This is a genomic window from Micromonospora sp. NPDC049060 (genome assembly GCF_040649055.1).
GTDB lineage: Bacteria > Actinomycetota > Actinomycetes > Mycobacteriales > Micromonosporaceae > Micromonospora > Micromonospora reichwaldensis.
In genome coordinates this window covers 1-56,926 of sequence record NZ_JBEZEV010000036.1, presented here as the reverse complement: position 1 = coordinate 56,926, position 56,926 = coordinate 1, and the positions used below count along the sequence as shown (strand labels likewise).

Annotated in this window: 51 protein-coding genes (1 of these 51 cut by a window edge); 21 read left to right on the top strand and 30 right to left on the bottom strand. The window is 75.0% G+C overall.

Going from position 1 to position 56,926, the window contains the following annotated elements; all coding sequences use genetic code 11:
- The 3 genes from AB0B83_RS15675 to AB0B83_RS15665 form a co-directional block, all read left to right on the top strand.
- Window positions 1-494, top strand: the end of a protein-coding gene (locus AB0B83_RS15675) for an ATP-dependent DNA ligase (protein ID WP_357578784.1). Its footprint begins 619 nt before the window's first position; 494 of the gene's 1,113 nt are visible here — the last part of the coding sequence; its start codon lies beyond the left edge, outside the window; the stop codon is at window positions 492-494.
- A 54-nt stretch (window positions 495-548) separates the two neighbouring features.
- Complete coding sequence (locus AB0B83_RS15670; RefSeq protein ID WP_357578789.1) at window positions 549-2,123, top strand: alpha/beta hydrolase; 1,575 nt, start codon at window positions 549-551, stop codon at window positions 2,121-2,123.
- Window positions 2,124-2,257: 134 nt separating this feature from the next.
- Window positions 2,258-2,737 carry a GNAT family N-acetyltransferase gene (locus tag AB0B83_RS15665; RefSeq protein WP_357578783.1) on the top strand — a complete coding sequence of 160 codons (480 nt, stop codon included), beginning with the start codon at window positions 2,258-2,260 and terminating at the stop codon, window positions 2,735-2,737.
- A 97-nt stretch (window positions 2,738-2,834) separates the two neighbouring features.
- On the opposite strand, the gene AB0B83_RS15660 is transcribed toward AB0B83_RS15665, so the two are convergent.
- The 4 genes from AB0B83_RS15660 to AB0B83_RS15645 form a co-directional block, all read right to left on the bottom strand.
- On the bottom strand, window positions 2,835-3,575 hold the full coding sequence (locus AB0B83_RS15660) for an ABC transporter ATP-binding protein (protein ID WP_311413410.1): 741 nt from the start codon (window positions 3,573-3,575) through the stop codon (window positions 2,835-2,837).
- 190 nt (window positions 3,576-3,765) lie between these two features.
- Entirely contained in the window at window positions 3,766-4,764 is a 999-nt protein-coding gene (locus AB0B83_RS15655) for an ABC transporter ATP-binding protein (protein ID WP_357578782.1), read from the bottom strand.
- 2 nt (window positions 4,765-4,766) lie between these two features.
- Window positions 4,767-7,514, bottom strand: a complete 2,748-nt coding sequence (locus AB0B83_RS15650; RefSeq protein ID WP_357578781.1) for an FtsX-like permease family protein — start codon at window positions 7,512-7,514, stop codon at window positions 4,767-4,769.
- 4 nt (window positions 7,515-7,518) lie between these two features.
- Complete coding sequence (locus tag AB0B83_RS15645; RefSeq protein ID WP_357578780.1) at window positions 7,519-10,710, bottom strand: FtsX-like permease family protein; 3,192 nt, start codon at window positions 10,708-10,710, stop codon at window positions 7,519-7,521.
- 169 nt (window positions 10,711-10,879) lie between these two features.
- Between AB0B83_RS15645 and AB0B83_RS15640 the strand changes: the two genes are divergently transcribed.
- Entirely contained in the window at window positions 10,880-11,173 is a 294-nt protein-coding gene (locus AB0B83_RS15640) for a hypothetical protein (protein WP_357578779.1), read from the top strand.
- Window positions 11,174-11,245: 72 nt separating this feature from the next.
- Here AB0B83_RS15640 and ligD read toward each other — a convergent pair whose 3' ends face one another.
- Window positions 11,246-12,271: a non-homologous end-joining DNA ligase gene (ligD, locus tag AB0B83_RS15635; RefSeq protein ID WP_357578778.1), complete on the bottom strand. Its 1,026-nt coding sequence runs from the start codon at window positions 12,269-12,271 to the stop codon at window positions 11,246-11,248.
- Between the two features lie 47 nt (window positions 12,272-12,318).
- On the opposite strand from ligD, the gene msrB reads away from it, so the two are divergent.
- The gene (gene msrB / locus AB0B83_RS15630) at window positions 12,319-12,732 is read left to right on the top strand and encodes a peptide-methionine (R)-S-oxide reductase MsrB (protein WP_357578777.1); all 414 of its coding nucleotides are present in this window, start codon (window positions 12,319-12,321) and stop codon (window positions 12,730-12,732) included.
- 15 nt (window positions 12,733-12,747) lie between these two features.
- Here msrB and AB0B83_RS15625 read toward each other — a convergent pair whose 3' ends face one another.
- The 3 genes from AB0B83_RS15625 to AB0B83_RS15615 form a co-directional block, all read right to left on the bottom strand.
- On the bottom strand, window positions 12,748-13,332 hold the full coding sequence (locus AB0B83_RS15625; RefSeq protein WP_357578776.1) for a DUF305 domain-containing protein: 585 nt from the start codon (window positions 13,330-13,332) through the stop codon (window positions 12,748-12,750).
- A gap of 64 nt (window positions 13,333-13,396) precedes the next feature.
- On the bottom strand, window positions 13,397-14,143 hold the full coding sequence (locus AB0B83_RS15620; protein ID WP_357578775.1) for a lytic polysaccharide monooxygenase: 747 nt from the start codon (window positions 14,141-14,143) through the stop codon (window positions 13,397-13,399).
- A 120-nt stretch (window positions 14,144-14,263) separates the two neighbouring features.
- A complete protein-coding gene (locus AB0B83_RS15615; protein WP_357578774.1) occupies window positions 14,264-14,539 on the bottom strand; it encodes an isoamylase early set domain-containing protein in 276 nt (91 codons plus the stop codon).
- Window positions 14,540-14,700: 161 nt separating this feature from the next.
- Here AB0B83_RS15615 and AB0B83_RS15610 point away from each other — a divergent pair, with 161 nt between their 5' ends.
- The 3 genes from AB0B83_RS15610 to AB0B83_RS15600 all read left to right on the top strand — a co-directional run bounded on the left by AB0B83_RS15610 (window position 14,701) and on the right by AB0B83_RS15600 (window position 16,744).
- A complete protein-coding gene (locus AB0B83_RS15610) occupies window positions 14,701-14,961 on the top strand; it encodes a Prokaryotic metallothionein (RefSeq protein ID WP_151457740.1) in 261 nt (86 codons plus the stop codon).
- A gap of 108 nt (window positions 14,962-15,069) precedes the next feature.
- Window positions 15,070-15,528 (top strand): GNAT family N-acetyltransferase, encoded by a 459-nt coding sequence (locus AB0B83_RS15605; RefSeq protein WP_357578773.1) that lies wholly within the window; start codon window positions 15,070-15,072, stop codon window positions 15,526-15,528.
- A 112-nt stretch (window positions 15,529-15,640) separates the two neighbouring features.
- Window positions 15,641-16,744, top strand: coding sequence for a lytic polysaccharide monooxygenase (locus tag AB0B83_RS15600; protein ID WP_357578772.1), 1,104 nt, complete (start codon window positions 15,641-15,643; stop codon window positions 16,742-16,744).
- A gap of 205 nt (window positions 16,745-16,949) precedes the next feature.
- Here the strand turns inward: AB0B83_RS15600 and hemQ are convergent, their stop codons facing one another.
- The 3 genes from hemQ to hemE are packed head-to-tail and all read right to left on the bottom strand — an operon-like array spanning window position 16,950 to window position 20,160.
- A complete protein-coding gene (gene hemQ / locus AB0B83_RS15595; protein WP_357578771.1) occupies window positions 16,950-17,651 on the bottom strand; it encodes a hydrogen peroxide-dependent heme synthase in 702 nt (233 codons plus the stop codon).
- A complete protein-coding gene (gene hemG, locus AB0B83_RS15590; protein WP_357578770.1) occupies window positions 17,648-19,057 on the bottom strand; it encodes a protoporphyrinogen oxidase in 1,410 nt (469 codons plus the stop codon). Before hemG ends, hemQ begins: the two co-directional genes overlap by 4 nt.
- 5 nt (window positions 19,058-19,062) lie before the next feature.
- Complete coding sequence (gene hemE / locus AB0B83_RS15585; RefSeq protein ID WP_357578769.1) at window positions 19,063-20,160, bottom strand: uroporphyrinogen decarboxylase; 1,098 nt, start codon at window positions 20,158-20,160, stop codon at window positions 19,063-19,065.
- 323 nt (window positions 20,161-20,483) lie between these two features.
- Here hemE and AB0B83_RS15580 point away from each other — a divergent pair, with 323 nt between their 5' ends.
- Window positions 20,484-21,056: a DUF3000 domain-containing protein gene (locus AB0B83_RS15580; protein WP_357578768.1), complete on the top strand. Its 573-nt coding sequence runs from the start codon at window positions 20,484-20,486 to the stop codon at window positions 21,054-21,056.
- A 17-nt stretch (window positions 21,057-21,073) separates the two neighbouring features.
- Here the strand turns inward: AB0B83_RS15580 and AB0B83_RS15575 are convergent, their stop codons facing one another.
- The gene (locus AB0B83_RS15575; protein WP_357578767.1) at window positions 21,074-21,913 is read right to left on the bottom strand and encodes a hypothetical protein; all 840 of its coding nucleotides are present in this window, start codon (window positions 21,911-21,913) and stop codon (window positions 21,074-21,076) included.
- A 76-nt stretch (window positions 21,914-21,989) separates the two neighbouring features.
- Window positions 21,990-23,201 (bottom strand): trypsin-like peptidase domain-containing protein, encoded by a 1,212-nt coding sequence (locus tag AB0B83_RS15570; protein WP_357578766.1) that lies wholly within the window; start codon window positions 23,199-23,201, stop codon window positions 21,990-21,992.
- 207 nt (window positions 23,202-23,408) lie between these two features.
- On the opposite strand from AB0B83_RS15570, the gene AB0B83_RS15565 reads away from it, so the two are divergent.
- From AB0B83_RS15565 to AB0B83_RS15545, 5 genes are all read left to right on the top strand, one after another.
- A complete protein-coding gene (locus AB0B83_RS15565; RefSeq protein WP_357578765.1) occupies window positions 23,409-24,737 on the top strand; it encodes a ribonuclease D in 1,329 nt (442 codons plus the stop codon).
- Window positions 24,738-24,892: 155 nt separating this feature from the next.
- Window positions 24,893-26,089 carry a thiolase family protein gene (locus AB0B83_RS15560; RefSeq protein ID WP_151457454.1) on the top strand — a complete coding sequence of 399 codons (1,197 nt, stop codon included), beginning with the start codon at window positions 24,893-24,895 and terminating at the stop codon, window positions 26,087-26,089.
- Window positions 26,086-28,155 carry a 3-hydroxyacyl-CoA dehydrogenase NAD-binding domain-containing protein gene (locus AB0B83_RS15555; protein WP_357578764.1) on the top strand — a complete coding sequence of 690 codons (2,070 nt, stop codon included), beginning with the start codon at window positions 26,086-26,088 and terminating at the stop codon, window positions 28,153-28,155. Before AB0B83_RS15560 ends, AB0B83_RS15555 begins: the two co-directional genes overlap by 4 nt.
- A gap of 159 nt (window positions 28,156-28,314) precedes the next feature.
- Window positions 28,315-29,394 carry a hypothetical protein gene (locus tag AB0B83_RS15550; protein WP_357578763.1) on the top strand — a complete coding sequence of 360 codons (1,080 nt, stop codon included), beginning with the start codon at window positions 28,315-28,317 and terminating at the stop codon, window positions 29,392-29,394.
- Between the two features lie 107 nt (window positions 29,395-29,501).
- The gene (locus tag AB0B83_RS15545) at window positions 29,502-30,398 is read left to right on the top strand and encodes a hypothetical protein (RefSeq protein WP_357578762.1); all 897 of its coding nucleotides are present in this window, start codon (window positions 29,502-29,504) and stop codon (window positions 30,396-30,398) included.
- A 53-nt stretch (window positions 30,399-30,451) separates the two neighbouring features.
- On the opposite strand, the gene AB0B83_RS15540 is transcribed toward AB0B83_RS15545, so the two are convergent.
- The 4 genes from AB0B83_RS15540 to AB0B83_RS15525 all read right to left on the bottom strand — a co-directional run bounded on the left by AB0B83_RS15540 (window position 30,452) and on the right by AB0B83_RS15525 (window position 33,297).
- Window positions 30,452-30,838, bottom strand: coding sequence for a VOC family protein (locus AB0B83_RS15540; protein ID WP_151452467.1), 387 nt, complete (start codon window positions 30,836-30,838; stop codon window positions 30,452-30,454).
- Entirely contained in the window at window positions 30,835-31,149 is a 315-nt protein-coding gene (locus AB0B83_RS15535) for a VOC family protein (protein WP_357578761.1), read from the bottom strand. The genes AB0B83_RS15540 and AB0B83_RS15535 overlap by 4 nt, the downstream gene beginning before the upstream one ends.
- A 167-nt stretch (window positions 31,150-31,316) precedes the next feature.
- Window positions 31,317-32,486: a HAMP domain-containing sensor histidine kinase gene (locus AB0B83_RS15530; protein WP_151452474.1), complete on the bottom strand. Its 1,170-nt coding sequence runs from the start codon at window positions 32,484-32,486 to the stop codon at window positions 31,317-31,319.
- A gap of 133 nt (window positions 32,487-32,619) precedes the next feature.
- Window positions 32,620-33,297: a response regulator transcription factor gene (locus AB0B83_RS15525; protein ID WP_357578760.1), complete on the bottom strand. Its 678-nt coding sequence runs from the start codon at window positions 33,295-33,297 to the stop codon at window positions 32,620-32,622.
- A 147-nt stretch (window positions 33,298-33,444) separates the two neighbouring features.
- Here AB0B83_RS15525 and AB0B83_RS15520 point away from each other — a divergent pair, with 147 nt between their 5' ends.
- Window positions 33,445-34,740 (top strand): C39 family peptidase, encoded by a 1,296-nt coding sequence (locus AB0B83_RS15520; RefSeq protein ID WP_357578759.1) that lies wholly within the window; start codon window positions 33,445-33,447, stop codon window positions 34,738-34,740.
- 34 nt (window positions 34,741-34,774) lie between these two features.
- Here the strand turns inward: AB0B83_RS15520 and AB0B83_RS15515 are convergent, their stop codons facing one another.
- Complete coding sequence (locus AB0B83_RS15515; protein WP_357578758.1) at window positions 34,775-36,061, bottom strand: PQQ-binding-like beta-propeller repeat protein; 1,287 nt, start codon at window positions 36,059-36,061, stop codon at window positions 34,775-34,777.
- Between the two features lie 119 nt (window positions 36,062-36,180).
- Between AB0B83_RS15515 and AB0B83_RS15510 the strand changes: the two genes are divergently transcribed.
- Window positions 36,181-38,040, top strand: coding sequence for a glycosyltransferase family 87 protein (locus tag AB0B83_RS15510; RefSeq protein ID WP_357578788.1), 1,860 nt, complete (start codon window positions 36,181-36,183; stop codon window positions 38,038-38,040).
- Window positions 38,041-38,044: 4 nt separating this feature from the next.
- On the opposite strand, the gene AB0B83_RS15505 is transcribed toward AB0B83_RS15510, so the two are convergent.
- Complete coding sequence (locus tag AB0B83_RS15505) at window positions 38,045-39,868, bottom strand: hypothetical protein (RefSeq protein WP_357578757.1); 1,824 nt, start codon at window positions 39,866-39,868, stop codon at window positions 38,045-38,047.
- Window positions 39,868-41,682, bottom strand: a complete 1,815-nt coding sequence (locus tag AB0B83_RS15500) for a hypothetical protein (protein ID WP_357578756.1) — start codon at window positions 41,680-41,682, stop codon at window positions 39,868-39,870. Before AB0B83_RS15500 ends, AB0B83_RS15505 begins: the two co-directional genes overlap by 1 nt.
- A 273-nt stretch (window positions 41,683-41,955) precedes the next feature.
- On the opposite strand from AB0B83_RS15500, the gene AB0B83_RS15495 reads away from it, so the two are divergent.
- The gene (locus tag AB0B83_RS15495; RefSeq protein WP_357578755.1) at window positions 41,956-43,149 is read left to right on the top strand and encodes a hypothetical protein; all 1,194 of its coding nucleotides are present in this window, start codon (window positions 41,956-41,958) and stop codon (window positions 43,147-43,149) included.
- Between the two features lie 114 nt (window positions 43,150-43,263).
- On the opposite strand, the gene dxs is transcribed toward AB0B83_RS15495, so the two are convergent.
- The 4 genes from dxs to AB0B83_RS15475 all read right to left on the bottom strand — a co-directional run bounded on the left by dxs (window position 43,264) and on the right by AB0B83_RS15475 (window position 49,846).
- Window positions 43,264-45,213: a 1-deoxy-D-xylulose-5-phosphate synthase gene (gene dxs, locus AB0B83_RS15490; RefSeq protein ID WP_357578754.1), complete on the bottom strand. Its 1,950-nt coding sequence runs from the start codon at window positions 45,211-45,213 to the stop codon at window positions 43,264-43,266.
- Window positions 45,214-45,341: 128 nt separating this feature from the next.
- Window positions 45,342-46,511 (bottom strand): anhydro-N-acetylmuramic acid kinase, encoded by a 1,170-nt coding sequence (locus tag AB0B83_RS15485; RefSeq protein ID WP_357578753.1) that lies wholly within the window; start codon window positions 46,509-46,511, stop codon window positions 45,342-45,344.
- Between the two features lie 9 nt (window positions 46,512-46,520).
- On the bottom strand, window positions 46,521-47,774 hold the full coding sequence (locus AB0B83_RS15480; protein ID WP_357578752.1) for a TRAM domain-containing protein: 1,254 nt from the start codon (window positions 47,772-47,774) through the stop codon (window positions 46,521-46,523).
- A complete protein-coding gene (locus AB0B83_RS15475; protein ID WP_357578751.1) occupies window positions 47,771-49,846 on the bottom strand; it encodes an APC family permease in 2,076 nt (691 codons plus the stop codon). Before AB0B83_RS15475 ends, AB0B83_RS15480 begins: the two co-directional genes overlap by 4 nt.
- 162 nt (window positions 49,847-50,008) lie before the next feature.
- Between AB0B83_RS15475 and AB0B83_RS15470 the strand changes: the two genes are divergently transcribed.
- Together AB0B83_RS15470 and AB0B83_RS15465 are read left to right on the top strand one after the other, a co-directional pair.
- The gene (locus AB0B83_RS15470) at window positions 50,009-50,674 is read left to right on the top strand and encodes a TrkA family potassium uptake protein (protein WP_151452454.1); all 666 of its coding nucleotides are present in this window, start codon (window positions 50,009-50,011) and stop codon (window positions 50,672-50,674) included.
- A 2-nt stretch (window positions 50,675-50,676) separates the two neighbouring features.
- Entirely contained in the window at window positions 50,677-51,366 is a 690-nt protein-coding gene (locus tag AB0B83_RS15465; protein ID WP_132233250.1) for a TrkA family potassium uptake protein, read from the top strand.
- 10 nt (window positions 51,367-51,376) lie between these two features.
- Here the strand turns inward: AB0B83_RS15465 and AB0B83_RS15460 are convergent, their stop codons facing one another.
- From AB0B83_RS15460 to dut, 4 genes are all read right to left on the bottom strand, one after another.
- Window positions 51,377-52,060, bottom strand: coding sequence for a DUF3159 domain-containing protein (locus AB0B83_RS15460; protein ID WP_357578750.1), 684 nt, complete (start codon window positions 52,058-52,060; stop codon window positions 51,377-51,379).
- 31 nt (window positions 52,061-52,091) lie between these two features.
- A complete protein-coding gene (locus AB0B83_RS15455; RefSeq protein ID WP_132233037.1) occupies window positions 52,092-52,472 on the bottom strand; it encodes an OB-fold nucleic acid binding domain-containing protein in 381 nt (126 codons plus the stop codon).
- 127 nt (window positions 52,473-52,599) lie between these two features.
- Window positions 52,600-53,268, bottom strand: coding sequence for a DUF3710 domain-containing protein (locus AB0B83_RS15450; protein WP_357578749.1), 669 nt, complete (start codon window positions 53,266-53,268; stop codon window positions 52,600-52,602).
- Window positions 53,269-53,293: 25 nt separating this feature from the next.
- Window positions 53,294-53,872, bottom strand: coding sequence for a dUTP diphosphatase (gene dut / locus AB0B83_RS15445; protein ID WP_151452450.1), 579 nt, complete (start codon window positions 53,870-53,872; stop codon window positions 53,294-53,296).
- 90 nt (window positions 53,873-53,962) lie between these two features.
- On the opposite strand from dut, the gene AB0B83_RS15440 reads away from it, so the two are divergent.
- The gene (locus tag AB0B83_RS15440; RefSeq protein WP_357578787.1) at window positions 53,963-54,463 is read left to right on the top strand and encodes a DUF3093 domain-containing protein; all 501 of its coding nucleotides are present in this window, start codon (window positions 53,963-53,965) and stop codon (window positions 54,461-54,463) included.
- Between the two features lie 170 nt (window positions 54,464-54,633).
- On the opposite strand, the gene AB0B83_RS15435 is transcribed toward AB0B83_RS15440, so the two are convergent.
- Together AB0B83_RS15435 and AB0B83_RS15430 are read right to left on the bottom strand one after the other, a co-directional pair.
- Window positions 54,634-55,503 carry a hypothetical protein gene (locus tag AB0B83_RS15435; protein ID WP_357578748.1) on the bottom strand — a complete coding sequence of 290 codons (870 nt, stop codon included), beginning with the start codon at window positions 55,501-55,503 and terminating at the stop codon, window positions 54,634-54,636.
- Window positions 55,504-55,642: 139 nt separating this feature from the next.
- The gene (locus AB0B83_RS15430; protein WP_013284790.1) at window positions 55,643-55,939 is read right to left on the bottom strand and encodes a DUF4193 domain-containing protein; all 297 of its coding nucleotides are present in this window, start codon (window positions 55,937-55,939) and stop codon (window positions 55,643-55,645) included.
- 435 nt (window positions 55,940-56,374) lie between these two features.
- On the opposite strand from AB0B83_RS15430, the gene AB0B83_RS15425 reads away from it, so the two are divergent.
- Window positions 56,375-56,890, top strand: coding sequence for a LytR C-terminal domain-containing protein (locus AB0B83_RS15425; RefSeq protein ID WP_357578786.1), 516 nt, complete (start codon window positions 56,375-56,377; stop codon window positions 56,888-56,890).
- Window positions 56,891-56,926: the final 36 nt, after the last annotated feature.

The following is a 56,926-nucleotide window of genomic DNA, read 5'->3' as shown; positions in this document are numbered from 1 at the left end:
CCCGCACGGCCGACGTGGTGGTGGCCGGCTTCCGCTGGCACAAGTCCGGCCCGGTGGTCGGCTCGCTCCTACTCGGCCTCCACGACGACGACGGGGTCCTGCACCACGTCGGGGTGAGCGCGTCGTTCACGATGGCCCGCCGCGCGGAGCTGCTGGAGGAGCTGGAGCCCTACCGTGACGTCGGCGCCGACCACCCGTGGGTGCACGGCGACCACGAGCGCGGCCAGCGCCTCCCCGGCGGGGTGAGCCGCTGGACGGGCGCCCGCAACCTCGAGTGGGAGCCGCTGCGCCCCGAGCTGGTGGTCGAGGTCGGCTACGACGCCATGGAGGGCGACCGGTTCCGGCACACCGCCCGGTTCGTCCGCTGGCGGCCCGACCGCGAACCGCAATCCTGCCGCTACGACCAGCTCGACCGGCCCGTACGGTTCGATGTGGACCAGGTGCTGCGCGGCGATCCCACGGTGACCGTGGGGTCCGCCGCCGGTCCGGCGTAGCCTGGCCGTCGACCCGATCACGGAGGCTCGCTCGTGACCCGCACCCCCGACCGGATCCGCCGGTTCCGGCTCACCCTCGCCGGGCTGGCCGCCGCCGCGCTGGTCGCCGCAGGCTGCACCCTGCCGGCGATCGCGCCCCGGACGGAGGCCGGCGGCGAGGCCGCCGCCCCCGGCACGGCGCCCACCTGGCGGGCCTGCCCGGAGGTGGCCGAGGAGCTGGTCGGGCGCGGCGCGCCGGGCATGCGCTACGAGTGCGCGCGGATCAAGGTGCCGCGCGACTGGGGCCCGGGCACGGGCGCGGGTGGCGGGGCGACCGCCGGCCCGGGCGCCGGGCAGACCTTCGAGATCGCGCTGCTGCGGGCCCGGTCGACCAAGCAGCGCGACCGGATCGGCTCGCTGGTGATCAACCCGGGCGGGCCCGGCGGCTCCGGCGTGGACACCGCCGTCTACCTCTCCTTCGGCCCGAGCTTCGGCGGCCTGCCCGCCTCGATCACCGAGCGGTTCGACATCGTCGGCTTCGACCCGCGCGGGGTGTCCCGCTCCAGCCCGGTCAAGTGCATCCCCGACGCCCAGCTGGACGCCAGCTTCGGCTACGACCCCGACCCGGCGAGCCAGGAGTCGTTCGACGGCTTCGTCGCGCTCAGCCAGAAGATCGGGCGCGGCTGCGGCGACCGCTACGGCGACCAGCTGCCGCTCTACGGCACCGAGCAGGCCGCCCGGGACATGGACGCGGTCCGCGCCGCCGTCGGCGACGACAAGCTGACCTACCTCGGCTACTCCTACGGCACCCTGCTCGGGGCCACCTACGCCCAGCTCTACCCGCAGCGGGTGCGGGCGCTGGTCCTCGACGGCGCGGTCGACCCGCGACAGGGCCTGATCGCCGGCTCGGAGGGCCAGGCCAAGGGCTTCGAGCGGGCCTTCGGCAACTTCACCACGTGGTGCGCGGCCAACGCCGGGCGCTGCCCGATCGCCCCGGACGCCCGGGCCGCGGTCACCTCGGCGATCGACAAGGCGCGGGTGTCCCCGGCACGCGGCGACGACGGCCGGGAGGCCACCGCGGGCTGGGTCTTCTACGCGATCATCTCGTCGCTCTACACCGAGTCGGGGTGGCAGGAGCTGGCCGTCGCCATCGACAAGCTGGAGGGCGGCGACCCGGGCGACGTGTTCCGCCTCGCCGACGCGTACGCCGACCGGGACGCCGATGGGCACTACTCGAACATGTTCGACGCCAACCTGGCGGTCAACTGCGCCGACGAGGAGGAGAAGCCGAGTCGGGAGCGGATCCGGCAACTCCAGTCGCAGTGGCGGGCGAAGTACCCGCTGTTCGGGCCGGCCCTGGCCGTCGGCCTGCTCTCCTGCGCCGAGTGGCCCGGCGGTCGCGACCCGTACCCGACGGGCCGGGCCGACGGGGCGCCGCCGATCCTGGTGGTGGGCACCACCGGCGACCCCGCGACGCCCTACGAGCAGACCCCGGCGCTGGCCGCGATGCTGGGCGTGGGCCGGGTGCTCACCTGGGAGGGCGAGGGGCACACCGCGTACCCGCAGACCTCCTGCATCACCGAGGCGGTCGACGCCTACCTGATCGACCTGACCGTGCCCAGGGAGGGGCTGCGCTGCCCGGCCCGCTGACCGGCGAGGTGCGGGGCGAGCGACCGGACGAGTAGCCGTAGCCGACCGGCCCTCGACAGGTCAATCGGGACGGTCCGCCCGCACGTGAGCGCTGCCCGCCCATCGGTCCGGCTCACTGTGCCACGCTGGGCGGCATGAGTGACGTGATCTTCCGCGAGGCCGTCCGAGCCGACCTGCCCGCCGTGATCGCCCTGCTCGCCGACGACGTGCTCGGCAGGACCCGCGACTTCACGGAGGTCGACGCCGCGTACGAGAAGGCGTTCGCCGACATCGACGCCGACCCGCGCAACCAGCTGATCGTGGCCGACGCGGACGGTGAGCTGCTCGGCTGCATGCAGCTCACCTACATCCCCGGCCTGGGCCGGCACGGCGCGGAGCGGCAGCTGATCGAGGCGGTCCGGGTCCGCTCCGACCTGCGCGGGCGGGGCCTCGGCCGGCAGATGATCACCTGGGCGGTCGACCAGGCGAAGCAGCGTGGCTGCGCCCTGGTCCAGCTCACCACCGACAAGACCCGCCAGGACGCCCACCGCTTCTACGTCAACCTCGGCTTCCTCCCCACCCACGAGGGCATGAAACTCCCTCTGAGCCACGCCCCGGCGATCATGCAGTTGTGATGCCCCGCAAAAGGGGCGAAGCGGCGAACAACTCCCACCGCAACTGCATGATCGACGCGAGCGGGGCGGCGGAGCGGGCGGGCGGAGGGGGCGGGGGTCAGGTGGGGAGGAGGTGGCCGTCGCGGAGGGTGAGGACGCGGTCGGCGAGGTCGATCAGGGCCGGATCGTGGGTGGCGACCAGCGCGGTCATGCCCCGGGCGTGCACGACCGCCCGGAGCAGATCCATGATCGACCGGCCGGTCTCGGAGTCGAGTTGGCCGGTGGGCTCGTCGGCGATCAGCAGGTCCGGCTCGTTGGCCAGGGCCCGCGCCACCGCCACCCGCTGCTGCTGCCCGCCGGAGAGCTCGTACGGGCGCTGGCCCGCGTGCCCGCCGAGGCCCACCAGCTCGAGCAGCACCGCCACCCGCTCCTCCCGCTCGGCCGCCGGGACCCGTGCCAACCGCAGCGGTACGCCGACGTTCTCGGCGGCGGACAGGATCGGCACCAGCCCGAAGGTCTGGAACACGAAGCCGACCGTGCCGCGGCGCAGCTCCAGCAGCTCCTTCTCACCGGCGCCGGTGACGTCGTGCCCGGCGACCACCACCCGGCCCGAGTCGGGCCGGTCCAGCCCGCCCACCAGGTTCAGCAGGGTCGTCTTGCCCGCCCCGGAGCGACCGCGCACGGCCACCAGCTCGCCCCGCCCAGCCGAGAACGACACGTCCCGTACGGCGTGCACCGCGTGCTCGCCGCGGCCGAACGTGCGGCTGACCCCCTCCACCCGGACCACCTCGTCGGTGACCGTGGCGCCCGCCACCGCCCCGGCCGACCGGCCGTCCGACGTCACGTCGTGCTCGCTCATGATCCCGCCCCGCTGTGCTCGGCGCGGTCGACCGGATCGACCACGCGGTACCGACTGATGCCCCGTCCGCCCACGGCGACGGCCTTCCGCCCGCCCACCGCGACGGCTTCCCGACCGCGGTCCACGGCAATGCCCCGCCCGCTCACCGCGTCAACTCCTCGCCCGCTGTCAGCGGCGATGCGCCGACCGCTCACCGTGTCGTCTCCCGCTCGTCCTGCGGCCGGTCGCCCGGGCGCACCTCCACGTGGTCCGGCTCCAGGTTGAGCCGCACCCGGTCGCGCAGCGACAACGCGTCCACGAACGGCGCCGGCAGCTGCATCCGGCCGCTGCGGTCGAGCACGGCGTACTCCTCGCTTACCAGTTCGGTGCTGCCGTCGGCGCCGATCCGCGCGGTCCGGCGTACCTCGGAGGCGGTCCGGCCGTCGCGGATCGCGACGGTCCGGCGGACCTGGGTGGCCACGGCGTGGTCGTGGGTGACCACCACGATGGTGACGCCGAGCTCGGCGTTGATGGTGCGCAGCGCCCCGAAGACGTCGGCGCCGGTCGCCTCGTCCAGCTCACCGGTCGGCTCGTCGGCGAAGAGCACCTCGGGGTCGTTGGCCACCGCCACCGCCACCGCGCAGCGCTGCTGCTCGCCGCCGCTGAGCTGCCCGGGCCGCCGGTCGGCACAGTGACCGACCCCGACCAGGTCGAGCAGCTCCCGGGCCCGCTCGCGGTGGGCGCGCCGGCCGCCGCGCCGCCCGGCGAGCCGCATCGGCAGCTCGACGTTCTCCAGCGCGGTCAGGTACGGCAGCAGGTTGCGGCCGGTCTGCTGCCAGACGAAGCCGACCATGCTCCGCCGGTAGCTCAGTCGCCGCCGGGTGGAGAGGTTGAGCAGGTCGTAGTCGCCCACCCGGGCGATGCCGGCGGTGGGCGTGTCGAGCCCGGAGAGGATGTTCAGCAGCGTCGACTTGCCGGACCCGGAGGCGCCCACGATCGCCACCAGCTCGCCCCGGTCGATGACCAGGTCGAGCCCCTGCAACGCGACGACCTCCACCCCCTCGGTCTTGAAGATCCGGACCAGCCCGTCGCAGACGATGTGCCCGCGCAACCGGTCCCGGCCACCCGCCCGCTCGGCCGCACGCTGGGCGGCCCGCTGTTGCAGGGCGGCCAGGTCCGGCACGGCGGTGGTCTCCGCGGTAGCGGTCATTGTCAGTTCTCCTCTCCGAGCCGGAGCACCTCACCGAGGCGCATCCGGCGGTTGTTCAGGGCCTCGACGGCGACCGCGAAGCCGAGGGCGAGCGCACCGAGCGCGACGACCGCGGCCGCCAGGCCGGGCTCGAACGCCACCCGTACCTCGACCCCGTCGGTGAAGGCGGACAGGCCGAGCACCGGGGTGAGCAACAGCGGCAGGAGCGTGCCGACCAGCGCACCGGTCACCACCGAGACGCCCACCAGCGGGACCAGCTCCACCAGCAGCAGCCCGCGCCACTGGCGTCGGGACAGGCCGAGGGTGCGCAGCCGGGAGAGCACCTGCCCGCGCTCGCGGGCGCCGGCGAGCACCGTGAAGGCGATCGCGAGCAGGCCGAGCGCCGTCCCACCGGCGGCGCCGGCCGTGAAGCCGAAGGCGAGCACCCCGTTGGCGCCGCCCTCACCCACCTGCCGGCGGGTGTCCGCGAAGGTCAGCAACTCCACGCCGCGCGGGCGCTCCCGGCCGGTGACGGCCCCGCCGGTCTGGAAGCGGGACTGCCCCGCGTCGCCGGCCCGGCGCAGCGCCTCGCCGTCCAGGTCGTCGCCGGCCACCAGGAAGCCGGTCGGCACGGCGGCGTAGTCCCGCCGGGGCAGGGACTGCCAGGGCAGGACGACGAACCGGCTGCTCTCCGCGCGCAGCAGCGGGAAGCTCTCCGCCTGCCCGGCGACCCGGAACTCGTACCGCTGGCCCTGGGCGCTGACGAAGGCGGAGCCGTCGAGGCCGGCGTCGGCCAGCTCGGCGGCGACCGTCGGGGAGACCACCGCGGGTAGCGGGCCGCCTCCCCCGGCGGGGGCGAGCAGGGCCGCCGGCACGGTCACGTCGACGCCGGACTCGCGGACGATCCGGGCCAGGGCCGGACCGTCGACCATGAGTACGGTCACTCCGCCGAGCCGGGTCTCGGTGCCGATGGCGTCCTTCGCCAGGCGTTGGCCCGCCTCGTGCAGCACCGGACTCGCGGCGCGGACCCCCGGCAGCCGCTCCAGCTCGGCGCCCGTGTCCGGGGCGATCCGGTCCCCCAGGATCAGGGCGTCGGCGGGGACCACCCGGCTGGCGGCCCGGTCCCGGCTCGCCTCGATCCCGGCGGCCGTCACCGCGCAGAACGCCGCGGTCGCGATGGCCAGCACCACGACCACCAGCGGCACGGCGACGACGGACCGGCCGGCCCGGGCGGTGCCCAGGAAGGCGACGCTGCCCCGGGCCCGGGCCGCGAGCCGGCTGACCAGCCGCAGCGGCCACGGGTACAACCGCATCGCGACCACCGCCGCGGCGACGGCCAGCAGCACCGGCACGGAGACCAGCAGCGGGTCGACCTCGCCGGGGGTGAGGCCACGGCGGCGCAGCAGTACGACGGCGAGACCCGCGAGGACCAGCAGCCCCGCCTCCACCGTGAGGCGACGCGCGGAGGGGCGCGACCGGATCAGCTCGCGCCGACCGGCACCGCCCCTGGACGCGGCGAGGGTGGCCACCGGCAGCGCGAGGGCCACCAGGACGGTCGCGGCGACGGCGAACCACAGGGTCCCGCCCGGTGCCCCCGGGGCGAGGCCACCGACCAGCCAGCCGAGCGCGCCGGCGGGCGGCACCACCAGCAGCGCCTCGGTCAGGCTGCGGCCCGCGCTCGTGGTGGCCGCCCCGCCCCGGGCCCGCAGCAGGGTGAACTCCGACCGGCGGCGGCGCACCAGCAGCCCGGCGGCCAGCACGACGAGGCCGGCCAGGGTGGCCAGTACGCCCGCGGCGATGACCCCGAGCACCGTCCGGGCGCTGTCCACCTCGGCGGCGAACTCCCCCAGCGGGAGGTCCAGCCCCTGCACGATGTTGCGGCCTTCCGCCTCCCGGGTCAGCTGCTGGAGTCCGTCGATCACCTGGTCCAGCTCGCGTGCGTCGATCCCGTCGGCGCCCATCCGGTAGCGCCAGCTGAACGCCAGCGGCCAGCCGGCGACGGCCTGACGGTTCAACGCGGCAGCGTCGACGACCCCCACGGCGATGAAGGGATCACCGTCCCCGGGCGGCTCGCCGACCCGCAGCAACGGCGGCAGGCCGTCCCAGAACCCGTCGGTGTCGTCGCGGGGCGCGAAGAGACCGACCACGTCGACAGTGGCGCGGGGCGGGGCAGTGGGCGAGACGGGTCCCGGCGCGGCGAGGGTGAGCCGGCTGCCGACCCGCAGGTTCAGCTGGCGGGCCACGTCGGCGGCCAGCGCCACCTGCACCGGCTCGCCCTCCGGCGCGTCGGCCGGCCAGCGCCCGTCGACAAGCGTGCCGGCCTCCGCCGTCCCGGACACGGCCCGCAGGCCGAGGTCGACCAGGAGGTTCTTCGCCGCCAGGTCCGGACCGACCACCCGGCTGGGCCTGGTCTCCGCGGTGAACCACCGCCGCTCGACCATCCGGCGTACGACCGGCGGCATCCCGGCCTCCAGCGTCGCCAGGTCGCCCTGGCGGGTGGCCACCGGGGAGCCGCCCTCGTTCGTCGGGACGAGCGGACCGGTCGAGTACGTCACGTCCCGCTGCTGCGCCGGCACGGTGCCCAGGTGCGCCCGCAGGCCCTGCTCGGCGTGCGCGTTGACGATCCTGGGCACGCCGCTGATGACAAGCGTGGCGACCAGCGTCAACGCCGCGAGGAGCAGGAACTGCCCGCCGTACGCCCGAATCCGGCGGGCCACCGCCCCGATGCTCACCACGCCCCGTCTCCGCTCCTTCTCGTCCCTACGCTCCACCCGGTCACCGGTCTCCCCCGATCCGCAGCTGCGCCACGGCCACCCGCTGCCGGATGCCGAGGGCGATGAACGCGCTGAAGGCGAGTGCCGCCAGCAGCAGGCCGAGCGCGGTCAGGCCGATGGGCAGCCAGGGCAGCACGAAGGCGGCCTCCGGCACCGGCCGGCCGGCGGACGGCGTGAGGATGACCAGCGGGGCCATGGTCGCGCCGACCGCGGCGCCCAGCAGCAGGCCCACGCCGACGCCGATCCCGGCCAGGAAGGTCTGCTCGGCCAGCAGCGCCCGGGCCAGCAGCCGGGGGCTCGCGCCGAGCGTGTGCAGCACGGCGAACTCCCCCAGCCGGTGCCGGGCGGTCGCCCAGACGTCGACGATCAGGCCGACCAGGGCCAGCAGCACCGAGCCGAGCGCCGCGGCGAGCAGCCCCGTGCGGGCCCCCTGCCAGTACGGGTCGCCGGCGGCCCGCTCGGCCACCTCCCGCCGGTCGAGCAGCGTGGCGCCGGTCAGGTCGGCCGCCGAGCGGGCCGCCTCGGCGTGGCCGGCGCCCTCGGTGCCCAGCCACCACTCCGGCACCGGCCGGACCCCACCCCGGTCCCGAATCAGCCAGTCCGCCGCCGCCGGCAGGTCCAGCAGCACACCCTCGCCGGCCGCGGACGGCACCGCGTCCAGCTCGCCGACCAGCGTGACCGGCAGCGTCGCGCCGGACAGCACGAGGTTGACCGTGTCGCCGACGCGCAGGCTCAACGCGTCGCGTACGGCCGGGGTCATCAGTGCGGGTACCGGCCGGTTCTCGCCGGCCGGCACCACGGCGAAGCGGCTCGGCGGCTGGAACGCGAACCGGCCGCCCTCGCGGTACTCGACCTCCCAGTCGGCCTTCAGCCCGGCGGCCGTGGCCGACGCACCGACCGGTTTGCCCTGGCCGTCGACGGCCACCCACCCGCCGTCCAGCGACGCCGGCCGGGCCGCGCCGTCGGCGCCGACCAGCCGCAGGTCCGACACCTCCAGGCGGTACGCCCGCCCGCGCGCGCTCCCGCCGTCGGCCTCGAAACCGGACAGTCGTAGGGCGCCCTCCCCGGCGGGGACGGCGACGGTGAACGGCGCCGGCCGGCCGTCGCTGCCGCTGCTGCCCGCCGGAAGCCGGAAGGCCAGCCCGTCCGCCCGGGTCAGCAGCACCCAGAGGCCGATCTGGTGCGGCGTGACGGCGTCGCGCACGGGGGTGCGTACCGTGCCGGTGAGCGACCGGGTGCCGGCGGGCAGTTCCAGCCCGCTCGGCGCGCCGCGCGCCCGGGTCAGCCGGTCGAGCAGTGCCGGCGCGGGCTCGTCGGTCAGCCTCTCGTTGAGTCGCAGCACGCCGGCAGCGGCCGCGGCGTCGAGGCTCACCACCGTCGTCGGCAGGTCGGCGCGGCCGAGGCGGATCTCGTCCCGCCAGGCCGGCAGCGCCTCGCGGACGCCGGGCAGCGCGGCGAGCTGACCGGCCCGACCGTCGGGTGCCGAGCCGGTGCGCTCGACGACCCGCAGGTCGGCGCCGATGGTGTGGTCGGCCTGGTCGGCCTGCGACAGCTCGCCCGTGGTCACCAGCGACCACGCCAGGGTGCTGCCGCCGACGGCGAGGGCGAGCAGCAGCACGGGGCCGGCGTGCGGGCGGCGCCCCGCCTGCCACATGCCGAACATGGTCGCGGTCCACGGTCTGCGGTCGACGAACCGCTCGGCGAACCGGGTCGCGGGCGGCAGCAGCCGCAACGCCACGACCGCGCCGGCCAGCACGCCCAGCGTCGGCGCCGCGACCAGCAGCGGGTCCACTCCGAGCCGGCCGGCCGCCCCGGCGACCGGCGACGAGTACTGGCGCAGCTGGGTCCAGGCCAGCACCGCGAAGCCGACCAGCACCAGGTCGAGGCTGGCCCGCTGGACGCTCGCGGCGCGGGTGGGCCGGGACCGGGCCGCCATGTCGGCGACGTAGGTGCCGGCCCCCCGCAACGTCGGGACGACCATCGCGACCAGGCAGCCGGCGGCGGTGGCGGCCGCGGCGGCCCAGATCAGCGTGGTGTTGCCGGCGGCGAGCGTCAGCGGGGTGGCGCCGCCGGTGCCCACGTGCCGCAGCGCCTCGCCGGCGATCAGGGGCCCCAGCACGCCGGCGGGCAGGACGACCAGGGCCGCCTCCCGGGCCGCCAGGCCGGCCAGTTGCCGCCGCGCGGCGCCCCGGGCCCGGAGCAGGGCGGTCTGGCCGCGCCGGTCCTCGTGCAGCAGGGCGGCGACGAGCACCAGCGCGTACCCGCCGAGGACGACGATCAGCAGCAGCGGGGTGGCCAGCGAGGAACGGCCCACCAGGTCGGCCCGGGTGACGCGGTCGAGGAGCCGGTCGATCGCCGTGACGGTCTGGCCGGAGGAGCCCAGCCCGGCCGCCTCGGGCACCTCGGCGAGGGCCGCGGTGAGCGCCTGCCGCACGTCGGACAGCCGGCCCGCGCCGGCCGCCGCCGCGAGGTCCGGCTCGACGACCCAGGACGCCGACACCGAGCCCGGGTACGTGGCGACGAAGTCCGCCGGGTCCAGCACGAACGGCCCGTACGAGGTGCCGGCGTCCGCGGCGCTGCCGGCCCCGACCCCGGGTGCCAGCCGCCAGTACGGGTCGGCCGCGTCGCGGGGCCGCCAGGTCCCGACGAGAACCACGGTGCTGGCCTCGTCGGACCGGCGGTCCAGCATCGGCACCCGGTCGCCGACGGTCATCCCGAGCGTGCCGGCGACCTTCTCCGGCAGGGTGACCTGTAGCGGCGAGGCTCCCGGGGCGGGCCAGGCGCCGCTGGTCAGCTCGGCGCGGCGGGGCAGGTCGTCGAGGGCCGCCAGGGTGGCGAAGACCGGGTCGTCGTCGCGGGCCACGGGGCCGAGGTCGCCGGTCAGCTCGCGGCCACCGCCGTAGCGGGCGGCGTCGACGGTGACCGGCGCGCCGCCGAGGCCGGCGGCGAACCCGTCGCGGACGGCCCGGTCCCGGGCGGCGAACTCGGCCGCGTCCCGGCCGGCCGTGCCGCTGACCAGGAGGCTGCGCTCCTCGAACGACGCCCCGCTGAGCAGGGCACGCTGGCCCGCCTCGACGGCCCGCCGGTTGTAGTCAGAAAGCCCGGTGACCAACGCGACCGCCACCAGGGCCGCGACCACCGCGGCGAGCAGCAGTCCACGCGCCTCGCGGGCCCGCCTCCACACCAGCTTCATCCGATGCCCTCCCCTGGCCCGCTGTCGGGCCGACGACCAGGGAGAGCGGTGACGTGGCGGGAAAGGTTCGCGCCCGTTACTTGATCGTTATCCGGAGGCGCCCGGCCGGTGGGCGGGGCCGGCGACCCGGCGAGGATGGCGCGGTGCGCGGATGTGCTTCGATCACCGGATGGAGATCGTTCTCACCGCCCTGATGGTGGCCGTCGTCGCGCTGCTCGCCGCCCAGTTGCCGGGCAGGACCGAGCAGGCGCGGACCGCGTACCGGCTCGCCGAGATCGAGCGCCGGCTCCGGCTGGTGATGGACCACCTGGGCGTCGTGGACGCCTCGCCCGTGCCGCCGGAGGTGGCACAGCACCTGGCCCGGGGCGACAAGATCAAGGCGATCGCCGCGTACCGGAAGGCGACCGGCGCGGACCTGCGCTCGGCCAAGGAGGCGGTGGAGGCGTACGGCGACCGCCGGTGACGGCGGGCACGCGTCCGGCCGGCGCCGACGGGACGGCGGCGTCGGGCGGGACGGCGGCGTCGGGCGGGCCGGTCAGCGGGGGCGGTCGCGGTCCTTGGAGGGCTGCACGCGTTTCGGCTCGCCGGGCATCTTCGGGTGGTCCGGCGGGTAGGGCATGTCGCCCTGGCCGGCGGTGTCGTCCCGGTCGGCCCACTCCAGCAGCGGGCTGATGTCCCACGCGGTGTCGTCGATGCCGGCGTGCGGATCGCCGCGCTCGGCCAGCCGGGCCGGGACGGTGCGCAGGTCGAAGTCGTCGGGGTCGACGTCGGGCAGCTCGTCCCAGGTGACCGGGGTGGACACGGTGGCCCGGGCGTTGGCCCGCAGCGAGTACGCGCAGGCGATCGTGCGGTCGCGGGCCATCTGGTTGTAGTCGACGAAGACGCGCTCGCCGCGCTGCTCCTTCCACCAGGCGGTGGTCACCAGCTCCGGCCGGCGCCGCTCCAGCTCGCGGGCCAGCGCGATGGTGGCCCGGCGCACCTCGGTGAACGTCCAGCGTGGCGCGATCCGCAGGTAGACGTGCACGCCACGGCCGCCGGAGGTCTTCGGCCAGCCGGTGACGCCCAGCTCGTCGAGGAGCCCGCGCAGCTCCCCGGCGGCGGAGACCGCGTCGGCGAAGTCGGTGCCGGGCTGCGGGTCGAAGTCGATGCGCAACTCGTCGGGGCGGTCGACGTCGGCGGCACGCACCGGCCACGGGTGGAACACGATGGTGCCCATCTGGGCGGCCCAGGCCACGTGGGCCAGGTCGGCCGGGCAGAGCTCGGCCGCGCTGCGACCGCTCGGGAAGCTGATCGTGGTCGTGCGCACCCAGGGCGGCACGCCCCGCGCGGGCACCCGCTTCTGGAAGAACGCCTCCCCCTCGACGCCCTCCGGGAAGCGCTGCAACGTGGTGGGACGCTCGCGCAGGGCGCGCATGATGCCGTCACCCACCGCGAGGTAGTAGTGGAAGACGTCGGCCTTGGTGAAGCCGCGCTGCGGGAAGATGACCCGGTCGGGGCTGGTCAGCCGGACGTCGTGCCCGGCCACCTCGATCAACTCGGCCGCAGCCTTCGTGCCACCCATTGCGCGACCATATGCCACACCCCCGACGTCCGACGTACCGTTGGCGGGTGAGTCTTGACGAGAGTGAACTGCCCCGTACCGAGGAAGAGTGGCGGGTCCGGCTCAGCCCGGAGGAGTTCCGGGTGCTGCGGGAGGCCGGCACCGAGCGCCCGTGGACCGGCGAGTACGTCGACACGAAGACGCCGGGGATGTACCACTGCCGGGCCTGCGGCGCGCAGCTCTACCCCAGCGACACGAAGTTCGACTCGCACTGCGGGTGGCCCAGCTTCGACGACGCGATCCCCGGCGCGGTCAAGGAGATCGAGGACCGCAGCCTGGGGATGAGCCGCACCGAGATCCGCTGCACCCGGTGCGACAGCCACCTGGGTCACGTCTTCCGGGGCGAGGGTTTCACCCCGAAGGACACCCGGCACTGCGTCAACTCCGTCTCCATCCGGCTGGAGCCGCGCGCCGACGCCTGACCCGGCGCCCGGGGTTCAGGCCGCCCGGGTCGGCGTCAGCCCGGCCATCAGCGAGACCTCGGCCGCACGCGAGCGCTCGACGCGGCCGGCGAAGTCCCGTACGCGCGGGTCGGCGCCGACCTTCTGGTGCGCCCGGGCCAGGTCGGCCGCCGCCTCCTGGTGCGGGACGAGCAGGCCGAGCAGGACGCGGTCGACCTCGCCGTCCGGGGCGGCCCGCAGGCGTGCCATGTCCTCGGCGGCGGTCCCGTGCTGTCCGTGGTCGTGCCGGCGGGCGGCCTCGGCGGCGGCCGGTCCGGCGTCGCGCAGCCAGCCGCGCATCGTGGCGAGTTCGTCGGTCTCGGTGACCTCGATGGCGGCGACGAGGGTGTGCAGCTTCCGGTCGGTCACCCGGTCGCGGCTGAGCCGCACCATCTCCAGCGTCTGCTCGGTGTGTGCCGCCAACATGGCCAGGAAGACCACGTCCAGGCCGTTCATCTCGGTCCGGCTGGCCGCGGCCGGCCCCGGCGGCGCGGGGGCGGACGACGCCGGGGCGGTCCGCGCGGCGCAGCCGGGGACGGTCAGCAGGACGGCGAGCAGGGCGACCGTGGGCAGCCGTCGCATGGCGTACTCCGATCCGGGAAGGGTGACGGGTGCGGGCGCCGGGGGACGGGCCGCACCCGTCCGGTCAGACCTGCGTCCAGAGCGCCGGCACGTGCGGCGGTTCCCAACCGGGGATCGCGGTGTGCGCCTGCCGGCAGCGGTACGCCAGCCCGCCGTAGGTGACCTGGTCGCCGACCTGGTAGGCCCGGCCCGCCGTCCAGCTGCCGCCCGGCGCGGGCGGGGTGGTCGGGGCGGCGGTGGGGGTCGGGGTGGGCGACGGGGCCGGCGGGGTCGGGCTCGGGGTGGGCGACGGGTTGCCGCCCCCGCCGACCTGGAGGTCGACGCAGGAGTAGAACGCGTTGGCGGTGTCCGCGATGTTCCACACGGCGAGGACCTTCTGCCGTCCCGGGTAGCCGCCCAGGTTGACGGTGTGCGAGACGGTGGCGCCGGGCTGCTGCCCGCCGCCGTTGAAGACGGCCACCCGGGTGCCGCCGATGAAGTACTCCCAGTTGCTGGTGGCGTGCCGGGCGGTGTTGGTCCAGGTGAAGGTGACGGAGCTGCCGACCGAGGTGGCGGGCCAGCCCCGGCTGTCGTCGTTGAGGACGGCGAACTGGGCGATCCCCGCGTGGCAGCTGCGCAGCCCCTTCGGCCCCTCGACGCTCTGCGGCTCGTACTTGATCTGCCCGCAGTCGGGGACCCGCCCCTGGGCGCAGAGCGCCTGGCGGCTCGGCGGGCCGGACACGTAGCCGTGGGCCTGGGCGGGCGCCGCGACGGCGAGTGCGGAGACGACGGCACCCGTCGCCACGAACGGGATGGTGATTCTTCGACGCATGGTGGCAGCTCCTTCGGACTTGAGCCTGGTGAGGTGCCACTCAACATAAATTAAAGCTTGTTAACAGTAAAGACTCCTGTCGATAGAAACATCGCGCCTTCTGCACACGCAGGGTGACCGTCAGAGCAGCAACAGGCTGCCCCGCTCGTCCACCCGGTCGGCGGACTCGTCGTCCAGCCAGACGCCACCGGTGGCGAGGTAGCGGAAGCGGTGCTCCCCCGGGCCGAGTCGTACGGTGACCGTCCGGGTGCCGTCCCGACGCGGGAGGAGTTCGTGCCGCCCCGGCTCCCAGCCGTTGAAGGAGCCGACCACGCTGACCGGGCCGGGCGGGGTGTCGCGGGGCAGGCTGAAGGTGACCCGTACCTGGTTGCTGAAGAGCTTGTTCCGCTTGATCATGTCGTGTTCCTCCGGGGTCGCGCGCGGTCACCCGGTACAACGCCCGACACGCCGGGGGCGACACGCCGCCACCCCGGAGTGACCTGGGCCGATCCGCCCGCCCGGCACGGTCCGGTTGCCGCACGATCGGGGAAACGTGTCGGCATTCGGGGGGTTCTGTCGTGGCGACGTGCGAGGTCTGCGGTAACGACTACTGGATGGCGTTCGAGGTGCGGACCGTCAGCGGCGACGTGCACACCTTCGACTGCTTCGAGTGCGCCGCGCACAAGCTGGCGCCGATCTGCGAGCACTGCCAGGTCAAGATCGTCGGGCACGGGGTGGAGGTGTCCGGCCGGTTCTTCTGCTGCGCGCACTGCGCCCGCGCGGAGGAGGGCGCCCGGGGCGCCGAGATCCGCGACGCGGTAGGCGCCCGCCCCGCCTGAGGCCGGCGGTCGGCCGGCCGCCGCCATGGCCGCCCGGTCGGCCGGGGCCACCGGCGGCACGCGGGGCAGCGGGGCGGCTGGCCCACGGGCCCGGCCTACCATCGGGGAGTGCCACAGCTCCCCGTACCGAGGACCGCCTCGTTCGCCGAACTCGACGCCCGCACCTTCCACGACCTGCTCCGGCTCCGGATCGACGTGTTCGTGGTGGAGCAGGCGTGTCCGTACCCGGAACTCGACGGGCGCGACGTCGAGCCGGGCACCCGTCACCTCTGGCTCGACGACGGCGGCGCGCTCCTGGCGTACCTGCGGATCCTCGCCGACCCGGGCGGCATGGCGCGGATCGGGCGGGTGGTGGTGGCGCCGAAGGCGCGCGGCGGCGGGCACGCGGGCCGGCTGATGGCCGCGGCGCTGGAGCTGGTCGGCGACCGCCCCTGCGTGCTGGAGGCCCAGTCCCACCTGGTCGGCCTCTACGCCCGCCACGGCTTCGCCGTCGCCGGCCCCGAGTACGTCGAGGACGGCATCCCGCACACCCCGATGCGCCGGGAAGGCATTGACCGAAGCCGATAAATATGGCAGCCTCCGGGCAGAGCCGTCGCGGAAGCCACGCAGCGCGCACGGGAGGGGCAACTCCCGGGCCGTCCGGGCGTCGTCGTCCGACCTCTCCTCCCGGGGGCTCCCCATGTCCACTCAACCTCGCACCTCCCGCCTGGCGTGGCTGCTCGCCGTCGCGGCGACCGCCGTGCTGCTGCTGACCACGGCCCTGGCCAACCCCGTGTCGGCGCACGGCTCCGTGGTGGACCCGGCGTCACGCAACTACGGCTGCTGGCAGCGCTGGGGCAGCGACTTCCAGAATCCCCGGATGGCCACCGAGGACCCGATGTGCTGGCAGGCCTGGCAGGCCAACCCGAACGCCATGTGGAACTGGAACGGCCTGTTCCGCGAGGGCGTCGCCGGCAACCACCAGGCCGCCATCCCCAACGGCCAGCTCTGCTCCGGCGGCCGGACCGAGGGCGGTCGCTACAACGCCCTCGACACGGTCGGCGCCTGGAAGACCGCCCCGGTCTCCAGCAACTTCCGGGTCCGCCTGTACGACCAGGCCAGTCACGGCGCGGACTACATCCGGGTGTACGTGACCAGGCAGGGCTTCGACGCGCTCACCGAGCCGCTGGGCTGGGACGACCTGGAACTGGTCGGCCAGATCGGCAACACCCCGGCGTCGGGGTGGAAGCCGGAGCCCACAGGCGTGTCCATCGAGATCCCGGCGAACGCGCCGGGGCGGACCGGGCGGCACGTCGTCTACACCATCTGGCAGGCCAGCCACCTCGACCAGTCGTACTACCTGTGCAGCGACGTCGACTTCTCCGGCGGGCCGACCAACCCGCCGCCGACGACGCCGCCGCCGACCACTCCCCCGCCCACCACGCCGCCGCCGACCACCCCGCCGCCCACGACCCCGCCGCCCACGACCCCGCCGCCGGCCGGGGCCTGCACGGCGACGTACCGGGTGACCGGGCAGTGGACCGGAGGCTTCCAGGGCGAGGTGACGGTGACCGCCGGTGGTGGGGCCGTCAAGGGCTGGTCCGTGACCTGGACCTACGCCAACGGCCAACAGGTCACGTCGGCGTGGAACGCGACCGTGACCACCAGCGGCACGCGGGTCGTCGCCCGCAACGCGGAGCACAACGGGTCGCTGGCCCCCGGGGCGAGCACCACGTTCGGCTTCCTCGGCTCGTGGTCCGGCACCAACAGCGTGCCGACACCCACCTGCACGACCGTGGTCTGATCCGCACCGGAACCCCGGCCGGGGTCGCAGCCCACTCCCTCCGGGCGCGACCCCGGCCGGCCCGCGTAGGCACCCTCGGGCCGCTGTCGACCTGCCCCACCGGTGAGACCGCCGCCGGGCCGCGCCGCCCCGCCCCACGGGGCAGCTCGACAGCGGCCGAAACGCCACCTCGCCACCGCCCGCCGGCGCGGCGGGCAGGCGTGCGTCAGACGAGGCCGTTGACGATGTCGGCGACCGAGCGGCGACGACCGGTGTAGAACGGGATCTCCTCCCGAACGTGCCGGCGAGCGCCGGAGGCCCGCAGGTCACGCATCAGGTCGACGATCCGGTGCAGCTCGTCGGCCTCGAACGCGAGCATCCACTCGTAGTCGCCGAGCGCGAACGAGGCGACCGTGTTGGCCCGCACGTCCGGGTAGCCGCGGGCCATCTTGCCGTGCTCGGCGAGCAGCTCGCGCCGCTCGGCGTCCGGCAGCAGGTACCACTCGTAGGAGCGGACGAACGGGTAGACGCAGACGTAGGAGCGCGCCTCCTCGCCGGCCAGGAACGCCGGGATGTGGCTCTTGTTGAACTCCGCCGGCCGGTGCAGCGCCATCTGCGACCAGACCGGGGTGAGCGCCCGACCCAGCGTCGTGCGGCGGAACCGCAGGTACGCGTCCTGGAGGTCGTCGCTGGACTCGGAGTGCCACCAGATCATCAGGTCGGCGTCGGCGCGCAGCCCCGAGACGTCGTACGTGCCGCGGACGACCACGTCCTTGCCGGCCAGCTCCGCGAAGAGCGCCTCGACCTCGCCGGTGACGTTGTCGCGCAGCGACGGCAGCGGGCTGGTGGCCCGGTACACCGACCACATCGTGTAGCGGATGCTGTCGTTGAGCTCCCGCAGCCGGGCCGCGTTGGTCTGCTCGGTCATGTCCCCGGTCCTCCCAGTGCTGTGATGATCTCCTCGGCCGCCGTCTCGCCGGAGCGGACGCAGATCGGGATGCCCACCCCGTCGTACCCGGCGCCGGCCAGGACCAGGGTCGGGTGGCTCGCCCGCAGGGCCGCCCGCGCGGCGGCCACCCGGTCGGCGTGCCCCGGGGTGTACTGCGGCAGCGACCCGCCCCAGCGCTGCACGTGGCCGGCGACCGGTGCGGGCAGCGGCACGCCGAGCACCGCCGACAACTCCCGGTGCACGGTGGCGGCCAGGTCCTCGTCGGTGCGCTGCACCTGCCGTTCCTCGCCGTAGCGGCCCACGGAGGCGCGGACGAGCGCCAGCCCGTCGGTGCGGCGCAGGTGGCCCCACTTGGTGGTGAAGAAGGTCGACGCCTTGATCAGCAGACCCTCGGTGCTCGGCACCAGGAAGCCGGACAGCTCCGGCAGTTCCGGCTCGGGCAGCGCCAGGGTGACAAGCGCGACGCTGGCGTAGTCCAGCCCGCCGACGCCCTCGGCCACCTGCGGGGCCGGGCCGCCGAGCAGCCGGGCCGCCGGGCGGGCCGGCACGGCCAGCACCACGGCGTCGACGTCGACCGACTCCGCCTCGCGGGTGGGGCCGACGGTCAGCCGCCACCCGGCACCGGTCGGGGTCAGCTCGCGCACCGCCGCGCCCCGCCGGATCGTCGCCCCGCTGGCCGCCGCCGCAGCCTCGACCAGCGTGCTGAGCCCGCCGGCCAGGGTGCCGAAGACCGGCGCCCCCGGCGCGCGGGGGGCCGCGGCCTGCGCGGCGCGCACCGCGCCCACCAGGGTGTGCTCCACCCGGGCGGACCGGGCCAGCGCGGGCATCGTGGTGGTCAGGGAGAGGTCGTCGGCCCGGCCGGCGTAGACGCCGCCGAGCATCGGGTCGACCAGCCGGTCGACCACCTCGTCACCGAACCGGGCCCGCACCAGCGCCCCGACGGAGACGTCCTCGTCCGTGCCGAGCAGCGGACGGCCGGCGTCGACGTCGGCGTCCGCCGCCGGCCGCGCGACCGTGGCCACCCGCTCCAGGTCCCCGGGTACGCCGACCAGCGTGCCGCCCGGGATCGGGCGCAGCCCACCGTCGACCAGGAGCGCGGCCTGCCCGACGGTGGGGTGCACGATCCGCTCGCCCAGGCCGAGCCGGCGGACCAGGGCCACGGCGGCGGACTCGCCCCCGGCCGGGTCGCGCATCAGGAACGACTCGGCGCCGAACTCCACAGGTGAGCCGGCCAGCTCCCCGGTGCGCAGTTTGCCGCCGAGCGCGCCGGACTGCTCGTACACCGTGATCTCGGTGCCGGCGGGAGCGCGGTCGCGCAACCGGACCGCGGCGGCCAGCCCGGCGATCCCGCCGCCGACCACCGCCACCCGCCACGGCGCCCGCATGCCGCTCAGCCCCGGTCGCCCGACTCGGCGGACAACTCGTGCACCAGGGCGACCACCCGGGTCAGCACGTCTGGGTCGGTCTCCGGCAGCACCCCGTGCCCCAGGTTGAACACGTGCCCGGGGGCGGCCCGGCCCTGCTCCAGGATCCGCCGCACCTCGGCCTCGACCACCGGCCACGGCGCGAACAGCACGCACGGGTCGAGGTTGCCCTGCACGGCCCGCTCCGGACCGATCCGCCGGGTCGCCGCGTCCAGCGGCGTACGCCAGTCGACGCCCACCACGTCGGCGCCGGCCTCGCCCATCGCGCCGAGCAGCTCGCCGGTGCCCACGCCGAAGTGGATCCGGGGCACGCCCGCGTCGGCCAGCCCGGCCAGCACGCCCGCCGAGTGCGGCAGCACGAAGCGGCGGTAGTCGGCCTCCGACAGCGCGCCGGCCCACGAGTCGAAGAGCTGCACCGCGGAGACCCCGGCGGCCACCTGCACCCGCAGGAACTCCAGCGTCACCTCGGCCAGCCGGCCGCAGAGCGCGTGCCACAGCTCCGGCTGGCCGTACATCATCGCCTTGGTCTTCGCGTGGGTCCGCGACGGGCCGCCCTCGACCAGGTAGCTGGCCAGGGTGAACGGCGCGCCGGCGAAGCCGATCAGCGGGGTGTCGCCCAGCTCGGCGACGAGCATCCGGACCGCCTCGTCCACGTACGACACGTCGTCGCGGGTGATCGGCCGGATCCGCTCCACGTCGGTCAGGGTGCGCACGGGCTCGGCGACCACCGGGCCGGTGCCGGGCACGATGTCCAGGTCCACCCCGGCGGCGGCGACCGGCACCACGATGTCGCTGAACAGGATCGCGGCGTCCACGCCGTGCCGGCGTACCGGCTGGAGCGTGATCTCGGTGACCAGGTCGGGGCGGCGGCAGGACTCCAGCATCGCCACGTTGGCCCTGATCGCGCGGTACTCCGGCAGCGACCGGCCGGCCTGGCGCATGAACCAGACGGGGGTGTGCGGGCCAGGCTGACGCCGGCAGGCCCGGACGAAGGGCGAGTCGGCCGGTCCGCCGGGGCGGGGGTCTTCGTCTCGGGCGTCGGCGCCCGTCGTCGTGGTGCTCATCGCGGCCATCGTGCCACGGGGGACGCGACCGGCAGCGGGCAGCGCCGCCTTTTGTGACCCGGGTCAGCCCGCTGGCGGCGGACACCCACGGGACACCCGCTCCGGGCGGTAGCGGCGGGACCGGCCGGGCGGTGGCGGCGGCCCCGGCCGGGCGGTAGCGGCGGGACCGGCCGGGCGGTAGCGGCGGGACCGGCCGGGCGGTAGCGGCGGGACCGGCCGGGCGGTAGCGGCGGGACCGGCCGGGCGGTGGCGGCGGCCCCGACGTCAGACGGCGTCGGCGCGCCTCTCGGGCAGGCGGGCGGCCGGCGGCATAGGCTGCCGGCATGGCCCCCCCGATCGCGCTCCCGGAGACCTTCGCCCGCGCGGTCACCGGGCTGCGGTCCGCGGCGCCCCGGTCGGAGATCGTGCTGGAGGAGGTCGGCGCGCCGCAGCGGCTCGCCCCGTACGCCTTCGCGCTCTCCGCCACCGTCCTGCGCGACGGCGAGGAGGTGGCCTCCGGGCGGCTCATCCTGCTGCACGACCCGGCCGGCCACGAGGCGTGGCAGGGCACCCTGCGGCTGGTCACCTACGTGACGGCGGAGCTGGAGGTCGACCTGGCCGCCGACCCGCTGCTGCCGGGGGTGGGCTGGACGTGGCTGACCGACGCGCTCGAGGCGCAGGACGCGGAGCACCGGGCGATCGGCGGCACCATCACCCAGACCATGTCGACGCGCTTCGGCGACCTGGCCGGGCCGCCCGCCGCCGGCGACATCGAGATCCGCGCCTCCTGGACGCCTGTCGACGACGACCTCGCCCCGCACCTGCTGGCCTGGTGCGCGCTGCTGGCCTCGACCGCCGGGCTTCCCCCGCCCGGGGTGACCGCGCTGCCGGAGCGTCGCCCCGCTGGCGCGGCCTGACCCCGCGACGGGTCACCTCACAGATACTTCTCGGCCTCGTTGCAGACCTTGTCCATGCCCTGGATGGCCCTGTCGTAGGCCGCCTTGTTGCCGTTCGCCGCCGCGGCGAGCGCGGTGGTGAGCTTGTCGAGGCAGTTGGCGATGACCTTCTTCTGCCGGGCCTGCTCGTCCCGGTCGTTGCGGGTGCCGGTGAGGTCCTGCTCGGTGTCGCCGAGCTTGTCCCGGACCGCCTGGAGGTCGGTCTTGAGCTTCTCGATCTCCTTGCCGTTCGCCGTGATGGTGCCGTCGCGCTGGCTGACCTCGCTGGCCATCTTCTTCTCGGTCCGGTCCAGCTCGTTGGTGGTCGACACGAACAGGCCGGTCATCACCCCGCCGAGGACGAAGAGCAGCCCGGCCACGACCGCCAGGACGAGCACCTTGTGGCTCTTGCGGGGGCCGCCGGGCGCGGGGGCGCCGAAGGGCGGGGCGGAGCCGGGCGGGGCGGACATCGGCTGTCCGAAGGCCGGGCCGGAGGCCGGGGGGACCGACATCGGCTGCCCGAAGGCCGGCCCGCCGGAGGCCTGACCGGCGTGGGGCGACGCGCTGCCGGGGCCGTAGCCGGGCGACGCCGGCGGAGCCGACTGCGGGTAGCCGGAGGGCCCGGCCGGCGGCGCGGACTGCGGGTAGCCGGCGGACGGGGCCGGGTTGTACTGCTGCGGCGCCGGGGCGTACTGCTGGCCGGCGTCCTGCTGTTCGGGCGTGTACGGGCGCGGGCTGCCGTAGGTGGTGCCGTGCGGGGCGCCGCCCGACGGCGGCTGACCGGGCGCGGCCGGCGGGTACGGCGGGTAGCCCTCCGGCCCGGTCGGTGGCTGGGACATGTCGTTCTACCTCCACGGGTGCTGGTCCGGGCGCGTGAGCGGCCGGGCCGAGGGGGTGGGTTGGGCGCTGACGGGGTCAGCAGATCTTGAAACCGTCGCAGGCGACCTTGATGGGTACGGCGAGACCGATCCCCTCGGCGTTGCGGGCCTTGGCGGTGGCGATGCCGACGACCTGCTTGCTGCCGTTGATGACCGGGCCGCCCGAGTTGCCGGGGTTGATCGGGGCGTCGAACTGGATGACCGGGCCCTCGCCGCCGCCGGCCTCGCGGAAGGCGCTCACCACGCCGGTGGTGACGCTGTCCTCCAGGCCGAGCGGCGCGCCGACGACCACGATCTGCTGCCCGGACTTCACCGCGGCGGGCGCCGCGACCAGGCCGGTGAACTTGCCGTTGGTCCGCAGGTGGGCGACGTCGTTGGCCTCGTCGACGCGCACGATGGTCGCCGGGAAGCGCTGGTCGGTGCGCTCCAGGAAGACCTCCCGCTCGCCGGTCTGCCAGAGCGCGTCCACCACGTGGTAGTTGGTGAACAGGTTGGTGCCCCCGCCCGCGGCCGGCTTGCCGATCGCGAAGGCGGTGCCGGTGGAGTTGCCGGCCCGGACGCGGAACACGCTGGGCAGCACGGCGCTGGCCACGGCCTCCGGGTTGAACGCGGCGCCGGCCTGCTTCTCCAGCGCCCCCGCCCGGGACTCCAGGCCGTCGAGCCGGGTGCCGTCGGCCGCCTGCGCCGCCGCCACCCTGCTGTCGGTGTCGCCAAGCCGGTTCGAGAGCCGGTTGATCTGGTACGCCTGCACGCCCGTCACCACGGCCAGCAGGCCGGCGAGCACGAGCGCGGTGACGGTGAGCCCGCGCCCCTTCGTCGCCGGCACCGGCCCGGCGGGGTACGGCTGGCCCGGCCCGGGGCCCTGGGGGTGGCCGTGGGCGGACGGCTGGCCGGGGACACCCGGCGGCGTCGACCCGGACGCGGGGGGCCAGCCGGGCCCCGGGGTGGCCCCGGGCGGCGTCGACGGGCCCGGGGTGGTGGACGGCGCGCCGCCGTGTCCCCAGCCGCCGGCGGCGGGCGCGGCGGGGGCGGGCGCGTTGGCCGGGGCCGCGCCCCACTGGCCCGGCTGCGCCGGCGGCGACCAGGCGGGGCGGGGGGCCGTGGGCTGCCCGGGGGCGCCCGGCGGCAGGTACGCGGAGCCGACCGGCTCGATCCGGGGCGGCAGTGGCCCGGGGCGGGCCGTCCCCGGCGGGAACCCGCCGTCACCCGGTCCCGCCGGGCCCTTGTCCGCCGACCCGTAGCCAGTCATGATCGCCTTGCCCTCCCCGTAGACGCCCCGCTCCGCACGCGGACCCTGATGATGCCGTACCCGCGCAACGGCCCGATGGACCGTACCTGCGTCAACGGGCTTTGTCTTCCCCTATGTCCGGCCCCGGAAGGACATCCGGCGGTCGCCCGGCGACACACACCGGACCGGCTTCACCCACCGCGTCGTGTCGCGCACTAGGGTTGTCAGGTGACCGACGAACCACCCCTGCGCCGTCGGCCCGCCGAAAGCCGTACGGGAAACGATGCGCACCACCCGCCGTCGGCCCGACCGGAGCCGGAGGCCGCGGGGACCGAACCGACCGCCGACGGGCCCGTTCCGCTGACCGCCCCGCGCGAGGGCACACCCCAGCCGGCGGCGACACCCGGCGAGCTGGACGACGTCGTGGCCCGCTTCGCCGCAGGCACCGGCCCCGTCGCCCTCGACGCCGAGCGCGCCTCCGGCTACCGCTACAGCCAGCGGGCCTACCTGGTGCAGCTGCGCCGGGCCGGTTCCGGCACGGCGCTGATCGACCCGCTGCCGCTGCCCGACCTGAGCGCCCTCGACACGGTGATCGGCGAGGCCGAGTGGGTGCTGCACGCCGCCAGCCAGGACCTGCCCTGCCTGGCCGAGCTGGGGCTGCGGCCCCGCCGGCTGTTCGACACCGAACTGGCCGCCCGGCTGGCCGGATTCGAGCGGGTCGGCCTCGCCGCGCTGACCGAGCAGCTACTCGGCTACAGCCTGGAGAAGCACCACTCGGCGGCCGACTGGTCGAGCCGCCCGCTGCCGGAGTCCTGGCTGACCTACGCCGCGCTCGACGTGGAGATGCTTGTCGACCTGCGCGACGCGCTCGACGAGGAGCTGGCCCGGCAGGGCAAGTCCGCGTGGGCGGCGGAGGAGTTCGCCGCGCTGGTGCGCACCGGCGCCCGGCCGCCGAGGGTGCGGGCCGAGCCGTGGCGCCGCACGTCCGGCATCCACCGGGTGCGCGGCGCGCGGGCCCAGGCCCGCGTCCGTTCCCTCTGGTACGCGCGGGACCAGATCGCCGCGCGGCGCGACGCCGCCCCGGGGCGGGTGCTGCCGGACTCGGCCATCGTCGCGGCGGCGGAGCTGGATCCGAGGGACGAGAAGACCCTGCTCACCCTGCCCGGCTTCGGTGGCCGCTCGGTGCGCCGGCTGGCCCGCACCTGGCTCGCCGCGCTCGACGACGCGCGGCATCTGCCCGAGGACGCGCTGCCGGTCGCCCCGACGGTCGAGGGTCCCCCGCCGCCGCACCGCTGGGCGGAACGGGACCCGGTGGCGGCGGCCCGGCTGGCCCGCTGCCGGGAGGTGGTGGTCCGGATCGCCGGCGCGCACCAGCTGCCGCCGGAGAACCTGATCGCCCCCGACTCGATCCGCCGGCTGGCGTGGGTGCCCCCGGAGGAGGTCACGGAGGCGGCCGTCGCGGAGACCCTCCGGGGTTTCAACGCCCGCGAGTGGCAGATCGCCCTGCTCCTTCCCGCCCTCACGGAGGCCCTCACCGATCCGCCCCCCGCCCCTTGACCCGGCGGTGTGGGGTGGGCCACACGGGGGCGGGTGCCAGTGTTGGTTACTGGCGAGTAGCATCCGGAGGAACACGCCCGTGCCGGCGACCTTCGTCCGGTCCGTAGTGCCGCCTGCCGGCACCCAGGCCGGATCAGGTCGAAGAGGAGGCTCAAGTGCCCCGTGAAGTTCGGGATGTCGTCTTCGTCGACGGCGTCCGTACCCCGTTCGGCAAGGCGGGTGGCATGTACGCCAACACCCGCGCCGACGACCTGGTGATCCGCTGCATCCGCGAGCTGCTGCGCCGTAACCCGCAGCTGCCGCCGGAGCGGGTCGAGGAGGTCGCGATCGCCGCCACCACCCAGATCGGCGACCAGGGCCTGACCATCGGCCGGACCGCCGCCCTGCTGGCGGGCCTGCCCAAGACCGTCCCCGGCTTCGCGATCGACCGGATGTGCGCCGGCGCCATGACCGCGGTGACCACCGTCGCCAGCGGCATCGCCATGGGCGCCTACGACGTCGCGATCGCCGGCGGCGTCGAGCACATGGGCCGCCACCCGATGGGCGAGGGCGTCGACCCCAACCCGCGGATCGTCGCCGAGAAGCTCGTCGACCCGTCCGCGCTGGTCATGGGCGCGACCGCGGAGAACCTGCACGACCGGGTCCCGCACATCACCAAGGCGCGCACCGACGCGTTCGCGCTCGCCTCGCAGCAGAAGACCGCCAAGGCGTACGCCAACGGCAAGCTCCAGGACGACCTGGTGTCCGTGGCGGTCCGCGACGAGGAGAACGCCTGGGGCATGGCCACTGTCGACGAGGCCCCCCGGGACACCTCGCTGGAGAAGCTCGCCACCCTGAAGACCCCGTTCCGCCCGCACGGCAAGGTGACCGCGGGCAACGCGGCCGGTCTGAACGACGGCGCCACCGCCAGCCTGCTCGCCTCCGAGGACGTGGCCCGCGAGCTGGGCCTGCCGGTCGCCATGCGGCTGGTGTCGTTCGGCTTCGTCGGCGTCGAGCCCGAGGTGATGGGCGTCGGCCCGATCCCGTCGACGGAGAAGGCGCTGCGCCTCGCCGGCCTGACCATCGACGACATCGGCCTGTTCGAGCTGAACGAGGCGTTCGCCGTGCAGGTGCTCGCCTTCCTCGACCACTTCGGCATCGCCGACGACGACCCGCGGGTCAACCCGTGGGGCGGCGCGATCGCCATCGGCCACCCGCTCGCCTCCTCGGGCGTGCGGCTGATGACCCAGCTCGCCCGGCAGTTCGCCGAGCACCCCGAGGTCCGCTACGGCGTCACCGCCATGTGCATCGGCATCGGCATGGGCGGCACGGTCATCTGGGAGAACCCGCACTGGGAGGGTGGAGACAAGTGAGCGCGCTCGCCGCACCGAACGAGGTCGTCACCCGGGCGCTGCTGCGCCAGGTGAACGTACCGGGGCTGGACCGGCCGGCCGCCCTGATCACCCTCGACAACGGCTTCGACCACACCAAGCCCAACAGCTTCGGCCCGGGCGGCCTGACCAGCCTGGACGAGGCGATCACCGCCGCCCTGGCCGCGAACCCGGCGTTCGTCGCGGTCACCGGCAAGCCGTACGTCTTCTGCGTGGGCGCGGACCTCACCAGCCTCCCGCAGCTCGCCGACCGCGAGCAGGCCCTGGAGATCGGGCGGCTCGGCCACCGGGTCTTCGCCCGGCTCAAGGACAGCGAGGTCCCGACCTTCGCCTTCGTCAACGGCGCGGCGATGGGTGGCGGCCTGGAGCTGGCGCTGCACTGCCACTACCGGACGCTCTCCGGCGGTGCGGCGGCGCTGGCCCTGCCCGAGGTCTTCCTCGGCCTCGTCCCGGGCTGGGGCGGCACCCAGCTGCTGCCGAACCTGATCGGCATCCCGGCGGCGACCCAGGTGATCATCCAGAACCCGCTGATGCAGAACAAGATGCTCAAGCCGAAGCAGGCCGCCGAGATGGGCATCGCGGACGTGCTGCTGGAGCCGGCGGACTTCCTGGAGCGGTCCCTGGAGTGGGCGGCCGGCGTCGTCCGGGGCGAGGTCACCGTGACCCGGCCCGAGGTCGACAAGGACATGTGGGCGGGCGTGCTCTACTTCGCCCGGCAGACCCTCGACCAGCGGCTGCACGGCGCGGTCCCGGCCGCGTACAAGGCGCTGGACCTGCTGGAGACGGCGAAGGACGCCGACTTCGCCACCGGCACCGCCGCCGAGGACGAGGCCCTCGCGGACCTGGTCTTCTCCGAGGAGCTGCGCAGCGGCCTCTACGCGTTCGACCTGGCGCAGCGGCGGGCCAAGCGGCCGGCCGGCGCGCCGGACAAGGGGCTGGCCCGCCCGGTCACCAAGGTGGGCATCGTCGGCGCCGGCCTGATGGCCAGCCAGCTCGCCCTGCTCTTCGCCCGCCGCCTCCAGGTGCCGGTCGTCATGACCGACCTGGACCAGGCCCGGGTCGACAAGGGCGTCGGCTACGTGCACACCCAGATCGAGAAGGCCGTCAGCAAGGGCCGGATGGACAAGGGCACGGCCGCCAAGCTGTACGGCCTGGTCAGCGGCTCTGTCGACAAGGGCGCCTTCGCCGATGCCGACTTCGTCATCGAGGCGGTCTTCGAGGATCTCGCCGTCAAGAAGCAGGTCTGGGCCGAGCTGGAGAAGATCGTCAAGCCGGAGGCGGTGCTTGCCACCAACACCTCCTCCCTGTCGATCACGGCGATGGCCGAGGAGCTGGAGCACCCCGAGCGGGTGGTCGGCTTCCACTTCTTCAACCCGGTCGCGGTGCTGCCGCTGCTGGAGATCGTCCGGGGCGAGCGCACCGACGACGCCACGCTCGCCACCGCGTTCGCGGTCGGCAAGCAGCTGAAGAAGTCCTCCGTGCTGGTCTCCGACGCCCCGGCGTTCGTGGTCAACCGGCTGCTCACCCGCTTCCTCGGCACCGTCTTCGCCGCCGTGGACGCGGGCACCCCGCTGGACGTGGCCAACAGCGCGCTGGACCCGCTGGGCCTGCCGATGCGCCCGCTCGCCCTGCTCCAGCTCGTCGGGCCGGCCGTCGCCTACCACGTGGGCGGCACCCTGCACGCCGCGTTCCCGGACCGCTTCGGCGTGAGCGAGAACCTCAAGCGGATCGCCGACTCCGGTCAGCCGATCGTCGTCGACGACCAGATCAACGACGAGGTGGCCAAGCTGCTCGTGGTGGGCGACCAGCCGCTGACCGCCGAGCAGGTGCGCCAGAACGCGCTCGACGCGCTGGCGCAGGAGATCCGGCTCATGCTCGACGAGGGCGTCGTCGCCGAGGCGCAGGACATCGACCTGTGCATGATCCTCGGCGCGGGTTGGCCGTTCCACCTGGGCGGCATCACGCCGTACCTGGACCGGACCGGCACCTCGGAGCGGGTCACCGGCCAGCGGTTCCTGCCGCACGGGGTGGCCAGCCTCCCCGCCTGATCCACACCGCCCCCCGCGTTCGCGGTGGTTGCCCCGTCCAGCTTGGATGGAGGTGGCCACCGCGTTCGTCGTTGCGGCCGATACGGTCGGGGTCGGGACAGCGGTAGCGTGCCGTGGCTGGCTACGATCACCCGTTCGCACCCTCGCCTGGAGCTGATCATGTCCTCACCGCCGGTCGATCCCTGGTCCGGGCAGCCGGAGCACGACGCCCACTACGACTTCCATCCGCCGCGACCGGACGGTTACCCGGCACCGCTTGCGGATGGCTGGGCCTCCCCGCCGGGCGGGCAGCCGCCGGCGGGTGGCGGCTGGCCCACCACACCGCACCCCCACCCCCCGCAGGCCCAGCCGCACCCCGGACCCACCTCCGCCCAGCCGTACCCGGGGCCCACGTCCGCCCAGCCGTACCCGGGGCCCACCTCGGGCCAGCCGTACCCCGGTCCCACGTCGGCCCAGCCGCACCCCACCCAGCCGTACGGTGGCTATCCCGTGACGCCGCAGGGCGGGTTCCCGGCCAGCCCGTACGCCGGCTACCCGCCGCCCCCTCCCGGCGCGGGCCGACCGGCGAGGCCCCACCAGCTGGTGCTGTCCCTCGGCATCGTCGGGCTGCTGGTGCTCTGCCTCGGCGGAGGTGGCATCGCCTTCCTCGCGTACGAGGGCGATCAGGGCGCCGACCCCAGGCCCACGCCGACCGCGTCCCCGACCGCGGCGGCGCCGAGCGCCACGCCGAGCGCCGACACCTCGTCCGAAGCCTCCCCGTCGCCGGAGTCCAGCGACGCCCCGCAGATCAGGGTCGTCACGCCGGAGACCCTCGGGGGCCGTCCGAAGAGCACCGAGCCGACCCTGCGGAAGGCCGCCGACGACATGGTCCGCGAGCTGCGGTCCTCGGTACGCGGCGAGACCGGCGTCGCCGGTGCCTTCTACGGCAGCGCCGACGAGCGAAACATGGTCATGGTGATCGCCGCCAGCACCTTCGTGCTCAACCCGGAACGGGAGCTCGACGACGCGGTCAAGGGCATCTCGAAGGACCTGGCCGTCAAGCGGTTGACCACCATCGCGCCCGGGCCGCTCGGCGGCCTGGCCAAGTGCGGCGACGGCGAGTCGGCCGGCGTGCCGCTGGGCGTCTGCGCGTGGGCCGACCACGGCAGCGTCGGGCTCATCGTGATGTTCTTCTCCTCCTCGGCGGCCACGGCGGCGGAGTTCGTCGCCTTCCGCAGCCAGATCGAGCAGAAGTACTGACCGGCACCCGCCCGGTGCGCGCCGCCGTCCACGACCGACGCGGGGCGTCGGGCGTGGCCGGGGCCGCACGAATCACCATCTCCCTCGCGCAGACCCGGAGCTGACCGATGTCCTACCCACCCGCCAACTCCTACCCGCCGCCGGACGGCGGGGGCGGCCCGTACGGCTCGTACCCGCCGCCACAGCCCGGCGGATACGGGCCGCCACCGGCACAGCCCGGCGGATACGGACCGCCGCCGTCGCAGGTTGGCGGGTACGGACCACCGCCGGCACAACCCGGCGGGTACGGACCACCGTCCCAAGCCGGCGGGTACGGACCGCAGGCCGGCGCGTACGGGCCACCGCCCTCGCAGCCCGGCGGGTACGGGCCGCCGCCGTACGGGGGCGGGTCGGGGGCGTACGGCGGCCCGCCGGCGCCGCGGAAGTCGAACGCCGGCAAGATCGTGCTGATCTCGCTCGCCGTGGTGCTGGTGCTCTGCCTGGGCGGCGCGGCGATCGTCGCCTTCGCCGTCAAGGACGACGTGAAGGAGACCGTCGACGCCACCCGGACCCGGGTCGTCGCGCCGGCGACCCTCGCCGGGCGGCCCAGGGCGACGGACCCGACCCTCCAGGCCGGCGCCCGGGAGCTCGAGGCGGAACTCAACAAGACGATCCCCGGCGCCAGCAGCACCGTCGGCGAGTTCTACGGCACCCTCAACGGCAAAGACCTCGTGATGATCGCCGCCGCGTCCGGCTTGAACCCGGACCCGGCCAAGACGCTCGAGGACACCATCAGGGGCGCGCGCACCAGCGACGTGCGGCTGGGCGAGATGAAGACCGTGGATCCGGGGCCGCTCGGCGGCGAGGCCAAGTGCGGCGACGCCAAGGCGCAGGACGTGCCGCTCGGCGTCTGCGTGTGGAGCGACAAGGGCAGCGTCGGCATGGTCATCGTCTACTTCAAGACGGGCCAGCAGGCCCACGCCGAGTTCGCCACCATCCGGGGACAGGTCGAGCAGAAGTCCTGACCCGTACGGCAGCGCGGGGGCCCGCCCACGACGGTGGACGGGCCCCTTTCGCGTCAGCCCGCCGTGGCGGCCCGCTCGGCGGCGCTGCGCAGCACGCAGAACTCGTTGCCCTCCGGGTCGGCGAGCACCACCCAGCCCGAACCGTCGGGGCGGCGCTGGTCGGCGACCTGGGTGGCACCGATGCCCACCAGGCGCGCGACCTCCTCGTCCCGGGTCCGGTCCGTGGGCTCCAGGTCGAGGTGGAGGCGGTTCTTCACCTCCTTGCCGTCCGGCACCGCGACGAAGAGCACCTCCGGTCCTCCCGGGGGCAGCAGCATGGCCTCCGGGTCGCCGGGGAAGTCGTCCGGCTGGCGGGGGCAGTCGAAGACCTGCGCCCAGAAGCCGGACAGCGCGTACGTGTCGCGGCAGTCGATGCAGACGTTGTGGATCCGTGCGCTCACGGGTGTTCCTCCTCGATGGTCGTACCCGCCCGCTCCGTCGCGCCGACGCCGAGCATCCGCTCGGCCTCCCGCGTTCGGGTCCGGCCGGCCGGTTCGAGACGGAAGCGCGCCCGGTCCTTCACCGACCCGGCCACGGGGACCTGTGGGAAGAAGACGTGCGGGGTGGTGCCGTCCGGCGCTGGCAGCGCCGCCTCCGGACCGCCGGGGGCGTCGTCGGCGTGCCGGGCGTACCCGGGCAGCGCCGGCCAGGAGCCGGAGAGGGCGTAGGTGTCGTGACAGTCGAAACTGCTGTTGTGGATCCGTGGATACACGGAGTTCCTCCGCTGGGGATGAGGCGCCCCGCGTGCGTGAGGGTCAGCCGGCGAGACGGGGCGCGGAGATCATGACGGTGAACATCGACGCACCCCCCTCCGGTTCTCGAGCTGACGCCGTGATCCTTCCATCGGGCCCGTACTCCCCGCAACCCCGGGGTGGCCCGTCACCGCCGGGCGGCCGGCTCCTGGGCGGTGACCGCCGGGGCCGCCTCCGCCGCCGGCAGGGTCACCGTGACCTCCAGCCCGCCACCGGTCTGGGCGACCACCTTCACGGTGCCGCCGTGCGCGTCGCAGACCGCCCGCACGATCGAGAGCCCGAGGCCGGAGCCGCGCGCGCCGGTACGCTCCCGGCCGCCGCGCCGGAACGGCTCGAACAGGCCGGGCACGTCGGCCTGGTCCACCTCGAAACCGGTGTTGCCCACCACCAGCCACGACCGGCACCCGTCCGACCCGGTACGCACCCAGACCCGGCCGTGCAGGTGGTTGTAGCGGATCGCGTTCTCGATCAGGTTGCCGGCCAGCCGGTCCAGCAGCCCGGGATCGCCGACGACCGGCGCTGACTCCAGCGAGGTCTGCACCCGCAGCTTGATCCGCTCGACCTCCCGGCGTACCGCCGACAGGGCGTTGGCGGTGCCGGCGGCGAGGTCGCACTCGGTGCGGCGGCCCAGCCGGCGACCCGCCTGGGCCTCGCTGCGGGCGAGCACCAGCAGGGCGTCGACCAGCCCGTTGGCCCGCTCGGAGGCGTCCCGGACCACGGTGGCCATCCGGCGGTACTCGGCGGCGTCCGCCTCGTCGTCGCTGAGCGTCACGTCGATCTCGGTACGCATCACCGCGAGGGGGGTCCGCAGCTCGTGCGAGGCGTTGGCCACGAAGCGCTTCTGCGCCTCGAACGCGGCGGCGATGCGGTCCAGCATCTCGTCGAAGGTCTCCGCCAGCTCGGCCACCTCGTCGTCGGCGCCCGAATAGCCGATCCGCTGGTCCAGGGTGGTCTCGCCCAACCGGCGGGCGGTGGCGGTGACCTGGTGCAGCGGGCGCAGCGCCCGGCCGGCGACCGCGTACGCGCCGGCCACCCCGACGACGCTGATCGCCAGCAGCGCCACCAGGCCCTTGACCAGCAGCTCCGCGCTGGCGGCGTCGACCAGTTGGCGCTGCCACTGCGCGGCGTCCAGCGACCGGCCGTCCGCCAGCACCACCACGGTGCCGGGCAGCAGCTCGTCGGTCGGGCGCAGCGCGTCGCGGACCAGCAGCCAGGCCAGCAGCACCAGGATCGCGCCCGCGCCGACAAGCAGCACCCCGTTGAGCAGGGTCAGCCGCAGCCGCAGCGTGGGCCGCAGCCGGGCCCGCCGGTTCGCGGCACCAGCCTTCGTCCGCGACTGCGGGGCTCGCAGGACCGGCTCACTCCTCGCGCTCACAGCGCCACCTTCGTTCGCGACTGCGGGGCTCGCAAACCCGGCTCACTCCTCACGCTCACAGCGCCCCCGCCCCCGCCTCCGCCGTGCGGTAGCCCGCACCGACCACCGTCTCGATCAGCGGCGGGTCGCCGAGCTTCTTGCGCAGCGTCATCACGGTGACCCGGACGATCGTGGTGAACGGATCGGTGTTGGCGTCCCAGACCCGTTCCAGCAGCTCCTCGCTGGAGACCACCGCGCCGCGCGCCTTGAGCAGCTCGCAGAGCACGCCGAACTCCTTGTTGGTCAGGTCGACCGGCTGGCCGCTGCGGGTGGCCACCCGGCGGGCCGGGTCGAGGACCAGGTCGGCGAGTTCGAGCACCGGCGGCGCGGCCGGGGTGGCCCGCCGGCCGAGCGCCTGCACCCGGGCGACCAGCTCGTCGAAGGCGAACGGCTTCGGCAGGTAGTCGTCCGCGCCGAGTTGCAGCCCCTCCACCCGGTCGGCGACGGTGCCGCTGGCGGTCAGCATCAGCACCCGGGTGAGCGTGCCGGAGGCGGCCAGCTCGGCGCAGATCTGGTCACCGTGCACGCCGGGCAGGTCCCGGTCGAGCACCACCACGTCGTACCGCGTGACGAACGCCATCTCGTGGCCGCTGTCGCCGTCGTAGGCGACGTCCACCGCCATCCCCCGCTTGCGCAGCCCCCGCGCGATCGCGTCGGCGAGGTTGCGCTCGTCCTCGACCACCAGTACCCGCATCCCGGCCTCCTCGCCCCTGACCACCCACAACCTAGTGCCGGCAGCCAAACCGGGCCGCACCCGCCGTCCCGGCCCGACCCCGTTGCAGAAAACCTTCGTCGTACGCAATGCTGCTGGCGGCAACCTTCACGACGGACGGGAAGACGCATGACCGACGCGGCGCCGACGATCCGACGGGACGTCACCTACCGGGGCTTCCGCCTTCCCGGCGACGCCGGGCTGGGCAGCCTGTCCGGGCTGCGCGCGGGCGGACGCGGCCTCGAACTGGCCGACCCGGCCGACCGGCTCGACCACACCGACGCCGACGGCCGCACCCGCCGGTACGCGGCCGGCAGCTGGACGTCCCCGCCCGTGCCGGTCGGCTTCGCCGTGCGCGACGTGGTGCCCTCGTGGACCGGGGACACCCCCGGCGACTGCTGGCTGCGGGTGGAGCTGCGGGGCTGGCACGACGACGCGCCGGCCACCGGGTGGTACGTCCTCGCCGACTGGGCGGCCGACGACCACGCGATCCGCCGGACGTCCGTGCCCGGGCAGCGCGACGCCGACGCCCGGGTGGACACGGACACGCTGGTGGTGACGGACGCGACCGTCACCGGCTGGCAGGTCCGGGTGACCCTGCTCCGGCCCGAGGACGCCGACACGACCCCGGTGCTGCGCGCGGTCGGGGCGGTCGCCGCGGGCCCGCGCCCGACGGCAGCGGTCGGGCCGTCCCGGCCCACCGCAGCGGGCTCCCCGCCGGTGACGGCCGGGCCCGCCCCGGTCACCGGGCCCGGGTCCCGCGCCCCGGGTCCGGCCCCTGCCGGTGGGTCCGCCGCGACGGCGCCGGCCGCCTGGGGCACGGTGCTGGACGTGCCGCGCTACTCGCAGCGGCTGCACGCCGGCACCCACCCGCAGTGGGGTGGCGGCGGGGACGCCTGGTGCAGCCCCACCTGCACCTCGATGGTGCTGGCCTTCTGGGACGCCGCCCCGGCCCCGACCCGGTACGCCTGGGTGGCTCCGGCCGGCCCCCGCCCGGTGGTGGTGCACGCCGCGCGACACTGCTACGACCACGCCTTCGCCGGGGCCGGCAACTGGGCGTTCAACACCGCGTACGCGGGCCTGCACGGGGTGGACGCCTTCGTCACCCGGCTGCGGTCGCTGGCCGAGGCGGAGGCGTTCGTGGCCACCGGCATCCCGCTGATCGTCTCCGCCGCGTTCAAGTCTGGCGAGGTGCCCGGGTTGGACTACGACACCGCCGGGCACCTGATGGTGCTGGTGGGCTTCACCGCCATGGGCGCGCCGGTGCTCAACGACCCGTACGCCCCGGACGACGACGCGGTGCGCCGGACCGTCGACCGGGACCGGTTCGAGGCCGCCTGGCAGGGTGGGAGCGGCGGGGTGGCGTACGTGCTCCGGCCGCCCGGCGTGCCGCTCCCCCCGGCGCCGGAGCAGCCCAACTGGTGATCCGGCGGCGTCCACGCACCGGACGCGCGGCGGCTCAACCGGGATAGCGCCAGACGCCGAGCTCGCCGGTCTGCAGCCGGCACACCACCGTGTCGGCCCGGCTGCGGCAGTCCCCGGACGCGCCGCGGAGCACGTCCAGCACCCGGGCCCGGCCCTCGGCGACGTCCAACTCGGCGACCACCACCCCGCCACCGGCGGCGGCCGGCCGCACGGCCAGGATCCGTTCGTCGGCGTGCCAGGTCATCAGCTGCCAGCTGCCCAGGTCGGCCACTTCCCGACCGGTGGCCGCGTCGAGCACGCCCAACCGGTCGCCGAGGGGCCCGGGCGCGACCGCCAGGAGCCGGCCACCCTGTGCCGACAGCACCCCGAACCACCGCCCGCCGACCCACCGGAGCGCGCCGGTCGCCGGGTCGAGCGCGACGAACCTGTTTCCCCCGGGCACGCACAACAGCTCGCCGCACTCGGTGACGTGCTCCACCATGGGGACGCGCGCCTCCCACCGCCGCCGCAGCCCGTCCAGCCCGTAGGCGGTCACCATGCCCGCCGTCGGCCGGACGACCAGTAGCAGGTCGTACGCCACCACCACGTGCCCGGAGGCCTCGTCGAGGCCCAGGTCCGCCGAGTGCACCAGGGCGCCGGAGCGGGGGTCGCGCACCTCGACCCGCCCCTCGGCGGGGACCAGGACGATCCGCTCGACCCGCCCGTCGCGGAGACTGTACGTCGCGCCCCCGCGCGTCGTCGGCACCGACCAGAGGGCCCGCCCGGAGGCCGGATCCACCGACCGCACGGCGCCGCCCTCCTCCCCGCCGGTCTGCATCAGCAGGATCCCGGCCGGGTCCCACCAGGGGTAGCCGGGCTGCCGCCAGAGCCCGCGGCCGGTCGCGGCGTCCAGGGCGATCGTCTGCCCGTCGTCCTGGTCCCCGGTGACCGAGAAGAGCACCGACCCCGGCCCGGTCTGGACCTGCCAGAACCGGCCCGCCCCCGCGACCCGGGAGCGCCACACCGGGGTGGGCGGGGCGGCGTCGGCCGGCGCCCGCTCGGGCAGGGCGTACGCCCGCACCTCGACGGTCCCCTCGGGCTCCCCCTCGGCCGGCTCGACGACGTAGAGCCGGTCGCCGTGCAGGAACGCCTCCGACCCGAGCCGGGCCGGCACGACGAGCCCGACCCGGGCCGGCACCGGGGCGGCCGCCGCCACGGTGGCCACGAGGAACGCGAGCGCCAGCGCGACCCGCACCGGGCGGCCGACGGCGCGCGGCGGGCGGGGCGGCGGCGCCTCGCGGCCCGGCTCGTCGCGTACCTCGCCGAGGTCGATGAGCGTCACGTGGCGTCCTCCCCGTCACACCGTGGCCTCCGGCGGGCCGGCAAATCGACCGTGGGGGCACCGGCTGAGGCAAAAGCGACGCCGGAGCGCCTGTACGATGGCGCGTCGTGGCTGTGCCGGTGGTTGATCCCTCGCTGAACTCCGTCTCCGAGCCCGTCGCGGGCGAGCCGACGCGCCGGCCCCGGCGCAGGCCCTCCCGCGCCGACGTACTGGCCATCGGAGCCTATGTCCTGCTCGGCGTTTTCGTGTGCCTGAACTACTGGGTCGACGTGCAGAACCGGGTGTCGTCGCACCTGCCCACCGACCACAGCTGGTTCGAGTGGCTCTTCTCGCACGGCGCGTACTCGGTGCGGCACCTGGAGAACCCGCTGTTCACCGAGCGGCAGAACGCCCCGGACGGGGTGAACATGATGGCGAACACCTCGCTGCTCGGGGTGACGCTGCCGCTGGCGCCGCTGACCATGCTCCTCGGCCCGCAGGTCATGTACGCGCTCTACCTGGGCGGCGCGCTGGCCGCGACCGCCGGCACGTCGTACTGGATGCTGTCGCGGCACCTGGTGCGCTCGCGCGCGGCGGCCTTCGTCGGCGGCGCGTTCCTCGGCTTCGCGCCGGGCATCGTGCACCACGCCAACGGCCAGCCCAACTTCGTCTCGAACTTCCTGCTGCCGCTGATCGTGGTGCGGGTGCTCCGGCTCGGCGAGCCCGGCCGGTGGCGGCGCAACGGCGTCGTGCTCGGCCTGCTGGTGGCGTACCAGATCTTCATCAACGAGGAGATGCTGCTGCTCACCGCGCTGGCCTGCCTGGTCGTCGTGCTCGCGTACGCGATCATGCGGCCGGCGCGGACGCGGGCGGTGGCCGGCACCTTCGCCGCCGCGCTCGGCGTGGGCGGCGCTCTGGCGCTGCTGCTGACGGCCTACCCGATCTGGTTCCAGTTCAACGGCCCGCAGTCCTACCGGGGATTGCAGGGCGGGGTGTTCCACAGCTGGGGCGAGGACCTGGCCGCCTTCGTCACCTTCGCCCGCGACACCGTGGCCGGCGACGAGGCGGTGGAGAAGACCATCGGCCTGACCGAGCAGAACACCTGGTTCGGCTGGCCGCTGGTGCTGCTGTCGCTGGTGGCGCTGGTGCTGCTGGTCCGCCGCTCGCTCGCCGCCCGCATCCTCGCGGTGCTGGTGGTGGTCTTCACGGTGGCCTCGATCGGCCCGAAGGTGCGGATCAACGGGGTGGAGACGGAGACGGACGGCCCGTGGGCCTACGTCTCCGACGACCTGCCGCTGGTCGAGATGATGATGCCGACCCGGCTGGCCCTGGTGGTGGCGGCGGCGCTCGGCGTGCTGCTCGCCCTGGCCTGGGACACCGTCGCCGGCAGCGGCCGCCCGCCGGTGCCGGCCCCCCGCGCCGGCTCCGACGGCGACGACCGCGCGGCCGGCGCCGACGCCGCCGGGCCGCGCCGCCGCTGGCTCCGGCCGGTCGGGTACGCGGCCGTCGCGCTCGCCGTGCTGCCGCTGTTCCCGCGTCCGCTGCCCGCGGAGCCCGTCGACCCGCCGCCGCACTTCATCACCGCCGGCGGCTGGCGCCCGTACGTGCCGGAGGGCCGGACCCTGGTGCCGGTGCCGATCCCGAGCAACGTGCACGGCCTGCCCACGCTGCGCTGGAGCGCGCTGACGCAGCACGCGTTCCCGATCCCGGGCGGCTACTTCATCGGGCCGAACGAGCTGGGCGAGGGCGTCTTCGGCGCGCCCAACCGTCCGACCAGCACCCTGATCTACTCCACGATGGACAAGAACGCCGTCCCCGCGCTGACGGAGGAGAACCGCCGCCAGGCCGTCGAGGACCTGCGCTTCTGGCGCGCGTCCGTGGTGGTCCTCGGCGCGCATCCCCGCGAGACGGTCCTGCGCGAGCTGATGACCGCGCTGATCGGCCCGCCCCAGCGCGTCGACGACGTGTGGCTCTGGGACGTCCGGCCGCTCGTCGGCTGAGCCGTCAGCCCACCAGCGGGCGGACGTCCCAGACGTGGGCGCCGGCCACCTCCCGGCCGGGCCCGAGCAGCGCGTCGAGCGTACGGCGCACCGGCTCGCCGTGGTGCAGTCCACCCTGCACCACCAGGGCGGCGCGCCAGTGCCGCAGGTCCTCGACCGCCTGCCGGCGGTGCTCGTCGGTGACCACCGGCACCTCGCCGGTCTCGGCCACCCGGCGCAACAGCTCGGCGGTGGGGCGGTCCGGGGCGCCCCACCGGGCGGCCGGCTCGTCGGCGCTCCGGGGGCCGATGAAGTAGCCGCCCGGGGCCGGGAAGGCCAGCCCGGTGCGGGCCGACCAGAGCATCGCCGGGCTGAGCCCCGCGCCGGTCACCGGCGGCACCGGGACCAGGGTCCGGCCCGGCGGCACGTGGGGCCGCCAGCCGCCCTCGGCCACGTACGCCGGCACGGGCCAGGCCGGCACGGTCCGGATCGGGGTGGGGATCAGCGGCAGCAGCGCGGCGGCCACCGCCCCGCCCCAGAGCAGCCGCACCGGCACGGCACCCACCCGGGCCGGGGCCCCGACATCGGCGCGCAGCCGGTCCGCCCCGGCCCCGGCATCGGCGCGCAGCCGATCCAGGGAGAGGGCGAGCAGGATGCCCAGCACCGGGACGCAGACCAGCGGGAAACGCGCCGGCACCGCGTGGTCGAGCAGCGGCAGCTCGGCGACCAGCCGGTACGGCCCGGGGATGCCGGTGGACGTGCCGTCCAGGCGGACCTGCTCGCCCAGCGAGAGCAGCGCGAAGAGCAGCCCGCAGGCGGCCAACGCGCGGACCAGCGGGCGGCGCCACAGCCAGATCACGATCACCACGGCGAGCACCAGCAGCCCCGGGCCGAAGAAGGAGTTCTCCTCGGTGGGGTTCGGCGCGAGCAGGCCGGGCAGGTGGTCGTCGCCGAGCACCGTCTGCCGCGCCGAGGCGGTGAAGGACGCGGCGTCGAGCTGGTAGCCGTACGCGTGGAAGGGCATCCCCCGGTAGTGGCCCGGGCCGAAGAACTGGAACCACAGCGGGTACGCCAGCAGCGGCAGCGCCACCGCCACCCCGACCGCGAGGCGGCCGAGCAGCGCCGGCGCCCGCCGACGCGCACTCTCCCGGTCGGCCGCCGCGTACGCCAGCGCGAACGTCCCGGCGGCGAGGACCAGGAAGGCCAGCACCTCCTCGCCGAGGAAGAGCTGGTACGCCACCAGCAGCCCGAGCAGTGTCCCGTGCCGCCACACCCGGCGCGGGTCCGGGTGGAACACCAGCGCCAGGATCACCGGCACCAGGAACTGCGCCGCCATGTGCAGGTGCGCCCCTGCCTGCGCGACCATGCCGGGGGCGAAGCCGCAGAAGAGCCCGCCGACGGCCGCCGCCGCCCGGGAGTCGACGAGCCGGCGGCGCAGCACCGCGTACCAGGCGGTCGCCGTGCCTGCGAGGCAGCAGACCACGGCCACCAGGAACGCGACCTGCGAGCCGAAGAGCAGGGTGACCGGCGTCAGCGGCACGCCCAGGCCCAGCACCGAGGTGTTGGCCATCAGGTTCACCCCGTCCGGGGCGTTCAGCTCCCCGCTGTACAGCGGGTTCTCCAGGCCCGTCACCGCCCGCGCCGCGCGGGCCAGCATCCACTCGAAGAGGACCTGGTCCCCCGCCTGGTGAAACAGCCGCCCCGGGCGACCCCACTGACCGAGGGTCAGCAGCACGGCCAGGGCTACGTAGCCGGCGACGACCAGCGCGTCCGGCGCACGTACCGGCAGCCGGCGGGACCGCCGGGCGGGTGCCACCCCGGCGGTGCCGGTCGCCGCCGGGGCGGTCATCAGGTCGGCTGGTCGGTCAGCGCCCGGACGTCCCAGACCCAGACGTCCAGCTCCCGGCGGCCGGGACCGACCAGCTGCTCGACGGTGCGCCGCAGCTGCTCGGAGTGGTGCTGGCCGACCGGGAGCACCAGGATGGCCGCCCGCCAGTGCCGCAGCTCGTCGAGCGAGCGGCGGCGCTGCCGGTCGTCCAGCTTCGGGATGCGGCCGGTCGAGGCGACCTCCTCCAGCAGCCGCCCGACGCCGCTGGGTCGGCCGCCGAAGCGGCCGGGGTCGCCGGTGTTGCCGTTGCGCGGCGCCAGGAAGTAGCCGCCGGGGATCTTGAAGTCGAGGTTGGTGGAGGCGGCCCAGCGCATGCCGTGGGTGTGCCCCATGTTCGGCACCGGGATCGGCACCAGCGTCTGGTCCTCACCGACGTAGCCGCGCCACCGGTCGGCGGTGATGAAGTCCGGTACGGGCGGGCGGGAGGTCACCTTCAGCGGCATCGGCGCGATCGGCAGCAGCGCGAGGACGAGACCGGCCACGGTGAGCGTACGCAGCGTCCGCCGCTCGACCGGCAGCGTCCGGGAGCGCTCGACGGCGAGCGCCAGCAGGATGCCCACCACCACGCTGGTGATCAGGCCGAAGCGGGTGGGCACCACCGCGTCGAGCAGCGGCAGCCGGACCAGCCACTCCCAGGGCCCGGTGAGCAGCTCCCGGTGCCACCAGGACACCCGCTCGCCGAGGGAAAGCACCGCGAAGAACGCCCCGGTCGCGGCGAGCGCCCGGACCAGCATCTCCCGGCGCAGCCAGGCCACGATGCCGACGGCCATCAGGGCGAGGCTCCAACCGAAGAAGGCGTTCTCCTCCGAGTAGTTCGGCGCGAGGTTGACGTTGGCGCGCTCGTCGCCGCCGATCGTCGGCGAGCCGGGCGCGAAGAAGGCCGCGATGTCGTTGCCGTAGTCGCGGACCGCGTCGCTCAGGCCGTGGTACGCCATCGGCCCGGCGAACTGGACGTAGAGCGGGTACGCCAGCAGCGACCCGGCGAGCACGGTGCAGATCGCGAGGGCCTTGGCCAGCGGTCGCCACGCCGCCGACCAGAGCCCGGGCCGCTGGGCGAGCACGGCGAGCAGGAACACCCCGCAGGCGAGCGCCGTGAAGAGCAGGATCTCCTCGTTGATGAACGCCTGGGCGGTGACCATCAGGGCGAGCAGCACGCCGTCGCGCCACGGCCGCCGGGACCGGGTGATGACCAGCACCCGCCAGACGATGAACGGCAGCAGGAACTGCGAGATGATGTTGGGGTGCCAGTTGGCGTGCGACAGCATCGCCGGCGAGAACCCGCAGAACCAGCCGCCGACGGCCGCCGCCAGCGGGCTGCGCACGACGTGCCGGGAGAGCACGAAGTACCAGGCCGAGGCCGTGCCGGCGAGCGCGAGCGTGACCAGCACCACGAAGGTCACGGCCGGCCCGAAGAGCAGCGTCACCGGCACCATTGGGATGCCCAGCGCGAGGATGGCCGTGTTGGCCATCAGGTTGACCCCGTCGGGGTAGTTGAACTGCTCGGTGAAGAACGGGAACTCGCCGTGCAGCACCACGCGTACCGAGTGGGCGAGGAAGAACTGCACCTGGGCCGGGTCGCTGCTGTAGAGCGAGGCCACCCGGCCGGCCGGATCCACCCAGATCTGACTGGTGACCCACACCGCGGCGAGCAGGAACAGGCCGAAGACCGTGAGGTCCTGCCGTCGCCGGGTCCACCGCCGGGGCCGGGCCGCGCCGTCCGCCCCGCCGGCCTCGCCGGAGGGGGCGGCGGCGTCGGTCGCTTCGGTGGTGGCCACGGGCGGCGCCACGGGTTCGGACGCGGGGGCCGCGGCGGCGTCGGATTCCGACCAGGATTCGGCGCGGGTCTCGGCAGGCGTCACAGTCGGCGGAGTCTACCCGAGCGGGACATTCACCCTGAAACCACGGCAGTGTCCTCTGTGGTCGGGGTCGGCCACCGCCCGCGACCTGCGCACGGACGGTGGGCGAGGTGGCGCGTCCCGGTGATCCGACATCTCGTACTATGGCGCTTTCCGTTGAACGACGGCTGAGGCGATCAAGGGGGCGTACAGGTGGCTCCAGTCCGCCGGCGCGGCAGCACGGCCACCGCACTGCTGACCCTGCTGCTCACCGCGACCGCCTGCGGGCCGGTGGCCGACCGGCAGCCGGGCGACCTGCGGGTCGGCTACGACAGCCTGGACGGCGACCTGACGGTCTGGCCGCCACGCGGCACCCTGGCGGGCGACGCCGCCGTCAGGTCGGCGGTGACGGAGGCGGTACGCGACTGGCGGTCACCGGCCGACGACCGGGTGCACCTGCCCACGTCCGGGATCCTCTGGTCCGGCGAGGTCGGCGGCGCGCCGCTGGCCCTGGTCGCCGCGGACGTGCCCGGCGAGAGCGCCTCCTGGCTGCTCCAGGTCACCACCGAGGACGGCCGGTACGCGGTCACCCGCGCCGCCGAGTACACCGACCCCGGCTACCTCGTCTACTCCGACGTGCTCCCCGTGCACACCTCCGACGGGCGGCGTTACCTCACGTCGGGCCGGGTGCAGCGGCTGCTCGGGCCGGACGGTCGCGCCCTGCGGCACACCGACGGCCTCACCGAGCCGGTGACCGTGCCGGCCTGCCGGGCGGTGCCGGTGACCGCCACGCTCAGGGCCACCGAGGCGCTGCCCCGGGGCCGCGCCGCCGACCGGCTGCTGGACCTCGGCACCGGCACCACCGACCCGCGCTACCCCCTCGTACGCGACGAGAGCGGCTCCGGCAAGCGGGCCCTCACGGGCCTGGACACCTGCGCGCTCGCCGGCGAGGAGGGCCCGTTCGGCAGCGTCCCCCGGCGCATCGGCGACCGGGACGCCCCGCGCTCGGTGCCGTCGTCGTGGCCGATGACCAAGCTGACCGTACGCACCCTCGGCGAGGTGGCCCTCGGCGGCGGCGAGCCGGCGGAGCTGGAGCAGCTGAGCTGGGAGACGGCGGACGGCACGATGACCGCCGTGGTCTACCGCCCCGCCGACGGGGGCACGCCCGTGGTCTCCCCCGCCGACCGCTCCAACCCGTTGCAGACGTACACGCTGCCGGTGCCGGGGCAGCCGCTGGCCGTGCTGAGCTGGCGGCCGACCGCCGACAGTTCGCTGTCCACGCCGCCGGACACGCCCCGGCTGGTGGACCGGCCAGGGCTGGTCGTGGTGCCGGCGCCGACCCGGTCGGAGACGTTCAGCCTCGCCGAGTCGGAGAAGACGCACTACCGCTCCCTCGGCGGTCGCTGACCCGGCGTCGGCTCCGCTGACCCGGCGTTCCCTCAGCGTCCGCTGACCGGCACGCGAGACGCCGACGGCGGGTGGCCCGGTCTCCCGGGGCACCCGCCGTCGGCGGTCTGGAACTCAGTTCTGCGCGGTCGCGTCGTCGGCGGCGATCACCGGCTCGACCTGCTCCACGTCCAGCCGGGAGATCCAGCCGGTGACGTCGCGGGCCACGTCCTGCGCGGTCAGGCCGAGGTCGGCGAGGATCTGCGCGCGGCTGCCGTGCGGGTGCCAGTCGGCCGGCACGCCCAGGTCCTTCAGCGGCACCCGGACGTCGGCGTCCCGCATCGCCTGGGCGAGGGCGTCACCGACGCCACCGACCCGGACGCCGTCCTCGACGGTGACCACGAGCCGGTGCCCGGCGGCCAGCTCGACCAGCTCGGCCGGGACCGGCCGGACCCAGCGCGGGTCGACCACGGTGACGCCGTAGCCCTGCTCGGCGACCCGGGTGGCCACCTCCATGCCCAGGTGGCCGAAGGAGCCGACCGCCACCAGCAGCACGTCCTTGCGCGCCGCCTCGGCCAGCACGTCGACGGTGCCGACCCGGCGCACGGCCGGCAGGTCGGCGGCGACGGTGCCGGTCGGGAAGCGGACGATGGTCGGGCCGTCGTCGACGCCCACCGCCTCGCGCAGCTCCTCGCGCAGGGTGGCGGCGTCGCGGGGCGCGGCGATCCGCAGGCCCGGCACGACGCCGAAGATCGACATGTCCCACATGCCGTAGTGGCTGGGCCCGTCGGGGCCGGTGATCCCGGCCCGGTCCAGCACGAAGGTCACCGGCAGCTTGTGCATCGCCACGTCCAGCAGGACCTGGTCGAAGGCGCGGTTGAGGAAGGTCGCGTAGACCGCCACCACGGGGTGCAGCCCACCGAGGGCCAGGCCGGCGGCCGAGGTGGCCGCGTGCTGCTCGGCGATGCCCACGTCGTAGACCCGGTTCGGGTGCTTGCGGGCCAGCTTGGCGAGACCGGTGGGCTCGGCCATCGCGGCGGTGATGCCCACCACGTCGGGCCGCTCGTCGGCGATCGCGACCAGCTCGTCGGCGAAGACGCCGGTCCACTTCACCGACGGGGCCGCGACCGACTTGCCGGTCGCGACGTCGAAGGCGCCGGGGCCGTGGAAGCAGTCGGCCTCGTCCTCCTCGGCCGGGCGGTAGCCGTAGCCCTTGCGGGTGACGGCGTGCACGATGACCGGACCGCCGAAGTTCTTCGCCGCCCGCAGCGCCGACTCGACCGCGGCCACGTCGTGCCCGTCGACCGGGCCGACGTACTTGATGCCGAGGTCCTCGAACATCGCCTGCGGGGCGACCGCGTCCTTGATGCCCCGCTTGACGGCGTGCAGCACCTCGTACATCGGCCGGCCGACCAGCGGCGTCGAGCCGAGCGCCTCCTTGACGGTGTCGAGCACCTTCTCGTAGCCGGGGTTGAGCCGCAGCGAGGAGAGGTGGTCGGCGAGGCCGCCGATGGTCGGCGCGTAGGAGCGGCCGTTGTCGTTGACCACGATCACCAGCGGGTTGCCGGCGGTGGCGATGTTGTTCAGCGCCTCCCAGCACATGCCGCCGGTGAGCGCGCCGTCGCCGACCACGGCGACCACGCTGCGCTGCTCGCCCCGCAGCTTGTACGCCTTGGCCAGGCCGTCGGCGTAGGACAGGGCGGTGGAGGCGTGCGAGTTCTCGATGAGGTCGTGCTCGCTCTCGGCCTGGCTGGGGTAGCCCGAGAGGCCGCCGCGCTGCTTCAACTTGTCGAAGCCGACCTGCCGGCCCGTGACGATCTTGTGCACGTACGCCTGGTGGCCGGTGTCGAACAGCAGCCGGTCGCGCGGGGAGTCGAAGACCCGGTGCATGGCCAGGGTCAGCTCGACCACACCCAGGTTGGGGCCGATGTGCCCGCCGGTGCGCGAGACCTTGGCGACCAGGAAGTCACGGATCTCGGCGGCGAGGACGTCCAACTCCTCGGCGGACATCCGCTTGACGTCCTGCGGGCCCCGGACGGTGGCCAGCAGCCCGGTGTGGTGGACCGTGCCCTCTTCAACGCTCATGACGCAAGAGTCTATCGGCCGTCCGACACTCCGCAGGTCGGCCCGGACGCCCGCCCACCGACCGGGGGCGCTGAGCGCCTGGTCAGCCCCCGGATGGATCGCGCACGCCCGGGTCCCGCCTCCGGTGGTCAGGCCGCGATCCGCAGCCGCCGGGGCGCCGGGACGGCCGGGGCGCCCCGGTACGCCGGCCCGGACGGGGTCCAGGAGCCCAGCACGGCGGCCCGGTCGGCGCCGGTCACCGAGGGCAGCGCGCCGGGCAGCCCGTGCCAGGAGAGCCAGCCCAGCAGGGCGAACGCGTACGCCTCCTTGGCCTGCGCGGGCACCCCCAGCTCGTCGGTGGTGCGCAGCCGCCAGCGCCCCGCCCCGAGGGCGGCCAGCCGGGCGGTCAGGGTGGGGTTGCGCACCCCGCCGCCGGCCGCCACCACCTCCGCCACGCCGTGCCGGTCGCATTCGGCGGCCACCACCCGGGCGGTCAGTTCGGTCAGGGTGGCGAGCACGTCGTCGGCCGGCACCGCCTCGCCGAGGGCGGCCAGCCGGGCGTCCAGGTAGCCGGCGTGGAACAGCTCCTTGCCTGTCGACTTGGGCGGCGGCGCCGCGTAGTACGGCTCGGCGAGCAGCGCGTCGAGCAGGCCGGGGTGCACCCGACCGGCCGCCGCGCGGGCGCCGTCGAGATCGCAGGGACGCCCGAGGAGGCGGCGGGCCGCGGCGTCGAGCAGCGCGTTGGCGGGCCCGACGTCGTACCCGAGCACCGGCCCGCCCGGCGCGAGCACCGTGAGGTTGGCGATGCCGCCCAGGTTGAGCGCGGCGCGCGGGGCCGCGCCGTCGGCCGGGTCGAGCAGCAGCGCGTCGAACGCCGGGACCAGGGGCGCGCCCTGCCCGCCGGCCGCGACGTCCGCCGAGCGCAGGTCGCTGAGCACGGGTACGCCCACCCGGGCGGCCACCCGGGCCACCGCGCCCAGTTGCAGGGTGCCCAGCGCGCGCCCGTCGGCGACCCAGTGGAAGACCGTCTGCCCGGGCGAGACGACCGCGTCGACCGCGCCGCCGGCCAGCTCGACGCCGATCGCCGCCGCCTCGGCGAAGACCTCGCCGAGGCGGTTGTCCAGCCGGCAGACCGCCTCGATCGTGGTGCTCTCCGGCGGCAGCAGCGCACCGATCGCTTCGCGCAGCTCGTCGTCGTAGTCGACGGCGCGGTGCCCCAGCGGGCGCAGCCGCAGCGTGTCCCCGTCGAGGGTGAACTCGGCGGCGGCCACGTCCACCCCGTCGTAGGAGGTCCCCGACATCAGTCCGACGATCTTCATGGCGTCAGGCTAGCTGGCGGCTCCGGCGGGCGGCAGGAGCAGACCGACCAGCTCGACGTGCTGGGTCATCGGGAACAGGTCGAAGCCGCGCAGCGCGGCCAGCCGCCAGCCCAGTCCGGCGAAGGTGCGCACGTCGCGGGCGAAGGCGGCCGGGTCGCAGGCCACGTACGCCACCGCGCGGGGACCGGCGGCCACGATGTCGCGCACCACCCGGGCGCCCGCCCCGGAGCGCGGCGGGTCGAGCACCACCACGTCGACCGGGCCGGTGATCCGGCGGCGGGCCAGCGCGGTCTCCACCCGGGCCGGCACGACCTCCACCCGGGGCAGGTCGCGCAGGTTCTCCCGGGCGGCGGCGACGCCCTGGGCCGCCGACTCGACCACTGTGACGCGGCCCGCGTCGCCGACCCGGCCGGCGAGTGCGGCGGCGAAGAGCCCCGCCCCGCCGTAGAGGTCCCAGGCCCGTTCCCCGGGGCGCGGGTCGACCAGCTCCAGCACGGCGTCGACCAGGGTGTCGGCGGCGGCCGGGTGGACCTGCCAGAACGACGACGCCGGCAGCGTCCACTCCCGGCCGGCGGCCACCTCGCGGACCCGGTCCGGGCCGCTCACCGTGCGGGGCTCCCCGTCGGCGACGGCGGTCACGGCCACGTCCCCGCCGGTGGAGGCGACCGTCTCGACCGCGTCCGCGTCCGGCCAGCGCGCCCCGGTCGGGGCCAGCACGGGCAGCTCGCGGATCGCCGGGTGGGCGATCAGGCAGCGGTCGATCGGGACCACCTCGTGCGAGCGGTGCTTGAGCAGGCCGGCCCGGCCCGCCCCGTCGACGGCGTAGCGGACCCGGGAGCGCCAGCCGAGCGGCCCGCCGGGCAGCGCCTCGACCCGGACGCCGAGGGCGTCCAGCTCGGCGTCGGTGAGCCCGCCGAGGCGGGTGAGCTGCTCGCGCACCACCGCCGCCTTCCAGTCGAGCTGGGCGGCCGGGGCGACGTGTTGCAGGTCGCATCCGCCGCAAAGGCCCGGCTTCGCGTACGGGCAGGGCTGCTCGACCCGGTCCGGGGCGGCCTCGAGCACGCTCACCGCGTCGGCCCGGACGAACCCCTTGTGCACCTCGGTGACCTCGGCGACCACCCGCTCGCCGGGCAGCGCGTGCCGGACGAAGACCACCTGGCCGTCCACCCGCGCGACGCAGTGCCCGCCGGGCGCGACCGCCCCCACGGTCAGCTCGACCCGCTCCGCCTCCTCCAGCCCGCGGCCGTTCCCGTGCGCGCTCACCGTTCACCTCCACCACTCGGGCCGCTCTCGCCGGGCGGCGCGGACACGACGGGCGGGACGCTCGGCGGCAGGGTGCCGCGCGGCGCGACCCGGGGGCCGCGTGCGGGCCCCCGGCTCAGTGTGGCGTCCAGCCGGTCCAGGTCCTTGCCGGCGGTCGAGGCGAGCTGCCACGGCACGCTTGTCACCATCACCCCCGGTTCGAAGAGCAGCCGGCCCTTCAGGCGCAGCGCGCTCTGGTTGTGCAGCAGGTGCTCCCACCAGCGCCCCACCACGTACTCCGGGATGAAGACCGTGACCACGTCGCGCGGCGACTCCCGGCGGACGCCGGCCACGTAGTTCAGGATCGGGCGGGTGATCTCCCGGTACGGCGAGTCGACCACGGTCAGCGGGACGGGCAGGTCCCGCCGCTCCCACTCCGCCTGCAACTCCCGGGTGTCCTTCTCGTCGACGTTGACGGTCACCGCGGTCAGCGTGTCCGGCCGGGTGGCCCGGGCGTACGCGATCGCCCGCAGCGTCGGCTTGTGCAGCTTGCTGACCAGCACGACGGCGTGGTTGCGGGCGGGCAGCACGGCGCGGCCCTCGTCCGGCGGGGTCAGCTCCGCGGCGACCCGGTCGTAGTGCCGGCGGATGCCCAGCATCAGCACGTAGATCATCGCCATCGCGGCGATGGCGATCCAGGCGCCGAGCAGGAACTTGGTGACGAGCACGACGACCAGCACCGCGCCGGTCATCGCCATGCCGAAGGTGTTGATCGCTCGGGAGCGGAGCATCCGCCGGCGCGCCTGCGGGTCCCGCGCGGTCCTCAGGTGCCGGTTCCAGTGCCGGATCATGCCGGCCTGGGAGAGCGTGAAGGAGACGAAGACGCCCACGATGTAGAGCTGGATGAGCTTGGTCACCTCGGCCTGGAAGCCGACGATCAGCACGATCGCGGCCACGGCCAGGAAGACGATGCCGTTGGAGAAGGCCAGCCGGTCGCCGCGGGTGTGCAGCTGCCGGGGCAGGTAGCGGTCCTGGGCGAGGATCGAGCCGAGCACCGGGAACCCGTTGAACGCGGTGTTCGCGGCCAGGAAGAGGATCAGCGCGGTGACCCCGGCGACCACGAAGAGCAGCACCGAGCCGGAGCCGAAGACCGTCTCTCCGAGCTGGGTGGTGACGGTCTTCTGCACGTACCCCTCGGGGCCGGAGATGATCTGGAGCCTCGGGTCCTCGACGAACTGCAGGCCGGTGAGGCGGGACAGCCAGATGATGCCGACCAGCATGGCCACCGAGATGGTGCCGAGCAGCAGCAGCGTGGTGGCCGCGTTGCGGCTCTTCGGCGCCTTGAACGCCGGCACCCCGTTGGAGATGGCCTCCACGCCGGTCAGCGCCGCGCAGCCGGAGGAGAAGGTGCGCAGCAGCAGGAAGACCAGGGCGAAGCCGGTGACGCTGTGCTCGGCCTGGATCTCCAGGCCGGCGCTGGGCGCGCGCAGGTCGTGGCCGAGCACGAAGACCCGGACCAGGCCGGTGAGCAGCATCCCGACCATCACGATGATGAAGCCGTAGGTGGGGATGGCGAAGGCCGTGCCGGACTCCCGCAGGCCGCGCAGGTTCACCGCGGTGAGCAGCACCACCGCGGTCACCGCGATCAGCACCTTGTGGGTGGCCACGAACGGCACCACCGAGCCCAGGTTGGCCACCCCGGAGGAGACCGAGACCGCGACCGTGAGCACGTAGTCCACAAGCAGCGCGCTGGCCACCGCGACCCCCGCCCGGGGCCCGAGGTTGACCGTGGCCACCTCGTAGTCGCCGCCGCCGGAGGGGTAGGCGTGCACGTTCTGCCGGTAGCTGGCGACGACGGTGAGCATCACCACCACGACGGCCAGGGCGATCCACGGCGAGAAGACGTACGCCGAGGCGCCGGCGATGGAGAGGGTCAGCAGGATCTCGTCGGGCGCGTACGCGACGCTGGAGAGCGCGTCGGACGCGAACACGGGCAGCGCGATGCGCTTGGGCAGAAGCGTGTGCTTGAGCCGGTCGGACCGGAACGGTCGACCGAGGAGCAGCCGCTTCAGCAGCGAGGTGGGTCTGGCCACAACGGCCAAGCGTACGACCACCCGGATGTGCCTCGTGGGGTGGCCGATCACGACGTGGCGCGGCGGCGGAGTACCGTCGGTCCGCACTCGCGCCGGGAACGTGGCAGGCTCGCAGACGGCACGCTCACCGGCCGGGTGTGGCGCACCTTGAGGAGGGACGCGGTGCATGTCGTGATCATGGGTTGTGGCCGGGTCGGCTCGACCCTCGCCTACAGCCTGGAGTCCCGGGGGCACTCGGTCGCGGTCATCGACCACGACGCCGACGCCTTCCGCCGGCTCGGCCCGGACTTCGCCGGGATCACCGTCACCGGCGCCGGCTTCGACGGAGAGGTGCTGCGGCAGGCCGGCATCGAGCGGGCGGACGCCTTCGCGGCCGTCTCCAGCGGCGACAACTCCAACATCATCTCGGCCCGGCTCGCCCGGGAGACGTTCGGCGTGTCCCGGGTGGCGGCGCGGATCTACGACCAACGCCGCGCGCAGGTCTACGAGCGGCTCGGCATCCCCACCGTGGCCACCGTCCGGTGGACCGCCGAACGGATGCTGCGGCACCTGGTGCCGGAGGGGAACGTGGAGATCTTCCGCGACCCGACGAGCACGGTGTCGATCATCGAGGTGCCGGTGCACAAGGACTGGGTCAGCCGGCCGGTACGCGCCCTGGAGGGGGCGACCGGGGCCCGGGTGGCTTACCTGATCCGCTTCGGCATCGGCACGCTGCCGACCCGCTCCAGCGTCGTCCAGGAGGGCGACCAGCTCTTCATGCTGGTCACCGACGACATCGCGGAGACGGTCACGTCGGTGGCGGCGGCGCCGCCGGAAGGAGGGCTGTGAGCATGCGCATCGCCATCGCCGGCGCGGGCAACGTGGGCCGATCGATCGCCCAGGAGCTGATCGACAACGGCCACCAGGTGATGCTCATCGAGCGCCAGCCCAGGATGCTCCGCCCCGACCGGGTGCCGGCCGCCGACTGGGTGCTGGCCGACGCCTGCGAGCTGGCCAGCCTGGAGGAGGCCGACATCGCCGGCTGCGACGTGGTGGTCGCGGCCACCGGGGACGACAAGGTCAACCTGGTGGTCTCGCTGCTGGCCAAGACCGAGTTCGCGGTGCCCCGGGTGGTGGCCCGGGTCAACCGGGCCGAGAACGAGTGGCTCTTCACCGAGCAGTGGGGCGTCGACGTCGCGGTGAGCAAGCCGCGGGTGATGGCCGCCCTGGTCGAGGAGGCGGTCACCGTCGGCGACCTGGTCCGGCTGATGACGTTCCGGCAGGGCGAGGCGAACCTGGTGGAGATCACCCTGCCGCCGACCGCCCCGTACGTCGGGGAGCCGTTGCGCGCGGTCCCGCTGCCCCGCGACTCGGCGCTGGTGGCGATCCTGCGCGGCAAGCGGGTGCTGGTGCCCACGCCGGACGACCCGTTGGAGGCCGGCGACGAGCTGATCTTCGTGTGCACGGCGGAGGTCGAGGACGCGGTCCGCGCGGTGGTGCTCGGGGCGGACAGCGTCGAGCGCACCCGCGAGCAGCGCTGAGGCGGCGGCCTCAGCCGCCGGGCAGCGCCTCGGACTCCGCCTCCCGGGTGACCCGGCGGACCGTCCAGACCGTGATCAGCAGCAGCAGCACGTACGGCGGGTAACCCAGCACCAGCCGCGCCACGCCGAGCGCCGTGTCCTGGTGGGCGAGGTAGAGCCCCGCCTGCACGCCCACCTTGGCCAGCCACACCACGCCCCACAGCACGGTGAGCCCGGTGAAGGTGCGCACCAGGCGCGGGTCGTCGCGCCACTCCGAGCGGCCCTTGGCCACCAGCACCGACCAGATCCACCCCACGAGGGGCTGCCGGAGCGCCGCCGAGAGCAGCAGCGCCAGCCCGTAGCCGATGCCGTAGAGGATGCCGGGGAGGTAGAAGTCGCGTTCGTCCCCGGTGCGCCAGGCGATCGCGGCGCCGACGGCGACGCCGAAGAGCCCGTTGACCGCGTGTCGGACCGGGCGGCGCTGCGCCAGCCGGAGCCCGGCGATCGCGAGGGCCACCACCACCGAGGCGATCACGGCGGGCCGCAGCTCGCCGATGATGTTGGCCAGCACGAAGACGACCACCGGGATGCTGGACTCGACCAGGCCCCGCCAGCCGCCGAGCTGGTCGGCCATCTGCTCGGCGAGGGTGGGCAGCGGCTCCTCGCCCTGCGGGTCGCTCTCCGGCTGTGCCGCCCGGTGCTGTCCCGTCGTCATCGCACGCCTTCCGTCCGCCGCGGCCACCGGGTCACTTCGGCGGTTCCAGCTCGTAGTACGGGTTGTAGATGACCTTGCGGTCGTCGCGCACCGCCACCCGGCCGCGCGCGGTCAGGTGCCGGCCGGGCTCGATCCCGGCGATGTGCCGCCGGCCCAGCCAGACCAGGGTCACCACGTCGCTGCCGTCGTAGAGGTCCGCTTCCAGCGTGGGCAGGTTGGTCCGCGGGGTGTAGACGACCGTACGCAGCCGACCGGCTACCGAGACCACCTGACCCCGCGTGCACTGCCCGGCCGGAACACCGCCGTGCTCGGCGCTCTCCCGGCGCAGCTCCTGCGCCTCGATCTCCGCCTCGCTCGCCGTGAGCCGTCGCAGCATGCGGCGCAGCGGACCCCGGCCCTCGTCGGTCGACATGACCTCCGCGTCACCCTCTCCACGCTGGGCCGACACGTCGCCGGCGCCCGGGACGACCCCGGCAACGCCGGAACCGTCCCGCCAGCGTACGCCGACGGGGCCGGTCCCGGCGCGTCGTGACTGTCGGTCAGGCCTCGCGGGGCGCGGGCGCGGGGTTGCCGTCCGCCGGCGCCTCCTGGACCGCCTGGTCGGCGACCTCACGGGGCAGCCGCAGCGGCAGCGGCTCGCGCACCGGCTTGGCCTCCTGGCCCCGGTCGACCACCAGGCCGTCGAGGCACTCGGCCAGCGGGCCGGCGGCGGCCGGGTCGGTGGCCACCTCGCCCTGGTAGACGCCGCGGACCATCCAGCGCGGCCCGTCGATGCCGACGAACCGCAGGTCGGTCAGCCCGTCCGGGGTACGCACCCGGGCGTGCAGCTCGATGCCGTACTCGCCCTGGACCTCCTGGGCCGCCGCGCCGTCGTTGAACAGCGACTTGCGGATCTCCTCGCGCACCTCGTCCCAGATGCCCTCGGAGCGCGGCGCGGCGAAGACACCGAGCTGGAGCGCGTTCGGACCGTGCACGAGCACGACCTGCTGGATCACGCCCTCCGGGTCGGCCTGCACCCGCACCTCGACGTCGCGCACCGCCGGGATGTGCAGGCTGCCCAGGTCGAGCCGCTGCACCCCGTCGGGCGCCTCGGAGATGTCGTACGGGCCGCGGGCCGGGGTCGACTCCTCGTGCGAGTCGAGGACCTCGGTCGTCCGCTCGTCACGGGCGTGCCGTCCGGCACTGTCCCGCTTCCGGGAGAAGATCACTGCGCCAACCCTCCGCTGTTCGCTCTCACCCTGCCACCTCTTCCGTCCGGCCGCCTGCCCGGTCCCGCTCTTCCCGTCGCACGTCCGGCGACCGCCGTCCGTCCGGTGCCTCCGGGGCCGCGTCCTGCCCGCCGTCCGCCGGGGACGGCACCAGGCCGGCGTGGCCGCCCGTGGAGCCGTGGCCGCCGGTCCCGCGCCGGGACTCGGGCAGCTCGGCCACCGGCCGGAAGTCCGCCCGTGCCACCCGCTGCACGACGAGCTGCGCGATCCGGTCACCACGGGAGATCTTCGCCGGTGTCTCCCGATCATGGTTGATCAGGTTGACCAGGATCTCACCCCGGTAGCCGGCGTCGACCGTACCGGGCGCGTTGAGCACCGTCACGCCGAGTCTGGCCGCGAGCCCCGAACGGGGGTGGACCAGGCCCACGTACCCCTCGGGCAACGCGATCGCCACGCCGGTCGGGACCAGGGCCCGGCCGCCGGGTGGCAGCTCGACGTCCGCCGCGGCCACCAGGTCCGCGCCGGCATCGCCGGGATGGGCGTACGCCGGCAGCGGCAGCTCGGGGTCGAGCTGCCGTACGGGCACGGGTACGACGTCGGTCACGGTTCTCCTCTTCCGTCCGTTTCCTGGGGTGACCCTGCCATCCTGCCGGTTCCGTCGCCCGTCGTGCGCCGTACCCTCGCAGGAGTGAGCCTGTCACCATCCTCGCCGTCCCCGGCGCCGCCCGCCGCGGTGCCCCCGCAGCACGCCGAGCGGCTCGGTCTGCCCTGGTGGCTGTGGCTGGGTGGCCTGGCCGCGGCCACGCTGCTGGCCCTCGAGGTCTGGATGGGCGCCCCCGGCGTCCGCGCCTGGCTGCCCTTCGTCGTGCTGCTCCCGGCGACCGTCGCCGGCCTGGCCTGGCTGGGCCGGATCCGGATCGCCGTACGCGACGACGAGCTGCGGGTGGACGACGCCCGGCTGCCCGTCCGGTTCGTCGCCGACGTCGTCCCGTTGGACGCCGCCGGCCGGCGTGAGGTGCTCGGGGTCGGCGCCGACCCGCTGGCGTTCGTGGTGCAGCGGCCGTGGATCCCCGGCGCCGTGCAGGTGGTCCTCGACGACCCGGCCGATCCCACCCCGTTCTGGGTGGTCAGCACCCGCCGCCCGGTCGAGCTGGCCGAGGCGCTCCTCGCCGCCCGCGACGCCGCCCGGCCCTGAGCCGTCCGGCGCCGGTCGCGCCGTTCCCCTGCCCGACGCCGGTCCCTCCGCTCGGGCCCCGGCTGCCCGGGAGTTGTCCGTCCGGCCGCTGCCCGTTAGGCCGCTGCCCGTTCGCTCGGCACTGTCCGGCGGCGTTCGGGACCCGGCCCGTGCTCGGTGCCGGCGCCCGCTCAGCGGGCGCCGGGGAGGGCCGGCGGGACGTCCGGCAGGGCCTTGGCCTGGCGACGCAGGTCGCTGCGGAGCTGGTCCGCCATGGTCCGGGTGGCCCGGCGGTTGAGGTAGCTGGCCACCGCCGCCCCGGTGAGGAAGGGCCCGAGGGTGGTCAGGTTGCGGCCGAAGCGCTTGAGTAGCGTGTCCCGCAGTTCCTTGCGCGCGGCGGTGCCCAGCACGGCGCTCACGCCGACACCGGGCATCATCGGGTTGATCCCCCGCTGGCCGGCCCAGGACTGCACCAGCGCGACCGCCCGCTGGGTGCCGCCGCTCGGCACCGGGACGCCGTAGACCTCGTGCAGTTCGCCGATCAGCTTCAGCTCGACCGCCACCACGGCGACCGTCTCGGCGGCCAGCAGGACGGGCGCGGAGAGCAGGGTCGGGGCGACCGCCCACTCGACCGCCGCCACTCCCCCGCCGGCGGCGCCGATGCCGGCCGTCGTCCGCGCGGCGTTGCGGACCAGCCGCTCGGCCAACGCCTCGCCGTCCAGGCCGTCGAAGTGCCGGCGCAGGGTGGCCAGGTCGCGTACGGGCACGTGCGGGGCGACCTCGGCGACCGTGTCGACCATCCAGCGCACCGCGCTCTTCGGCTTGAACAGGTCGGTCAGCCCACGCGCCCGCGCCTGCCCGACGAGCCGGCCGAGCAGTTGCCGCCGGCGCGCCGGCGCAACGTCGTCGGCGGTCAGGGCCGCGACGGTGACACCCAGCTCGTCCGCGCCGCGCGGAGGCACCGCGTCGGCGTGGTCGTCCCGCGCGACGGGGGCGTCCGCGCCGTCGGCGCGGCCCTGGTCCGCGCCACGCGTGCCGCCGGACTCGCTCCGCTCGCTCATGGTCCGACCTCCCGAATGGACCGACGTCGTCATGACGGTCACCCGTCAACGAGTCAAGCAGGTCCCCGGGAATGCCGCACGGCGACTCGGGCAGCGGCGGCCCCGACGAGGGAGCCGCCGCTGGTGCGGACGCACGGTGTCAGACGCACTCGCGGCAGATCAGGTCGCCGTTGCGCTCGACCGCCAACTGGCTGCGGTGGTGCACCAGGAAGCAGCGGGCACACCGGAACTCGTCCTGCTGCATCGGCAGCACCTTGACCGTGAGTTCCTCGTCCGCCAGGTCGGCGCCGGGCAGCTCGAAGCTCTCGGCCACCTCGGCCTCGTCGACGTCCACGGCGCCCGACTGTGAGTCGACGCGTCGGGCCTTGAGCTCTTCCAGGCTGTCCTCGCCGAGGTCGACCTCGTCGCGACGCGGGGCGTCGTAGTCGGTGGCCATCGGTTTCACTCTCCCATATCGATGTTGTCGCTTCCGGTTGTAACGCCGGACGACGCTGTTTCGGTTCCGCTGGCCGGCCACCACTTGTGTCGGTCACCCGACCCGAAGACAGCACGGACGGAGGCATCCCCAAGGAACACCCGACGAGCGCGGAACCATACCCCCCCATTTGGCGAGGCATGTATACCGCCCTCGTGGCTGAGATGTACGCCCCCGCACGCGAAGTTGTTCCCAATGTGACTCAGGCGACACGAAGATAGGGGTAGTACTACCCGGTTCCCGGATGGCGCGCCGGCATGTCCGGCTGTTTCCACGCGACGGCCGGACAACCGTTAACCTCAGCGGCGTACTCGACGGCCGGCGGGGCGGCCCGACCACCGGCGGCCGCCACCACCCACCCACTGTCCGGGGAGCACCCTGATGAGCTTTGCACGAGTGCGAGCACTCGTTGTCGTCGGCCTGCTGGCGGTGCTGGCCCTCGTCTTCGTGGTCGTCGCACTGGTCCGCGACACCCAGAGCAGCGCCGGCCTCGCCGGAGGCTGCCCCGAGGGCTGGCCGATGGCCGACGTGACCTTGCGGGAACCCAAGGACGTCAAGATCAACGTCTACAACGCCACCGACGAACCGGGTCGGGCCAGCACCGTCGCGGACGACTTCCGCAACCGCAAGTTCCAGGTCAAGAAGGTCGGCAACGAGAAGAAGCACATCGACGACATCGCGGTCCTGCGCTACGGCCCGAAGGGCGTCGGCTCGGCGCACCTGCTGCGGGCGTACTTCCTCGACAACGCCGAGTGGGACTACGACGCCAAGCGCACCGACGACGTCGTCGACGTGGTGCTCGGCGGCGGCTTCCAGCAGCTCGCCACCACCACCGAGGTCAACCAGTCCCTGGGCGACCTCGGCGCGCCGGTCGCACCGGCCGAGTCCTGCCCGACGTCCGAGGACGACTGACGACCACGCCGTGCCCCCGGTCCCGCCGGGGGCACG

Coding starts and splice junctions, on each gene's coding strand:
- hemE (WP_357578769.1), bottom strand. CDS start 20,160: ATGAGCACCACGACGACGGGCGCCGACGCCCGAGACGAAGACCCCCGC.
- ligD (WP_357578778.1), bottom strand. CDS start 12,271: ATGGGTGGCACGAAGGCTGCGGCCGAGTTGATCGAGGTGGCCGGGCAC.
- AB0B83_RS15550 (WP_357578763.1), top strand. CDS start 28,315: ATGTCCTCACCGCCGGTCGATCCCTGGTCCGGGCAGCCGGAGCACGAC.
- hemG (WP_357578770.1), bottom strand. CDS start 19,057: ATGCGGGCGCCGTGGCGGGTGGCGGTGGTCGGCGGCGGGATCGCCGGG.
- AB0B83_RS15520 (WP_357578759.1), top strand. CDS start 33,445: ATGACCGACGCGGCGCCGACGATCCGACGGGACGTCACCTACCGGGGC.
- AB0B83_RS15460 (WP_357578750.1), bottom strand. CDS start 52,060: ATGACGACGGGACAGCACCGGGCGGCACAGCCGGAGAGCGACCCGCAG.
- AB0B83_RS15455 (WP_132233037.1), bottom strand. CDS start 52,472: ATGTCGACCGACGAGGGCCGGGGTCCGCTGCGCCGCATGCTGCGACGG.
- AB0B83_RS15665 (WP_357578783.1), top strand. CDS start 2,258: ATGAGTGACGTGATCTTCCGCGAGGCCGTCCGAGCCGACCTGCCCGCC.
- AB0B83_RS15625 (WP_357578776.1), bottom strand. CDS start 13,332: ATGCGACGGCTGCCCACGGTCGCCCTGCTCGCCGTCCTGCTGACCGTC.
- AB0B83_RS15430 (WP_013284790.1), bottom strand. CDS start 55,939: ATGGCCACCGACTACGACGCCCCGCGTCGCGACGAGGTCGACCTCGGC.
- AB0B83_RS15620 (WP_357578775.1), bottom strand. CDS start 14,143: ATGCGTCGAAGAATCACCATCCCGTTCGTGGCGACGGGTGCCGTCGTC.
- AB0B83_RS15435 (WP_357578748.1), bottom strand. CDS start 55,503: ATGAGCGAGCGGAGCGAGTCCGGCGGCACGCGTGGCGCGGACCAGGGC.
- AB0B83_RS15645 (WP_357578780.1), bottom strand. CDS start 10,710: ATGAAGCTGGTGTGGAGGCGGGCCCGCGAGGCGCGTGGACTGCTGCTC.
- AB0B83_RS15525 (WP_357578760.1), bottom strand. CDS start 33,297: ATGCGGGTACTGGTGGTCGAGGACGAGCGCAACCTCGCCGACGCGATC.
- AB0B83_RS15570 (WP_357578766.1), bottom strand. CDS start 23,201: ATGACTGGCTACGGGTCGGCGGACAAGGGCCCGGCGGGACCGGGTGAC.
- AB0B83_RS15485 (WP_357578753.1), bottom strand. CDS start 46,511: ATGAAGATCGTCGGACTGATGTCGGGGACCTCCTACGACGGGGTGGAC.
- AB0B83_RS15580 (WP_357578768.1), top strand. CDS start 20,484: ATGGCCCCCCCGATCGCGCTCCCGGAGACCTTCGCCCGCGCGGTCACC.
- AB0B83_RS15660 (WP_311413410.1), bottom strand. CDS start 3,575: ATGAGCGAGCACGACGTGACGTCGGACGGCCGGTCGGCCGGGGCGGTG.
- AB0B83_RS15575 (WP_357578767.1), bottom strand. CDS start 21,913: ATGTCCCAGCCACCGACCGGGCCGGAGGGCTACCCGCCGTACCCGCCG.
- AB0B83_RS15600 (WP_357578772.1), top strand. CDS start 15,641: ATGTCCACTCAACCTCGCACCTCCCGCCTGGCGTGGCTGCTCGCCGTC.
- AB0B83_RS15615 (WP_357578774.1), bottom strand. CDS start 14,539: ATGATCAAGCGGAACAAGCTCTTCAGCAACCAGGTACGGGTCACCTTC.
- AB0B83_RS15545 (WP_357578762.1), top strand. CDS start 29,502: ATGTCCTACCCACCCGCCAACTCCTACCCGCCGCCGGACGGCGGGGGC.
- hemQ (WP_357578771.1), bottom strand. CDS start 17,651: ATGACCGAGCAGACCAACGCGGCCCGGCTGCGGGAGCTCAACGACAGC.
- AB0B83_RS15655 (WP_357578782.1), bottom strand. CDS start 4,764: ATGACCGCTACCGCGGAGACCACCGCCGTGCCGGACCTGGCCGCCCTG.
- AB0B83_RS15505 (WP_357578757.1), bottom strand. CDS start 39,868: ATGACCGCCCCGGCGGCGACCGGCACCGCCGGGGTGGCACCCGCCCGG.
- AB0B83_RS15640 (WP_357578779.1), top strand. CDS start 10,880: ATGGAGATCGTTCTCACCGCCCTGATGGTGGCCGTCGTCGCGCTGCTC.
- dxs (WP_357578754.1), bottom strand. CDS start 45,213: ATGAGCGTTGAAGAGGGCACGGTCCACCACACCGGGCTGCTGGCCACC.
- AB0B83_RS15465 (WP_132233250.1), top strand. CDS start 50,677: ATGCGCATCGCCATCGCCGGCGCGGGCAACGTGGGCCGATCGATCGCC.